Source organism: Nioella aestuarii, from assembly GCF_050896395.1.
Taxonomy (GTDB): Bacteria; Pseudomonadota; Alphaproteobacteria; order Rhodobacterales; family Rhodobacteraceae; genus Nioella; species Nioella aestuarii.
The window spans coordinates 1-51,776 of the sequence record NZ_JBPBBA010000030.1 but is presented as its reverse complement, the minus strand read 5'-3'; the positions used below and the strand labels follow the sequence as shown (position 1 = coordinate 51,776).

50 protein-coding genes and 1 pseudogene are annotated in these 51,776 nt (G+C 60.4%); 34 read left to right on the top strand and 17 right to left on the bottom strand.

Annotated features, from left to right (window positions below):
* The first annotated feature begins 362 nt into the window (after positions 1-362).
* From ACROHD_RS15725 to ACROHD_RS15705, 5 genes are all read left to right on the top strand, one after another.
* Positions 363-1,079: a transglutaminase-like cysteine peptidase gene (locus ACROHD_RS15725; RefSeq protein WP_432679212.1), complete on the top strand. Its 717-nt coding sequence runs from the start codon at positions 363-365 to the stop codon at positions 1,077-1,079.
* A 382-nt stretch (positions 1,080-1,461) separates the two neighbouring features.
* Positions 1,462-2,049 carry a hypothetical protein gene (locus ACROHD_RS15720; RefSeq protein WP_432679210.1) on the top strand — a complete coding sequence of 196 codons (588 nt, stop codon included), beginning with the start codon at positions 1,462-1,464 and terminating at the stop codon, positions 2,047-2,049.
* 11 nt (positions 2,050-2,060) lie between these two features.
* A complete protein-coding gene (locus tag ACROHD_RS15715; protein ID WP_432679208.1) occupies positions 2,061-5,615 on the top strand; it encodes a capsular polysaccharide export protein, LipB/KpsS family in 3,555 nt (1,184 codons plus the stop codon).
* A gap of 20 nt (positions 5,616-5,635) precedes the next feature.
* Positions 5,636-6,157 carry an FGGY-family carbohydrate kinase gene (locus tag ACROHD_RS15710; RefSeq protein WP_432679206.1) on the top strand — a complete coding sequence of 174 codons (522 nt, stop codon included), beginning with the start codon at positions 5,636-5,638 and terminating at the stop codon, positions 6,155-6,157.
* Positions 6,158-6,481: 324 nt separating this feature from the next.
* On the top strand, positions 6,482-7,225 hold the full coding sequence (locus ACROHD_RS15705; RefSeq protein WP_432679204.1) for a 3D domain-containing protein: 744 nt from the start codon (positions 6,482-6,484) through the stop codon (positions 7,223-7,225).
* A gap of 3 nt (positions 7,226-7,228) precedes the next feature.
* Here ACROHD_RS15705 and rimM read toward each other — a convergent pair whose 3' ends face one another.
* The 11 genes from rimM to ACROHD_RS15650 all read right to left on the bottom strand — a co-directional run bounded on the left by rimM (position 7,229) and on the right by ACROHD_RS15650 (position 13,792).
* Positions 7,229-7,741, bottom strand: a complete 513-nt coding sequence (gene rimM / locus ACROHD_RS15700) for a ribosome maturation factor RimM (protein WP_432679202.1) — start codon at positions 7,739-7,741, stop codon at positions 7,229-7,231.
* Positions 7,734-7,928, bottom strand: a complete 195-nt coding sequence (locus tag ACROHD_RS15695; RefSeq protein ID WP_432679200.1) for a hypothetical protein — start codon at positions 7,926-7,928, stop codon at positions 7,734-7,736. The genes rimM and ACROHD_RS15695 overlap by 8 nt, the downstream gene beginning before the upstream one ends.
* Before the next feature lie 11 nt (positions 7,929-7,939).
* Positions 7,940-8,569, bottom strand: a complete 630-nt coding sequence (gene bluB, locus ACROHD_RS15690; RefSeq protein WP_432679198.1) for a 5,6-dimethylbenzimidazole synthase — start codon at positions 8,567-8,569, stop codon at positions 7,940-7,942.
* Between the two features lie 5 nt (positions 8,570-8,574).
* Positions 8,575-8,967: a 30S ribosomal protein S16 gene (gene rpsP / locus ACROHD_RS15685; RefSeq protein WP_432679196.1), complete on the bottom strand. Its 393-nt coding sequence runs from the start codon at positions 8,965-8,967 to the stop codon at positions 8,575-8,577.
* Positions 8,968-9,006: 39 nt separating this feature from the next.
* Positions 9,007-9,303 (bottom strand): chorismate mutase, encoded by a 297-nt coding sequence (locus tag ACROHD_RS15680; RefSeq protein ID WP_432679194.1) that lies wholly within the window; start codon positions 9,301-9,303, stop codon positions 9,007-9,009.
* Positions 9,300-9,884, bottom strand: a complete 585-nt coding sequence (locus ACROHD_RS15675; RefSeq protein ID WP_432679192.1) for a GNAT family N-acetyltransferase — start codon at positions 9,882-9,884, stop codon at positions 9,300-9,302. The genes ACROHD_RS15680 and ACROHD_RS15675 overlap by 4 nt, the downstream gene beginning before the upstream one ends.
* The gene (locus ACROHD_RS15670) at positions 9,881-10,432 is read right to left on the bottom strand and encodes a GNAT family N-acetyltransferase (RefSeq protein WP_432679190.1); all 552 of its coding nucleotides are present in this window, start codon (positions 10,430-10,432) and stop codon (positions 9,881-9,883) included. Before ACROHD_RS15670 ends, ACROHD_RS15675 begins: the two co-directional genes overlap by 4 nt.
* Positions 10,429-11,946 (bottom strand): signal recognition particle protein, encoded by a 1,518-nt coding sequence (ffh, locus tag ACROHD_RS15665; protein WP_432679188.1) that lies wholly within the window; start codon positions 11,944-11,946, stop codon positions 10,429-10,431. The genes ACROHD_RS15670 and ffh overlap by 4 nt, the downstream gene beginning before the upstream one ends.
* A gap of 182 nt (positions 11,947-12,128) precedes the next feature.
* On the bottom strand, positions 12,129-12,626 hold the full coding sequence (locus ACROHD_RS15660; protein WP_432679186.1) for a cytochrome b-245 chaperone 1/Eros family protein: 498 nt from the start codon (positions 12,624-12,626) through the stop codon (positions 12,129-12,131).
* A gap of 3 nt (positions 12,627-12,629) precedes the next feature.
* On the bottom strand, positions 12,630-13,142 hold the full coding sequence (locus ACROHD_RS15655; protein ID WP_432679184.1) for a hypothetical protein: 513 nt from the start codon (positions 13,140-13,142) through the stop codon (positions 12,630-12,632).
* Between the two features lie 62 nt (positions 13,143-13,204).
* A complete protein-coding gene (locus tag ACROHD_RS15650) occupies positions 13,205-13,792 on the bottom strand; it encodes an FMN-dependent NADH-azoreductase (protein ID WP_432679182.1) in 588 nt (195 codons plus the stop codon).
* Between the two features lie 219 nt (positions 13,793-14,011).
* Between ACROHD_RS15650 and ACROHD_RS15645 the strand changes: the two genes are divergently transcribed.
* On the top strand, positions 14,012-14,902 hold the full coding sequence (locus ACROHD_RS15645; RefSeq protein WP_432679180.1) for a LysR family transcriptional regulator: 891 nt from the start codon (positions 14,012-14,014) through the stop codon (positions 14,900-14,902).
* A 1-nt stretch (position 14,903) separates the two neighbouring features.
* Positions 14,904-15,785, top strand: coding sequence for a DMT family transporter (locus tag ACROHD_RS15640; RefSeq protein WP_432679178.1), 882 nt, complete (start codon positions 14,904-14,906; stop codon positions 15,783-15,785).
* Positions 15,786-15,852: 67 nt separating this feature from the next.
* Here ACROHD_RS15640 and ACROHD_RS15635 read toward each other — a convergent pair whose 3' ends face one another.
* Positions 15,853-16,185 carry an ArsR/SmtB family transcription factor gene (locus ACROHD_RS15635; RefSeq protein WP_432679176.1) on the bottom strand — a complete coding sequence of 111 codons (333 nt, stop codon included), beginning with the start codon at positions 16,183-16,185 and terminating at the stop codon, positions 15,853-15,855.
* A 243-nt stretch (positions 16,186-16,428) separates the two neighbouring features.
* Between ACROHD_RS15635 and ACROHD_RS15630 the strand changes: the two genes are divergently transcribed.
* The 6 genes from ACROHD_RS15630 to ACROHD_RS15605 all read left to right on the top strand — a co-directional run bounded on the left by ACROHD_RS15630 (position 16,429) and on the right by ACROHD_RS15605 (position 20,224).
* The gene (locus tag ACROHD_RS15630; RefSeq protein ID WP_432679174.1) at positions 16,429-16,761 is read left to right on the top strand and encodes an AtpZ/AtpI family protein; all 333 of its coding nucleotides are present in this window, start codon (positions 16,429-16,431) and stop codon (positions 16,759-16,761) included.
* A gap of 156 nt (positions 16,762-16,917) precedes the next feature.
* A complete protein-coding gene (locus tag ACROHD_RS15625) occupies positions 16,918-17,637 on the top strand; it encodes a F0F1 ATP synthase subunit A (protein WP_432679218.1) in 720 nt (239 codons plus the stop codon).
* A 55-nt stretch (positions 17,638-17,692) separates the two neighbouring features.
* Entirely contained in the window at positions 17,693-17,917 is a 225-nt protein-coding gene (locus tag ACROHD_RS15620) for a F0F1 ATP synthase subunit C (protein ID WP_071691233.1), read from the top strand.
* Between the two features lie 83 nt (positions 17,918-18,000).
* A complete protein-coding gene (locus ACROHD_RS15615) occupies positions 18,001-18,528 on the top strand; it encodes a F0F1 ATP synthase subunit B' (RefSeq protein ID WP_432679171.1) in 528 nt (175 codons plus the stop codon).
* Positions 18,525-19,085: a F0F1 ATP synthase subunit B gene (locus ACROHD_RS15610; protein WP_432679216.1), complete on the top strand. Its 561-nt coding sequence runs from the start codon at positions 18,525-18,527 to the stop codon at positions 19,083-19,085. The genes ACROHD_RS15615 and ACROHD_RS15610 overlap by 4 nt, the downstream gene beginning before the upstream one ends.
* Positions 19,086-19,204: 119 nt before the next feature.
* Positions 19,205-20,224 carry an alcohol dehydrogenase catalytic domain-containing protein gene (locus ACROHD_RS15605; RefSeq protein WP_432679169.1) on the top strand — a complete coding sequence of 340 codons (1,020 nt, stop codon included), beginning with the start codon at positions 19,205-19,207 and terminating at the stop codon, positions 20,222-20,224.
* A 45-nt stretch (positions 20,225-20,269) separates the two neighbouring features.
* Here ACROHD_RS15605 and ACROHD_RS15600 read toward each other — a convergent pair whose 3' ends face one another.
* From ACROHD_RS15600 to ACROHD_RS15580, 5 genes are all read right to left on the bottom strand, one after another.
* On the bottom strand, positions 20,270-20,845 hold the full coding sequence (locus ACROHD_RS15600; protein WP_432679167.1) for a hypothetical protein: 576 nt from the start codon (positions 20,843-20,845) through the stop codon (positions 20,270-20,272).
* A gap of 63 nt (positions 20,846-20,908) precedes the next feature.
* On the bottom strand, positions 20,909-21,898 hold the full coding sequence (locus ACROHD_RS15595; RefSeq protein ID WP_432679214.1) for a P1 family peptidase: 990 nt from the start codon (positions 21,896-21,898) through the stop codon (positions 20,909-20,911).
* A 7-nt stretch (positions 21,899-21,905) separates the two neighbouring features.
* On the bottom strand, positions 21,906-22,259 hold the full coding sequence (locus ACROHD_RS15590; RefSeq protein ID WP_432679165.1) for a cupin domain-containing protein: 354 nt from the start codon (positions 22,257-22,259) through the stop codon (positions 21,906-21,908).
* Positions 22,256-22,996, bottom strand: coding sequence for an SDR family oxidoreductase (locus tag ACROHD_RS15585; RefSeq protein ID WP_432679163.1), 741 nt, complete (start codon positions 22,994-22,996; stop codon positions 22,256-22,258). Before ACROHD_RS15585 ends, ACROHD_RS15590 begins: the two co-directional genes overlap by 4 nt.
* A 59-nt stretch (positions 22,997-23,055) precedes the next feature.
* Positions 23,056-23,826: a helix-turn-helix transcriptional regulator gene (locus ACROHD_RS15580; protein ID WP_432679161.1), complete on the bottom strand. Its 771-nt coding sequence runs from the start codon at positions 23,824-23,826 to the stop codon at positions 23,056-23,058.
* Positions 23,827-23,898: 72 nt separating this feature from the next.
* Between ACROHD_RS15580 and ACROHD_RS15575 the strand changes: the two genes are divergently transcribed.
* The 21 genes and pseudogenes from ACROHD_RS15575 to ACROHD_RS15475 all read left to right on the top strand — a co-directional run.
* The gene (locus ACROHD_RS15575) at positions 23,899-27,090 is read left to right on the top strand and encodes a reductive dehalogenase (RefSeq protein WP_432679159.1); all 3,192 of its coding nucleotides are present in this window, start codon (positions 23,899-23,901) and stop codon (positions 27,088-27,090) included.
* Positions 27,091-27,322: 232 nt separating this feature from the next.
* A complete protein-coding gene (locus ACROHD_RS15570; protein ID WP_432679157.1) occupies positions 27,323-28,570 on the top strand; it encodes a lytic murein transglycosylase in 1,248 nt (415 codons plus the stop codon).
* 94 nt (positions 28,571-28,664) lie between these two features.
* Positions 28,665-29,852, top strand: a complete 1,188-nt coding sequence (locus tag ACROHD_RS15565) for a glycine C-acetyltransferase (RefSeq protein ID WP_432679155.1) — start codon at positions 28,665-28,667, stop codon at positions 29,850-29,852.
* Between the two features lie 13 nt (positions 29,853-29,865).
* Positions 29,866-30,891, top strand: coding sequence for an L-threonine 3-dehydrogenase (gene tdh, locus ACROHD_RS15560; RefSeq protein ID WP_432679153.1), 1,026 nt, complete (start codon positions 29,866-29,868; stop codon positions 30,889-30,891).
* A gap of 16 nt (positions 30,892-30,907) precedes the next feature.
* Positions 30,908-31,915, top strand: a complete 1,008-nt coding sequence (locus tag ACROHD_RS15555; RefSeq protein ID WP_432679151.1) for a succinylglutamate desuccinylase/aspartoacylase family protein — start codon at positions 30,908-30,910, stop codon at positions 31,913-31,915.
* 322 nt (positions 31,916-32,237) lie between these two features.
* A complete protein-coding gene (secE, locus tag ACROHD_RS15550) occupies positions 32,238-32,432 on the top strand; it encodes a preprotein translocase subunit SecE (protein ID WP_432679149.1) in 195 nt (64 codons plus the stop codon).
* A gap of 189 nt (positions 32,433-32,621) precedes the next feature.
* Positions 32,622-33,155 carry a transcription termination/antitermination protein NusG gene (nusG, locus tag ACROHD_RS15545; protein WP_432679147.1) on the top strand — a complete coding sequence of 178 codons (534 nt, stop codon included), beginning with the start codon at positions 32,622-32,624 and terminating at the stop codon, positions 33,153-33,155.
* Between the two features lie 125 nt (positions 33,156-33,280).
* A complete protein-coding gene (gene rplK, locus ACROHD_RS15540) occupies positions 33,281-33,733 on the top strand; it encodes a 50S ribosomal protein L11 (protein ID WP_432679145.1) in 453 nt (150 codons plus the stop codon).
* A 3-nt stretch (positions 33,734-33,736) separates the two neighbouring features.
* The gene (gene rplA / locus ACROHD_RS15535) at positions 33,737-34,435 is read left to right on the top strand and encodes a 50S ribosomal protein L1 (RefSeq protein ID WP_432679143.1); all 699 of its coding nucleotides are present in this window, start codon (positions 33,737-33,739) and stop codon (positions 34,433-34,435) included.
* A gap of 270 nt (positions 34,436-34,705) precedes the next feature.
* A complete protein-coding gene (rplJ, locus tag ACROHD_RS15530; protein WP_432679141.1) occupies positions 34,706-35,224 on the top strand; it encodes a 50S ribosomal protein L10 in 519 nt (172 codons plus the stop codon).
* Positions 35,225-35,297: 73 nt separating this feature from the next.
* The gene (gene rplL, locus ACROHD_RS15525) at positions 35,298-35,678 is read left to right on the top strand and encodes a 50S ribosomal protein L7/L12 (protein WP_432679139.1); all 381 of its coding nucleotides are present in this window, start codon (positions 35,298-35,300) and stop codon (positions 35,676-35,678) included.
* A 250-nt stretch (positions 35,679-35,928) separates the two neighbouring features.
* Positions 35,929-40,062, top strand: a complete 4,134-nt coding sequence (rpoB, locus tag ACROHD_RS15520) for a DNA-directed RNA polymerase subunit beta (protein ID WP_432679137.1) — start codon at positions 35,929-35,931, stop codon at positions 40,060-40,062.
* Positions 40,063-40,153: 91 nt separating this feature from the next.
* Entirely contained in the window at positions 40,154-44,383 is a 4,230-nt protein-coding gene (gene rpoC, locus ACROHD_RS15515; RefSeq protein ID WP_432679135.1) for a DNA-directed RNA polymerase subunit beta', read from the top strand.
* A 125-nt stretch (positions 44,384-44,508) separates the two neighbouring features.
* Positions 44,509-45,672, top strand: a complete 1,164-nt coding sequence (locus tag ACROHD_RS15510; protein WP_432679133.1) for a winged helix-turn-helix domain-containing protein — start codon at positions 44,509-44,511, stop codon at positions 45,670-45,672.
* Between the two features lie 71 nt (positions 45,673-45,743).
* A complete protein-coding gene (locus ACROHD_RS15505) occupies positions 45,744-46,607 on the top strand; it encodes a glycosyltransferase (RefSeq protein WP_432679131.1) in 864 nt (287 codons plus the stop codon).
* Positions 46,604-47,485 carry a DMT family transporter gene (locus ACROHD_RS15500; protein ID WP_432679129.1) on the top strand — a complete coding sequence of 294 codons (882 nt, stop codon included), beginning with the start codon at positions 46,604-46,606 and terminating at the stop codon, positions 47,483-47,485. Before ACROHD_RS15505 ends, ACROHD_RS15500 begins: the two co-directional genes overlap by 4 nt.
* A complete protein-coding gene (locus tag ACROHD_RS15495; protein WP_432679127.1) occupies positions 47,478-48,320 on the top strand; it encodes a glycosyltransferase in 843 nt (280 codons plus the stop codon). Before ACROHD_RS15500 ends, ACROHD_RS15495 begins: the two co-directional genes overlap by 8 nt.
* A 260-nt stretch (positions 48,321-48,580) precedes the next feature.
* Entirely contained in the window at positions 48,581-48,952 is a 372-nt protein-coding gene (rpsL, locus tag ACROHD_RS15490) for a 30S ribosomal protein S12 (protein WP_071673925.1), read from the top strand.
* Between the two features lie 12 nt (positions 48,953-48,964).
* Positions 48,965-49,435 carry a 30S ribosomal protein S7 gene (gene rpsG / locus ACROHD_RS15485; RefSeq protein ID WP_071691208.1) on the top strand — a complete coding sequence of 157 codons (471 nt, stop codon included), beginning with the start codon at positions 48,965-48,967 and terminating at the stop codon, positions 49,433-49,435.
* Between the two features lie 63 nt (positions 49,436-49,498).
* Positions 49,499-51,616: an elongation factor G gene (fusA, locus tag ACROHD_RS15480; protein WP_432679124.1), complete on the top strand. Its 2,118-nt coding sequence runs from the start codon at positions 49,499-49,501 to the stop codon at positions 51,614-51,616.
* A gap of 83 nt (positions 51,617-51,699) precedes the next feature.
* Positions 51,700-51,776 (top strand): annotated as a pseudogene (locus tag ACROHD_RS15475) (GTP-binding protein); the annotation flags it as partial.

The window sequence follows — 51,776 nt, the reverse complement described above, 5'->3', positions numbered from 1 at the left end:
TCGTAGGTTCAAATCCTACCCCCGCAACCAAAATAAAACCACAAGATATCAAAGACTTATAAACCGCCCAAGGGTGGCTTTTTGTGTTGCTTCGCTGAGCGGGGAGGCACTGATGCACTGTGGAAGAATGCGAGACTGCGAGGATGGATGAAGGGCTAGATGGAAGCGATCTGGCCGTATGCTTTGATGAGTGACTTCATGACCACCTCTTCCCTGTTGTGCTTTGCAGTCGCGTTGGGGTTGTTTTGGATGTCCGAGTCCTCTCTGCAACATGTCAAACGCTTTGCTCAAGACTTCATATTTTTGCCTTAATTTTCTGGCACGCAATCTAGGTCTTGGGGGCAAAGAGAGCGAGCAGGCTAATGACCCCTACATATATGGGTGCCACGGAAAGCACCGTTGATGGACCTTGCCTTCATTCCACCTATGAAATGCGGGTCAGCGCCACGCCTTGGAAGCCTTTCATTTCGGGTCTCGCTCGGCGCATTGCCATATTACTTTGCCTCACCGTTGCATCTGTCGGAATGGCGTCGAGAGAGCTGTCAGCAAGCTCTGGTCATTCCAATACTGGCACTTACTTACCTGAAAGGGCCGGTGCCCAAGCTCCGCAGGGTGCGCAGGATCTTTGCACTCGCTTCACCTGGGCATGTGCAAGAGGGGGGCAAGGCTCCTCCATTCCTTCCGCGCTTATGGCAACGGTTCGGGCGGTCAACTTGGCAGTGAACCGGTCAGTTCGCCCAATCGAGGACGAAATTCAATACGGTGTGTCTGAGCATTGGGCTTTGCCTACACAGCGCGGTGGTGACTGCGAAGATTTTGCACTGCTCAAGATGATGCAGTTGATTGAGAGGGGTGTCCCGGCAAATGCTCTTCTCCTGGCGACTGTACTGGATCGTAGTGGAGGCAGCCACGCGGTTCTGATTGTTCGCACGGATCAAGGCGACATGGTGTTGGACAATCTAACTAACCGAGTGGTCGATTGGCGCTCGACCGGATACACCTTTCTTCGGATCCAGAACCCGGCAAACCGCAGTCAGTGGCGTGTTGTGAATGCAGGTGGCATCTTCGGGACGTCCTGATCGGTGTGCACTCTGCCAGAAGCCCATAGCAGCGACGGCTAAACGCATCATTTCAAAGGAACTCCCCGATTCGTTAACGTGGTTTGGCCGAGCTGAGATCAGGCCATGCCTTTGGGTGAACCGTTCTACTTTGTCCGCTGAGGGCCGTATGCGACAAAATAGTGTCATGCTTGTGTAGAGTGTCAGCAATAGCCCTACCTATTGTGTCTCTACCTGTATGTTGGGGCCGTATTCTGCGCCATTGGCTATCTATCCGTGATTTATTGAGAATTTTCTTGGACGAAGTGGCGTAAGTAGTTGACTTAAACAACTATTAGCATTGACATTGTGTCATTTTTGAGATTAGTTTCATCTGCTTACTAATTGTCATTTGGGGGGTACGATGAAGACTTCCAAACTACTCAACGCAGCAAGCATCGTGGCGCTTTCAACCCTGGTGGGTATCAGGGGAATTCCTGCTCAAACCATTATCGCTATTAGCACTCAAGGCCCGGACGAAGCAGCCGTACCTATGTGCGAACCAGATCAACTGGGGTTAGTTGACAGAGAGACAATTATTTCTGCCGAAGGCGAAGAGCCTGGCGCCCTGGCAACAGCCTTGTTCACGGTGCAAGCTGACGGCACCAAGTTTGGACCGACACTTGCATTCATGTTGGACCGCTATCGCAGTGAACGTGAGTTGGTGGTTACCACTTTCGCGGCTGTGTTCCCGCAAAATACGCTCGCAGTCACAGCAGCCGCGGTCGGGTGTGAGTGCTCCGGTGATGGGAATGATCGCTTAGAAGAGATCGCCGCGCTGCTCAACGCTATCGTGGAAGCCGTTCCAGGATCATTCTCTTCGGTCCTGCAATATGCCGCTGGCGTATGTCCAGCAGAGTTGGCGGGACTGCTAATCGCACCGCCGACAGCAACAATAGCACCGACGCAGGTGGTGACGGTGGACAATGAAGATCCACCTGACTACGGCTGATCGGCTCCAAAATGGTTAGTCATCAATCTCTTGGAGGTTTCAGCGGGCAAGCAAAGTTCGCTGAGATCAAGCTTCCCCCTGTTGTCGGCTATTTCCTGATCAAGGAACAATTCAACGAAAAGCGCCTGTCCTCATTTTTTCCGGAAGTGCAAAAATGGGTGCCAATGGTCAAAGAAGCCGTGCTTGGCGTCGATGCAGTTATGTCCTGGGGATACAAGGGTAAGAATGGTCCACTTGCCCGTGATTACGCTACACGCTGGCAGAAGCCACATTTCGTTATTGAAGATGGTTACTTCAGGTCGAATGGTTTGGGTGTGGATGGCGCTAAGCCCCTGTCGATTACCGTCGACGACCTTGGTGTATTCTATGATGCGACCCGACCGTCACGCCTGGAAGCGATGCTGCTGGCAACAGGAAGTCTATCCGACCAACAACAGTCCGAAGCGCAAGAACTGATTGAGCTCATAAGGAAGCTCAATCTTACCAAGTACAACCTGCCCTTCGATCCGTTTCCTGATCATCTTCCAAGCCGCGATTTCATCTTGATTGCGGATCAGACCTTTCAAGATCTGTCCGTGACTCTGGGTGCCCATAATGATCCGCAGGTATTCGAACGGATGCTGAGCTCAGCATTGGATGAGAACCCGAACACCAATATCGTCATCAAAACCCATCCAGATGTGGCTGCCGGAAAAAAGCAGGGCTGTCTGAAGGTCGACAGCCTGCCCAAAAACGTGAGCTTCTTGACGGACAACGTGAGCCCATCAGAGCTATTTCGAAGGACAAAGCGACTTTATACTGTTACCAGCCAGCTCGGCTTCGAGGCGCTGCTTTTCGGCGCAGACGTTACAACATTCGGCATCCCGTTCTATGCAGGGTGGGGGCTGACCGACGACAGACGACAAGCTGAGCGGCGAAATCGAACGCTTAGTCTTGAACAGCTCGCGCATACGACTCTCCTTCGCTACTGCCGTTATGCGATGCCTGACTCCACCGGGCTGTCGGCCCCATTGACGACGCTTCGACATCTTGGTCGCCAAAGACAGAGAATGGAGAGAACAGCGCGCGCAAACTTGGTGAGTGAGGCACCCTCATCCCTTGTGAGCGAGAGTGATGAGAACACCTGGACACAAGGCCTTACCCGTATCGCTTCTGCGGTTCTTGGAAAAAGCACCACACCCAATTCGGTAAAACATGCGTTGCTCACAACGTTCAGTGAGGTCGCGCACGCAGCACCAGCGAACAACGGGTTGCTGATGGAGTGGTGCGCTGAACAGGCCCTTCAGCATCTTGCGAGCAAAGATCGTCGCGTTGCCTTCGACATTCTTAGCAAAGCAGAAGATGCCTTTGGGCTTTCCTCTGCCGGTCGCCTGAAGCTTGCACAGATCGCTCTTTGCCTTGAACGCTACGAGGACGCGGAACGTTCGGCGCACAGACTGCTGAGTTCTGACCCCGACAATTCCGAAGCCTTCGATGCTTTGGTCGAGAGCTATAGGAAGCGCGGTCTCTACGACCAAATCATATCTGCTTCTTCGGGTCGCCTGACGAGTGGTGGCGACATGTCAAAGGAAAGCTTCGCGCAATTTGTGAAAAGTGTCATCGCAGTTGGGCAGGCAAAGCTGTTGGCAGACAGCATCCTAAACATTGCACCAAAATCCCTTGACCCCACGCTGGTCCGTTCGATGCATATCGAGCTTCTGTTTGAATGTAAGCGGTTCACGGAAGTCACCCGTCAACAACTGGTCCTTGGGTCAGAGATAGCCGACCATTTCGATGCAGCAATCGCCCATGTGAGTTCTCTCTATCTGGTGGGGCAGTGGGACCTTGGGAAGGAGATGGTCAGATTCCTAGAGCGGAAGTGGCCTGAGGAATGGAAGGAAAGACTATTTCTTCGGTTGCTCAAAAAGTTGAGCCGCTACAACGGGTTTGATGCGATACTGGATATTGTCTCCGATATCCAAACACGGCGAGCCCTTACCTGCCGCGAGACACTCATCGAGATCCGTGGATTAATCGGAACGGCACAGCCAGAAACCGCGCTGATACGTCTGTCAGAAACGGAGTGGAAACCGGTTCACTCGGATGATGTCATCGAGTTGCAGGCTCTTGCGCTGGCGTCTCAACGGCGCTTCGACCAAGCGGCGACAACGCTCAGCAAGGGGTTCGCTTTCCAAAACGCACCATTTCCGCGCGCGCATCAGGCAGCGTTATACTACTTGGACGCAGGAAATGAGGCCGCCGCAGAGGATCTGGTGGCCTTGGCGTGGAGACGGGTTGAAGAACAAGTCCTCAATCATAACCAGCCGGAGCAGCCTGACGAGATAATCCACTTCGTCTATCTGCGCAGGGCGTACCAACTGGTTGACTGGCTGTTGGAACATTTCGTCCGGCATGGCTGGCCAATGGCACAGGCGGCGAACTGGACGCGCAGACAAGCTGCATTGCTGCAGAACACTGGATCGTTGAGTGACTATGCCAATGCTGCGGGGCTGGCCGAGGTTTTTGCCAAGGCCCCAAAGCTGGCCAAGGCCGCAGAACTCACCCAGGACGAGGATGATAAAATCGAGAGCGCCCAAGGAGCGGCAGGGATCACACTTGGGATTTCAAACCTGTTCTCCAGCGGCGCTCACGAAGACCTGGAACCCGCGCGTGCTTTCTACAAGAAGCTTCTTCGATCGGCCGAAGAAATCAATCTGCCCATTCATCCTGTGCACCAGTGGCGAGGCAACGACCGATCGATGGGTGGCGACATGCGCCGATCAGATCCGAAAAGCCTTCGGCTGGTGTGGCACGGTTTCGGGAACGCACCCAATACCCTCTATGTCAAAGACGCTGCCCTGAAGGGATACTTGACTGTTGATCGCGCGGGCTATGCTGGATGGTCATCAATCGCAAGCCGGGGCAGCTACGATACCCGAATTGCGGCGACGGATTCAGACAGGGCGGAGGTGACGTTTCAAGAGCTGAGGGCAGAGTTCGTGGCCGAGAACCTCTCGAAGTACAGCCAGCCGCAAACGAGCTTTGTTTCGTCAAGGCCCTATGTCTTCTTCGCCATGCAGATGATTGAAGATACCGTTTCTCAGAACGCGCGGATACCACTCCTCGATTTGGCTGATGCTGTCATTGATTGGGCCCAGGACCGCGGCCTTGTAGTCGTTTTCAAAAGACATCCGCGATGCATGGATGCCCGTGTGAGCAAGTTCCTTGAAAATGCATCAACGGCAGAGAACGTGGTTCTTTCGAATGAGTCCATTCATGCGATAATACCTGGGGCAGAAGCCGTATTCACCGTCAACTCAGGTGTCGGGTTGGAGGCCCTTCTGCACCTGAAGAAGGTGATCATCTCAGGGCGCGCTGAATACGAAAGCTGTTGCGTTCAGGTGTCCAACCAAGAAGAGCTGGAACTGCTCGATCTTTCTACTGCGGACTTTCCAGAACCCGACTACATAAAGAGATTCCTTCATGTCTATGCTAGGGTCTATTGCTGCCGCGCAGATGACAATATGCGCATCGAACGCCGTACAAAAGCTTTGGCGCGCCTATTGCAGCTGATCAGCCCCATCTGAGTGGTCCGGATTGAGTGTCGGTGCATGACTGGCCTGGAGTCCACTGGGAGGATTTTCTCGGCAACCGCGCACCGTTTGCTGATCCGGCGGCGACGGCCGTGTGGTCCGGTCTTTCCCTGTCGACCGATTATGATGACCTGGTCGCGACCTACGTGGCCGCGGTTCTCGGTGTTGGTTACGGTCTGCGTCAGATCATCGAGGCTCAGCGCAGTCACGGGATCGCACCTTCCTCGATCGTTGTCAGCGGAGGGGCAGGGCAAAGCCCGGCCATCAAGCAGCTGATCGCCGATGCTACCGGTATGCCTGTGGCTGGATCGGCAAGCCCGGAGCCGGTCTTACTCGGGGCCGCCATGCTGGGGGCGGTGGCAAGCGGCGCCCATGACACCCTCGTGAAGGCCATGGCCGCAATGTCTTCGATCGAACGACAGTTTCTTGCTGAGGGTGGGCATATCAAGCAGATGCATGACGCCCGCTATCGGGCCTTTTGCACCTTGCAGGAGGCAGAACACCGCCTGCGCGCAGACCTTGCGGACCTGCGCTAGGGCGCACCTGACCCCGCCAAGAAGCGTTCTGCGGGCAGTGGCATCGTGTTCTCGGTCAGGGTGGAAACGATAACACCATGCGTCTGGCCGACCGAAAAATTTGAAAGCTGTAAGGCCAGAGAAATAAAAAATAATTCAACAAGATTAGTGGGTTAGGAGTGATCAAGAGATAGCTTTTTCCGTTCCGGATAAGGCTCTGGAATCGTAGTGGTAGCGTCGAGCTCGAAACAATCCGCTCATGGTCCCATCTGTGGGCAAAGCTTGATTTTTCTCGAGAAATGCTGGGATATAGGGCAGTTTATAAATAATGGATTTCTAACGCCCATGGTCTCTCGTTTCTTGCGCCGCCTGCTTCTATGCGGGTTTGGGCTGGGCGTTGCTGGATGCAGTGCTCAGGATTCTCCGCCGCCTGATGGCACTCCGATCATGGTCTGGGCCACAATCTACCGACTTGTGGATGGCCGCACAGATGAGGGCGGTGTTCCGATCCGCAACATGCGCGGACGAGAGATTGGTCCAACCGTTGCACGCGCAGATTGGTGCGCAGGGGCGCTGGCAGGCAGTTTGCGGGTTGGGGGCGAGGTTTTCAACTTTGCTGGTGTTACCGGCTCGCCTCAGGCCAATTGCAGCCATGGTCCGAGCGAACGGGTGCGTTGGCGCAGATCCCCGCATCCCTACGGCACGGGTGCCCGCAGCAATCCGCTGCATCCGTTCCGCACGATCGCTTGTGATCTGGGATGGGTCGGCGGATCAACGCCTTGGGTGAATGGCGGCTACCCAGAATTTGGTCAGCGCATCTACATCCCTGCCGCCGACGGCGTTACCCTGCCCGATGGCAGCGTGCATGACGGGATATTCATCTGCGAAGACACGGGCGGCGCAGTGATTGGCAACCACATTGATGTGTTCCTGGGGCCAATGGACGGACCGATGAGTCAGGTTATCACCCGAAACCCGTTCGATTTCGTAAGTCATAGCGACCATGCCGAGGTACAGGCTTTCCTGCTTCCGATGGAATCCGAGCTTGAAGCTGAGCCATCCTGCCGGGGACTGTTCTGCCCGCGCTAGGGGTTACTCGTCTTCGAACAGGCCTTCTGGCGGGTCGACAACCATCCGCCTTGCGGCCAAATCAACCGTTGGCACGATCGCCTGAGTGAATGGCACAAGAACGGTGCCGGACTTGCCGCGCTGGCGGATTTCCAGCAGGTCGCCTGCACCGTGGTTCAGCACGGCGTGAACCTGCCCGAGATCTGCCCCGCCGGTGTCCACAACGGCAAGGCCGATAAGGTCGGCGTGGTAGAATTCATCATCTGGCAGGGCAGGCAATGCGTCGCGCGGGGCAAATAACTTGGTGCCCTTCAGCGCGTCGGCCTCTTCCTTGGTCTTGACGCCGGAAAGGCGCACCGCGAAGCCGCCCTTGACCGGGCGGGTAATCGTCACCTTGAAGTCGCGCGTGCCTTTGTCGTCGGACAACGGACCATAGTCGCCAAGCGCCGAAGGCTCGGCACAGAAGCTTTTGACCCGCGCTTCACCCCGGACCCCATAGGACCCGGTAATCGCGGCCACGCAAACTCTGTCAGACATAACGAACCTCCATCGCGGGAAGATAAGCCTCAACCGGCGGTAATTCCACGTAAATCGCAACCCAGAACAGGAAGATGAAACCTGCGGCCACCAGCATCAGAATTGCCCCTACCAGCTTCGCCGGACCGTCGCCCAAAATCAGCAGGTAGAGTCCGAGAAACGCGAAGGCAATCGGCAGCAGGATCACGGCTCAGTCTCTCACCGGATCAGCAGGTCCAGCGTTTTGTCTCGCTGTTCCCATCCGAGCCGCTCCAATTCCGGTGTTTCACCATCCTCTTCGGGCCAGCCAACGCAGAGATAGGCGACGAGAGCCCAATCCTCCGGCACCTCCAGATCGCGCGTCAGCTGTGCGTCATCAAGGATCGAGACCCACCCGACGCCAAGCCCCCGCGCCCGCGCTGCCAGCCAGAACAGCATCAGGGCTGAAACGACTGAATATCGCAGCATCTCGGGCATGGTCTGTCGGCCCAGGCCCGCGCCCTTGGTGGTCGCCTCATCCGAGAATACGGCCAGCTGAACCGGGGCCTCGCGCATTCCTGACAGTTTCAGCCCGGCGTAGCGTTCAGCTGCATCGCCTTTATAGCCTGCCAGCGCCTCTGTATTGGCGGCCTCGAAATTGGCGAGGGCCAGCGCCCGTTTCTCAGAGCTGTCCACACGGACCAGCCGCCACGGTTCTGACAGTCCAACCGAGGGAGCAAGGGAAAAGGCGCCGAGGGCTTCCGCCAACAGCGCCTCGTCCACCGGGTCCGACCGGAAGCGGCGCACATCGCGCCGCCACCGCATCAGATCCGTCAGATCGTCTTGAAAGCCGCGAGAAAACGCGCGCATTCCGATTACTCTTCGGAAGCGGCTTCTTCTTCTGCCGGTGCGGCTTCGGCTTCGGCAGCTTCAGCGGCCTTGGCAGCTTTCTCTTCTGCGCGTTCCTGAGCTTTCTTGCCGGGGACGGCTTTCTTGGGGTTCGAACGCTCTTTCTTCTCGACGACGCCAGCAGCTTCGAGGAAGCGGGACACGCGGTCGGTCGGCTGTGCGCCTTCACCCAGCCAATACTGAACGCGTTCAATGTTCATCTGAACGCGGTCTTCGCTGTCTTTGGGCAGCAGCGGGTTGTAGGTGCCCAGCTTCTCGATGTAGCGGCCATCGCGCGGCATACGGCTGTCGGACGCCACGATGCGATAGAAGGGGCGCTTTTTGGAGCCGCCGCGGGCGAGCCGGATTTTCATAGCCATTGTGAGTTTCTCCTTTGAATGGCGGTCGAGGCCGTAGCCTCAGGATTGGTGTTGTTTGTGGTGCTGAATGACTTCAGCGATGATGAAGTTCAGAAACTTCTTGGCGAATTCGGGGTCGAGATCGGCCTCGTTTGCCAAATCCTCCAGCCGCGCGATCTGTTTGGCTTCGCGGGCCGGGTCGGAGGGGGGCAGGTCATGTTCGGCCTTGAGCCGACCCACAGCCTGGGTGTGTTTGAACCGCTCGCCAAGCGTGTAGACAAGGATCGCGTCCAACCGGTCGATGGACTCGCGATGCCCCTTCAGGATCTCGGCGGCGCGGGTGGTGTCGTCGCTCATTGCAGGGTCTCCTCTGCGCTGTGGCGGTAAACTTGGATGGCGTGGTTATGGGCGGCCTCAGCAGCGGAATCGCGCGCCGCGCCAAGCCGTTCGGTCAGCCGGATAGACCGGGCATTGTCATGGTCGATGGTGCTGACCAGCGTCTTCAGCCCGAGCGTGTCGAAGGCATAGGCACGGGCCGCGCGGGCCGCTTCCTGCGCGTAGCCGTGGCACTCTGCCTCGGGCAGGAACAGATAGCCCAGTTCCGGTTCATGGTCGCCCGGTTCAAACCCCAGAAGGACGAAGCCGATTGTCTTGCCCGTATCGCGGGTCTCGACCGTCCAGACGCCATGCCCCCGCAACAGCCAACAGGCGACCATTTGCGCGAAATCGAGCCAAAGCGCATCACGGTCGGTATTGTCGTCCACCAGATAGCGGCCACGCTCGCTTTCGCCGATGGCAGCGTAGATTTCGAAATCTTCGATCCGAGGGGCGCGCAGGATCAGCCGGTCGGTGTCCAGCATCGGCAGCGCGGCCTGAAGCTGCGCGGCGAACGTGGCGGCGGGGCCGGTCGCGGGGATCTCGTGCGGGGCGCGGATCATTGCAGCGCCTCCGGGGCGGGGTGGCGGTAAACCAGAATGACGTCGCCCTCGTCGGCTTCGGGTGCTTTGGCATTCGTGTCCAATTCGCATCCCATGCGTTCCGCCAAGGCGATGGACCGTGTGTTGCGGCTGTCGATATAGGACACCGCCGTCGGCCAGCCGAGATCTTCGTAGGCGAACCGACGCGCCTCTTTCGCGGCTTCAAGGGCAAAGCCCTTGCCTTCCGCATCAGCGTTCCAGACCGTCCAGCCAAGTTCCTGTTCCGGCCAATCCAGCGGATGCCAGGGGCCGGTCATGCCCACAGGTGTGCCCGGATCGGATTTCAGTTCGAAGACGAAGCTGCCATAGCCGCGCAACATCCACATACCGGCCACATGGGCAAATGCGCGCCACGCCTTGCCGGGTTCTGCGATCATCGCGCCCCCAATGAACTCGGCCCGGCTGGTTGCCGTGAAGGCGCACCAATGCTGCACATCCTCCATGCGCGGGCCGCGCAGGACGAGACGCTCGGTTTCGAGCGTGGGGATATGCGGCAGGGCCGTGGTCACTTCTTCTTCCCGAAGCCCGACAGGCCGGGGGGCAGGGGCGCGCCGCCAAGACCGGGCATGTTGCCCGCGCCGGGGGCACCGAGTTGTTTGGCGGCCTGTTCAAGCGCCGCCTGATCCATGCCACCCGCACCGGGGCCGCCGGGCATACCGGGCATCCCGCCGCCCTTGCCGAAGAGCGCGCCGAGGCCACCGCGCATCATGCCCTTTGTGCCCATCTTGCCGAGCTTTTTCATCGCGTCGGACATCTGGCGGTGCATCTTCAGCAGCTTATTCAGCTCGCTCACGTCCTGACCAGCACCCGCTGCGATCCGCTTCTTGCGGCTGGCCTGAAGCAGCGCGGGGTTGGCACGTTCGCGCTTGGTCATGGAGTTGATCAGCGCGATCTGGCGCTTGATCACCTTGTCGTCGAACCCGGCATCCTCGACCTGCTTGGCCATCTTCTTCATGCCCGGCATCATCGACATCATGCCTTCCATGCCGCCCATCTTGAGCATCTGCTCCAACTGGCCGCGCAGGTCGTTCATATTGAACATACCCTTCTGGAAGCGCTTCATCATGCGCTCGGCCTGTTCGGCTTCCAGCGTTTCCTGCGCCTTCTCGACCAGGGCCACGATGTCGCCCATGCCAAGGATGCGGCCCGCGATCCGCTCGGGCTCGAAGGTCTCAAGCGCATCCATCTTTTCGCCGAGACCGACGAAGCGAATGGGCTTACCGGTAATCGCACGCATCGACAGCGCCGCGCCGCCACGACCGTCACCGTCCATGCGGGTCAGGCAGACACCGGTCACGCCGATCTTATCGTCAAACTCCTGCGCGACATTCACTGCGTCCTGACCGGTCAGGCCATCGACGACCAGCAGGGTTTCACGAGGATTCGCGATGTCGCGGACCTCTTGCGCCTGAGCGATCAGTTCGGCGTCGATATGCAGACGGCCCGCAGTGTCGAGCATATAAACGTCATAGCCACCAAGGCTCGCTTGCGTCTTGGCGCGCTTGGCGATCTGCTGTGCGGTCTCTCCCTTCACGATCGGCAGCGTATCCACGCCGATCTGCACACCCAGAATAGCCAGCTGTTCCATGGCCGCCGGGCGGTTGGTGTCGAGTGAGGCCATCAGCACCTTCTTGCCCTCGCGCTCCTTCAAGCGCTTTGCAAGCTTGGCGGTGGTGGTGGTCTTACCGGAGCCCTGCAAGCCAACCATCAGGATCGGCGCGGGCGGATTGTCGATCTTCAGCGCGCCGGGATCGCCCTCGCCGCGCAGGGTCTCGATCAGTTCGTCATGAACGATCTTGATGACCTGCTGGCCCGGGGTGATCGATTTGGTAACGGCGGCACCGGTGGCTTTCTTTTCAACCGATTTGATGAAGTTGCGCGCAACAGGCAGGGACACGTCCGCTTCCAGCAGCGCAACGCGCACCTCGCGCATGGCGGTCTTAACGTCATCCTCAGACAGGGCGCCCTGCTTGGTCAGACGGTCGAAGACACCAGACAGGCGTTCGGACAGATTTTCGAACATGGGCACAGCCCCTTTTCATCTACTTCGGTTGCTGTCCCCCAGATAAGGGACCGCGAGGAATGCACCAACACCCCCGTGGGCGAAACTCGCTGACGGGGGGCGATCCTGAAAACAGACTCAGGACCGGAAAGCTGGCACTTCCCGGATATTGGGAGCCCGTTTACGGCTCGTCTTAAGGTGAGTCAAGCGCTGGTCGACGCTGTGTCTGTTCCAAGCCACTCATTGCAGCGCTGCGCGACTGCGTTGCCCCCTTGCCGTGACATCAGGAAGCCGATGGCGTAGTGCCCAGAGCCCTCGAACGGGCGAATGACCACGCGGTACACAGTGGATTTTCCGTTTTCGACACGGATTTCGCGTTCCTTAACGACGATAGAGTGAACAGCGGAGAGCGGCATAGTCTCGCTTCTGCGTCGGATGGCCAGCTTGCGGGTATAGACCACCTGATCGGCACTGCGATCTAAGATCAGCCTGTGCCAGCTGTTGCGGGAGAGCAAAGCAACAACCAAGACCCAAATTGCCAGCAGGTATCCCAGATAGGCCAGCCAGTTGAGTTCGCCCCACAAGTGAATTGGAATGGCAAAGCCGATGATCAACACCGCAATGAACACATAGATCAGAGACAGCTCTCCATCCTTTTCGCTAAGTACAAGCCGCTGATCGTTGGATTCCTGCACCTGCATCGCTCAGTCCTCGCAACTCGCCTCAAGCCGAGTGATATCTCCCCCCAACATGTCCGAACTGTCGGGCGCATGTAGCTGAAAGGACCGCCGCAGGGTCAGGCTGTCCCATTCCTCTTGCGTGATGGGCGGGCGGGCATGGGGCCAGCTGCCTGGGTCGCCATAAAGCGTGATCGCCATGGGTCCGCGAAACTCCTGCCCGACAAAGCTTAGCCCCTCCACATCCAGCGCATAAAGCCCGACCAGATCGGCGGCGACAGTGCGGCTTGTGGTTATCAGGGTCCAGAGCCTGCCGGTGATATGGCCATCCAGCCCCATGGTGCCGGTGGCCAGATGGGCCGTTGCCCCGCCCTCCTGCCGGAAGCTACGCAAGGTTTCGAACTCGGCGGTGCCATTCAGGTCTGTACCGGGCGGATAGGGGCCGATCCCATGGGTGACATGCACCGAAAATGTCATGGTGCAGGTCAGGGCCATGGCCGGGAAGGGCAATGCCATCAACAGGATCGCAAGGCGAAACATGAGGCAAGGTTAGCACGGGGCGCGCGACTTTGGGAAGTTTCCTGCGCGCCCCGTCTGATAGATCAGGCCGCCAGAGGCAGGGCGTCGATCTGGCTGTGTGCGGATTTCAGCGTTCCGTCCATATCCATTGCCAACCGGTCTGCCGTGACGAAATCCACATCGGTGATACCGATGAAGCTAAGCACATGACGGATATAGCCGGTGGCGAAGTCAAAGTCGGATCCCGCTTCCGTGCCGCCAGAGGCGACGACGACGATAGCGTGTTTGCCAGTCAGCAGACCCTCGGGGCCGGCTTCTGTATAGCGGAAGGTCACGCCCGCACGGGCCACTTGGTCTACCCACGCTTTCAGGGTTGCCGGAACGCCGAAATTGTAGATCGGCAGGCCAATCACCAGCGTGTCGGCGGCGTGCAGCTCTGCAATCAGTTCATCCGACAGGGCCAAAGTGGCGCGCTGTTCGTCGCTGCGCTCTGCCGCAGGGGTGAAATTGGCACCGACCCAGGTCTCGTTGATCAGGGGCAGGCCTGGGGCCAGGTCGCGTGTGGTCACGGATGCCCCGGGAAAGCGGGCAATGATCCGGTCCGTCAGCTCTCGGCTGACAGAGCCTTCACGACGGGCGGAAGCGTCAATGCGCAGGATGGAATGGGTCATGGGATACTGTCCTTGGATGTCTTGGGTTGCGTCTGAGCAAGGAAGTAATCAGTCGGTGACCGCACAAAACGCAGATTTCAAAACAGTCTTTGTGCGATTTTGCAAAGCATGGCGGTCAAACGCTCTCAAAGCCGCCACAGCTTTTCCCTTGCTCCGGTGAACAGAGTTGGCATGATGACTGCGGAAGCGTGAAGTGATGCACAGACAGGACAAAAGCCGATGTCATTTAGCGATTGGGACGAGATCCGCACCGCATATCAGGTGGCGCGCATGGGGACGGTCAGCGGCGCGGCCGAGGTTCTGGGGGTCCATCATGCGACGGTGATCCGGCATATCGACTCGCTCGAATCCCGGCTCGGCGCGAAACTGTTTCAACGCCACGCGCGAGGCTATACGCCGACCGAAGCCGGGCAGGATCTGCTCGCTGTTGGGGGGCGGGCTGACGACCAGTTCACGCAACTTGCCAGCCGTATCAAGGGGCGCGGTAATGAGGTGACTGGCGAATTGCTGATCACCTCGCTGAATGTCATCGCCCCGCTGGTTGTTCCCGCTCTTGGCGAATTTCAGGAGGAACACCCGGAGTTGCAGGTCCAGTTCCTGACCGATCTGCGGCTCTACCGGTTGGAATATGGCGAGGCGCATGTCGCGATCCGGGCGGGCAAGCCCGGTGATAATCAGGACAATATCGTACAACCCTACTGCACCCTTTCGACAGTGCTTACCGCCACGAAAGAGTATCTCGACCGCTTTGGCCCGCTGACCGAGGACAACATCACGCAACATCGTTTCATCGGCTCGGCCCAGGAAAACCCCCGTGCGCCGTTTATGCGTTGGCTGGCCGAAATGGTGCCAGATGAATGCATCCGGTTTCGCTGTAATGATACCGAAAGCATGCGTCATGCGGTGTTGTCGGGAATGGGGATCGGCTTTGTCTCCAGTCTTGATCTGCAAACCAATGACAATCTGGTGGAAATGCTGCCGCCGCTGGAGGAATGGTCGATCAAGCTGTGGCTGGTGACTCATATGGACCTGCACCGCACCGCAAAGGTGCAAACGGTTCTGCGGTTCCTCAAGGAAAAGGTCAGCGAATGGCCGGTGGATCCAGCCTGAGATGACAAGCGGATATCGCGGCCATCTGGCGATGCTGGCGTTCTCGGCGCTGGTGGCGGGGTCATTTTCGCTGGGCTCGATGACCGCAAACCATATCGACCCGGCTGCGTTCAATGCGGTGCGTTTTCTGTGCGGCGCCCTGGTCGTGTCGCTGATCGTTCAGGCGCGCGGCGGCTTCCAACGACAACATTTCCGCGCCCCATGGCGCTATCTGGTGCTGGGCGGGCTGTTCGGTGCCTATTTCGTATTGATGTTCGAGGGTCTCAAAACGGCCCCTCCGGTATCTGCTGCGGCGGTCTTCACGCTGACCCCGATCATGACGGCAGGATTCGGTTTCCTGCTGCTTCAGCAGATCATGACCGCGCGGATGGCGCTGGCTTTGACCGTCGGAGGCGCTGGGGCATTATGGGTGATCTTCCGGGCTGACCTATCGGCACTTCTGGCGTTCCAGATCGGGCGCGGCGAGATGATCTACTTCGTCGGATGTATTGCCCATGCGATCTACACGCCGATGGTGCGGGCTTTGAACAGGGGAGAACCCGCGCCGGTATCCACATTTGGGACTATGCTGGGCGGGGCCTTCGTGCTGTTCCTGTGGGGTGGCACAGACGTGGCAGCCACTGATTGGGCGGCGCTGCCCGGCATCGTCTGGATCACGCTGGCCTATACGGCGGTCTTTGCCACGGCGGTCACTGTCGTTCTGTTGCAATTCGCGTCAATGCAACTGCCGGCCTCCAAGGTCATGGCCTATACATACCTGACGCCCACTTGGGTGATCGGTTGGGAGTTCTTCCTCGGCAACGGGCTGCCAGGCATCCTCGTGCTTGGTGGTGTGGCGCTGACATGTGTGGCGCTGCTTTTGCTGCTAAAGAACGAGGGTTAGGACGGGCCCGCCCACCTCTTTCGGGTCTCTACCCCGGACCCCGAAATAATTGGGCCAGGAACACGGGTTAATCGGCAGGTTTCCCAAGTTCCTGTTCGAGGAAGGCTTCGAACGCATCCAGATTGACCGGCTCGAACTGGCCAAAACCTTGCATCCAGACCGAGGCTGCCTTGAGCGCATCCGGTTCCAGCTTGCACCACTTCACCCGACCGCGCTTTTCCTGGCTGATCAATCCGGCGCCCGCAAGGATTGTCAGATGCTTGGAAATCGCGGCAAGCGACATCTCGAACGGCTCCGCCACATCGGTCACGGCCATGTCATCCTCCAGCAGCATCGTCAGAATGCTGCGTCGGGTTGGGTCGGCGAGGGCCGAGAAGACAGTGTCGAGATCTGATGTCATTTGCGTGGATATCCAGGGCCGGGCGGGCATCATCAACCATTTGGTTGAGTATACCGTTAACCGATTGGTTGAATATATGAATTCGTCCGGCAGCCGGTCCGGCAAGTGCGCTGTCTTTGTCGCACTCGAATAAAGTTAATTTTTATCAAATACTTAGGTCGCTTCAAAATGTGGAAACTACGCGTTGACTCTCAGGGGTGGTCTGCCTAGTTTCCGCCCGAACCTCTGAAGGGGGCGTTTGCCATGTCCGACGGGCACGATCCTGACCGCTTGAAAGACTTTGAACAGCGGCTGGAACGTCTGAAGGCCGGACAGCAGGACGAGCGGCCCCACACCGAGGAGCACTATTCCATGGCGCAACACGCCTGGCGGATGGTGATAGAGCTTGTGGCCGGTCTGGGGATCGGTTTTGCCATAGGCTACGGGCTTGACGCGCTCTTTGGCAGCGCGCCGTGGTTGATGGTGGTGTTTACATTGCTGGGCTTCGTGGCAGGGGTGAAGACGATGATCCGTTCCGCCCATGAGATCCAGAAGGAAAACGAAGCGGCGCTGGCCGCGCGCGATGAGAGGGAATGAGACGTGTCCGAAGACGCACAAGAACAGACCCACGGTGAAGAGGCAGTTGTCGAGCATGGCGCCGACGCTACCAACGGAACCGACGCAGCAGCCGGCCATGGGGCCGATGCAGCCTACGGGGCCGATGCGGCCCATGGTGCGGAAGGCGGGCTTCAGATCCATCCGATGGATCAGTTCATCGTTGAGCCGCTTTTTGGCGACGGTCCGATCTCTTTCTACACCATTACCAATGTGACCCTGTGGATGATGCTGGCAATCGTCGGCGTGTTCATCCTGATGGTTCTGGGGTCACGCGGACGGGCAATCGTTCCTTCTCGTGCTCAGTCCGTTGCGGAACTGACCTACGGCTTCATCCGCAAGATGGTCGAAGACGTCGCAGGCAAGGACGCGCTGGCGTTCTTCCCCTACATCATGACGCTGTTCCTGTTCATCGTGATGGCCAACTTCCTCGGCCTGATCCCGACCAGCTTCACAACCACCTCGCATATCGCTGTGACCGCGGTCCTCGCTATGGCGGTGTTCCTGACCGTGACGGTTGTCGGTTTCGTCAAGAACGGCGCCGGGTTCCTGGGGCTTTTCTGGGTCTCGTCCGCGCCGTTGCCGCTTCGGCCCATCCTGGCGATTATCGAGCTCATCTCGTATTTCGTTCGCCCTGTCAGCCACTCCATCCGTCTTGCTGGCAACGTCATGGCGGGCCACGCGGTGATCAAGGTGTTCGCTGGCTTTGCGGGTGTTCTGGGCGTTGGGGCCGTCGCCCCCATCGTGGCGATCACCGCGGTCTACGGGCTGGAGGTACTGGTGGCCTTCATCCAGGCATACGTGTTCACGATCCTGACCTGCGTCTACCTGCGCGATGCGCTGCATCCGTCGCACTAACCGCACGTCGTAAGCAACAAACATATCTAAACTTCCAATCGTAAGGAGAAATCACATGGAAGGCGATCTCGCACACATCGGCGCTGGCCTCGCAGCAATCGGTTCCGGCGCAGCCGCAATCGGTGTGGGCCACGTGGCAGGCAACTTCCTGTCCGGCGCACTGCGCAACCCGTCGGCAGCAGCCGGCCAGACCGCAACGCTCTTCATCGGCATCGCATTCGCAGAAGCACTGGGGATCTTCGCATTCCTCGTCGCTCTGCTGCTGATGTTCGCCGTCTAAGCCTTTCGCGAACCATCCTTACGGCCGGGCCGCTTGCCATGCGTGCGAGCGGTCCGGTGTAACCAGGTTCCTCGGAGGACAAGATGGCCGTTGACGCACACGACGCCGCCGCTTCCGCACCCGGAATGCCGCAGCTGGACTTTTCTACCTTCCCGAACCAGATCTTCTGGCTCGTGATCACTATCGTGGTGATCTACCTGATCCTGTCTCGCGTCGCTCTGCCCCGGATCGGGGCCGTTCTGGCCGAGCGTCAGGGAACCATAACGAATGATATCGCCGCTGCCGAAGACCTGAAGCGTCAGGCCGCCGACGCCGAGGACGCCTACAACAAGGCCCTCGCCGACGCTCGCGCCGAAGCACAGGCCATCGCAGCGGAAACCCGCGCCGAGATCATGGCCGACCTGGCCGACGCAACGGCTAAGGCCGATGCCGAGATCTCTGCAAAGGCAGCGGAATCCGCAGCCCGGATTGACGAGATCCGTGCCGGCGCTCTGGAAGCCGTGGACGCGGTTGCCCGTGACACCGCAGCCGAGATCGTGGCCGCCCTGGCACCGACTGCATCCGACGATGCATCGATCGCCGCCGCTGTCACCGCACGTGTGAAAGGATAAGGGACATGAAACGCCTTGCAGTTCTTTTCGCACTGATCGGCTCGCCCGCGATGGCGGCTGGTGAGGGTCTCAACCTCTACAACACCGACTTCGTGGTCGCGATCTCCTTCCTCGTGTTCATCGGGGTTCTGGTCTACTTCAAGGTGCCAGGCATCCTGATGGGCCTTCTGGACCAGCGCGCTGAACAGATCCGCAACGAGCTGGACGAAGCCCGGGCTCTGCGCGAAGAGGCGCAGACGATCCTGGCTTCCTACGAGCGCAAGCAGCGCGAAGTGGCCGAGCAGTCCGAGCGTATCGTGGCCCAGGCCCGCGAAGAAGCGCAGCTCGCCGCCGAGCAAGCCAAAGCTGACCTGAAAGCCTCGATTGCCCGTCGTCTGGCAGCCGCCGAGGACCAGATCGCATCGGCTGAAAACGGTGCCGTACGTGAAGTGCGCGACCGGGCCATCAGCATCGCCGTGGCCGCTGCCGCGGAAGTGATCGCCGCCAAGACCAGTGCTGCTGATCAGAACAAACTGATCGACAGCGCCATCGACGAGGTTTCGGCCCGCCTGCACTAAGCGCGCGACGCCGTCCGACAGAAAAGCCCCCGGCTGACGCAATGTCACGCCGGGGGTTTCCTTTTCCGGCCCCACGCGGCTCCCTAGCTAGGGTGTTCAGCCCTTGAAGGAGAGCCACAATGACCCTGCCCGAAACGATGACCGCGCTTGTCCTGCGCGAAGACGGATATGCCAGCGGCGGACGTGGTGACATGCCGATCGACCTGTCGCCCTTCGTGGAACTGGCCTCAGTGCCGGTGCCAGAGCCGAAGGAAGGTCAGGCGCTGATCAAGGTCGCCCGCGCAGCCGTGAACCCATCGGACCTGATGTTCGTGTCAGGCCAGTATGGCCAGCCGCGCAAGGCAGGGATGCCCGCCGGGTTCGAAGGCGTGGGCGAAGTCGTTGCGGGCGACACGCCGCTTCTGGGTCAGCGGGTCAGTTTCTTCGGCATGGGCTGGGGCACATGGGCGGAATATGCCATGGCCGACGCGCGCATGATGATCCCCCTGCGACCGGATCTGCGGGACGAGGATGCCGCTGGCCTGATCGTCAACCCGATGACCGCGATGGCCATGTTCGACATTGTGCGTCAGGACGGGTCTAGCGCGTTCGTGTTCACCGCCGGTGGATCGCAGCTTGGCAAGTTCCTGATCGGGCTGGCCAAGGATGCGGGCATTGCGGCCATCCCGGTGGTGCGCCGCGCCGAACAGGCCGAGGCGCTGATGGCCCTGGGCGCGACAGAGGTGCTGGTCAGCTCCGCCCCCGATTTCCCGGATCGCGCCAAAGCTGTCATGGCGGAATATCGTCCGCGCATCCTGCTCGATGCGGTGGCCGATCAGGTCGCGGCTGATCTGTTCTTCGCGATGCCGCGCGGGGCCAGGTGGGTCTGCTATGGCAGATTGACAACGACACCACCGTTGCTGAACCAGATGGGGCAGTTCATCTTCATGGGCAAGCGGATCGAGGGCTTCTGGCTGTCCAGCTGGCTACGTGAAACGCCCCCCGAAAAGGTGGCAGCGATTGTCGGAGAGGTGCAAGGGCGCTTCGCAAACGGGGCATGGCGCACGGATGTGTCAGAGGTTCTGCCACTTGCCGAGGCGCTGGACCGCTTTCCAACAGCGCTTGCCGCGAAGGACGCCAAGGTTCTGATAGCGCCCTGAAGGGTGATGGTGGCCCGCCCTCAAAGGCCGGGCCACCAATTGGGATTACATCCCGAACATCATCATTTCGCGGAAATCCATCTGCTCCAGATGCTGCACCATGATATCGGTGTCGCCATCCTCGGCCTGAACCAGAATGCGGTTGCCGATCAGCGCCGACAGGTCACCGTCCTGATTGAGGAAGCTCTGCCGGTTGATCCGCACGATGGGGCCCATGGCGGCCATCATCTGGGCATTCCCCAGCATCGCGCCCATGGATGTCACCATCGGGTTATCAGCCATCAGCGTGATCGTGAAACAGCCACTGGCACCGCAATATTCTCCGCGTGCAATGGTGCCACCGCCGATAAAGCCCATGCCCTGCGCTGCGTCGGGGTCAATCGTCATGGTCCAGCCGTCAAGAGCAGCAGGCAGGAAGCCCTGCAACCCTTCGGCCACCAGCCCGTTCAGCAGCTGCTGCGCATAGGCCAGTTCATCCAAAGCATATTGGATGTCCCCGGCCCCATAGGCGTCCATGGCGGATTGCAGGGTCGCCATGATCTCATCCTCGTGCGAATCCGCGAGGGCGGGCAGGGGGGATACGGCCAGGGTTACGGCAGCTGCGATTGCTGTCAGTCGCATTGGAAATCTCCGTGATCAATACAATGCGCGCAGGGTACTCCCTCCGTATGCAAACACCAAGCCTCAGCCGAATTTCTGTTGCCATGTCGGCAGAGGGTCGCCATCGGCAGGCGTTGCCTCATAGACGCCCCGTGCTATGGCGCGCGACAGGCACAGCGCCGCCGCATGGCCCAGATGCAGCGCATCCCAGACCGGGTCGGCCAGTGGCCTTTCCCCGGTTGCGGCGGCAAAGATCAGATCCCCGTCCATCGGTGTGTGACTGGGATAGATTGCGCGGGCCATACCGTCATGGGCGGCTGTTGCCATGCGCGTGGCTTGCGCCTGTGTCAGTGCTGCATCTGTTGCGACAATGGCAATCGTCGTGGCCTGCCCCGGCCCGCCCTTGTGGCGCGGCGGCTGGCTGGCGTCGAAACCGGGCGCCGGGCCGCGCCCGCCGAACTCCTCGCCCATTTCAAAGGGGGCGGCCCAGAAATGCCCGCCATCGCCGACAGTCACCTGACCCAATGCATTGACCACAACAAGCGCCCCGACCGTGTGCCCCGATGGCAGCACGACCGAGGCCGACCCAAGCCCGCCTTTCAGGTCCGCGATGATCGCCCCGGTTCCGGCCCCGGCTGTACCTTGGGCGAACTCTTCGCCCGCATCCGCCGCGGCCAACTGGCCAAGCCGCTTATAGGGGTTTTCGGACCAGCGTTTGTTACCACCATTGATCAGGTCAAAGACAATAGCACCCGGCACGATTGGCACCAGTTGATCGCCCACGGCAAACCCCCGTCCCTGACTGCGCAGCCAGTCTGCCGCGCCTGATGCCGCATCGAGCCCAAAGGCCGATCCGCCCGACAGCACCAGCGCATCAACTTCCTGCACCGTCTTGTCAGGCGCCAGAAGGTCGGTCTCCCGCGTGCCCGGCGCGCCGCCCATCACGTGCACAGCGGCTGTAAAGGGCCGATCGCCCATCAATACCGTCGCACCGGTCTTCACATGGTGGTCTTCGGCATTGCCAACCCGCAGTCCGGGAACATCGGTGATCAGGTTGCGGGGTCCGGGTTGCATCATGACGTTATATCCTCGGTTTGGCAGCGGCTGTGGCTGCGTCGCCCGTATTGGGAACACCCTTGGGTTCGATCAGTAGCACCTTGCATTCGGCCTCTGCCCGCGGGCGATGCGTGACGCCCGTTGGGACGATGTACAACTCACCCGCCCGCACCACTTCCGGCTCCTGCCCCTCGATATCCATGATCATCTCACCTTCCAGAACGAGGAAGAAATCATCGGTTTCAGGGTGATGGTGAAACGGGAAACTACCCTTGAACTTCACCACCATCACGTCATTCCCATTATAGTCGGCCACCACATGGGGGTCCCAGTGACTGCTGAACAGCGCGAGCTTTTCGGCCAGGTTAACCCGGCTCATATGCAGCGCCCCCCATCCACCTCCATGGCCACGCCTGTGACCATGCTTGCCTCGTCCGAGGCGAAGTAGAGCGCTGCATTGGCGATGTCCTCGGGTGTCGAAAAGCGTCCGATCGGAATGGTTGAGATGAACTTCGCCCGGATCTCTGGCGTGTCCTCGCCCATAAAGCTTTTCAGAAGCGGCGTTTCCCCTGCCACCGGATTGACCGCGTTCACACGGATGCCGAAGGGGGCAAGCTCCACGGCCATCGTCTTGGTCGCGGTGATCATCCAGCCCTTGGAAGCGTTGTACCAGTTGAGGTTTGGGCGTGGGCTGACCCCGGCGGTCGAAGCGATATTCACAATGGCCCCTGTGCCTGCATCCTTCATATGCGGAACGATTTCGCGCGCGGTCAGGTAGACCGACTTGGCGTTCACCGCCAGAACGCGGTCAAATTCGTCCTCGGTCACGGTTTCCAGTGGCTTTGGCAAATGGGTGATCCCGGCGTTGTTCACAAGGATATCAATCCGCCCCCAAGCGGCCAATGCCGCCTGCGCCATGTCCTTTACGCTGTCGCCACTGGCCACGTCCGTCACCTGCGCGATGCCACCGATCTCTGCCGCGACGGCCTCTGCCGCATCGCCATTCAGGTCCACGACCATCACTTTGGCCCCCTCGGCTGCAAAGCGCCGGGCGATGCCTGCGCCGAAGCCCGATCCCGCGCCGGTTACGATGGCTGTCTTGCCTTCAAGTTTCATGCTGTCTCTCCCGCTGTTGTCGGGGATGTTTCCATGAAATGAGCGGAGCGGGAAGAGGGTTAGCCCCGGTTCGCCAGCACCAATGCCGTCAACTGCGTCGCAGACCCGACGCCAAGCTTGCGCCACGCCCGTTTTCGCAAGGTTCGGATCGAGTTTTCCGACACCCCAAGTGTCAATGCTGTTCCTGCAACGGACACGCCCCGCGCGGCGTGATCGCAGACCTCCGCCTCTCGCGGGCTCAGCATGGTGAACGGGTCCACGGCCCGGTCACGCAAGCCCGAAGCGGTACTTCCTGACGCTCCGACCAGCCGATGCCTTAGCCCGATCAGCTCATGCGCCAGCGGTAACACCTCGCGCAAACGGGTCAGCTCATCCTCGGTTAGCCAGCCGGCATGATCGCCCCGCAGATAGAATGACACGACCCCACCCCGCCCGGCGCGGGATGCGACCGACACCCTCTCAATCACTTTGTCACGGGCATAGATCGGCGCGCGGGGATCGTCGGCGGGCGGATGCCAACGGTCAATGACCAGCCCGCCTGGTGGCGCGCGAAGGATGCGGTCAACGAAGTCCCGGCGCAGCGCGTCATGAGAGGTGATCCGCCGGGCGTTCACGTTGAACCAATAATCGCTCATCTGGCCCGACCAGACCGACAGAACCGGTTGAGGGCGGTTCAAGTCAGGCACAAAGAACGCCCCGAAATTGGCAATCTCGGCAGCGGTGCGGATATAGGCCAGCAGGGCCGCGCCGAACCCGTCCAAGGGAACGGACGCAACCAAGGCCGCCACCGGATCGCGGGGCAGGGGGGATGGATTGGATATGTCACTCATACGGGTGACAGAATAGGCGCGGGTGCCTCGGCTAAGCAAGAGGTCTCCACTCACGGATCACCGGGACCGCCAATGACCCGCCTCTTTTCCGACCGCAATCGACCCGTCCACCTGGGGCCTTTCCCGCTGGAACGGCTGACGCGACAGGACTACACGGATCTGTCGGCGGTCCCGGCAATGCTCGCCGTCAGTTTCAACCGACCCGATGCGCCCGAGAGTATCGTGAACGCGATGCGCGAATATCAGGCGATGCTGGACGCGATCCGTGACGGGCTGGTGAACCCGGTGCCATCCGACATCCCCGCCGATCCGACCGAGCGGGCCAATCACCTCAAGGCGTTCGGCTACTTCAACGATGCCGCGATGGTGGGCATTTGCCGCCTGCCTGATGCGGCGCTGCTGACTGACCCGATCCGCAACCCCGATATCGACCGCCTGGCCCACGATCTGAAGACCCGCCAGACCAAGACGCTGGCATCGGGCATCGACATGATCATGGCCGATCTGAAAGACAGCATGGAGGCCCCGCCCACAACGATCGAGGGTCATACCCACGCGATCGTTTACCTCTATGAAAACCCGCGTGAACCTGGGGTGGGCGAGGAAGGCTGCGACTGGCTGGATGACGCGTTAGAGGCGCGGGCCTGCCTTCGGGCCAATGAAACCGCGAGCGTGATCGCCAATTACCTGCGGCTTCTGGGTTTCCCCGCCAAGGCGCATTCGGGGGCTGCCAGCGATGTGGACTTGAACAAGCTGACAGTGGCAGCGGGGCTGGCGCGAGTGGACGGCGGGCAACTGACTGCGCCCTTCATCGGGCCTGCCTTCGGCGTCGCGGTTGTCACCTGCCAGATGGATCTAACCTGTGACCGGCCGCTTGCGGACAGCCCCGGCAGTGGCGGCGCGGCGTGGCGGTTTGGCAAGGGCGTGCAGCGCTCGGCGCTCAACCGCAACCCCTATGAAAAGCGCCGTTTCGTTGACGGCGGGCACCCGTTCGAGAAACTCAAGCGCGTCGACACGCCCACGACCTATATAGACGAGGCCCATGTGGCCCGAGTCCCCAAGCGCACCGACATGTTCGCCCGCGCTCAGTTCGGCGATATGGGCAAGGCGCTGCAAGACGGTGCAAAGGGTGGCTACTACGCCCGCAAATCCGCGCCGTCCTACGCGCAGCGCCGGGCGCTTGGCGCTTTTGTTCTTATACAAGATGGTGCGCCAAATCCTGATGGGCCGCGCCCGACAGATGCCGCGCGCAATGCCGCGAATGTCAAGGCTGCCAGCTACTTTCTGGGTGTCGATGCCGTGGGCCTGTCGCGCTGTCCGGACTGGGCGTGGTACTCCCATGACGCCGTGGGTGACCCCATTGATCCACCCCACGATCGGGCCATCAGCATGATCATCGACCAGGGCTATGAAACCATGGAAGGCGCATCCGGTGATGACTGGATCTCCGTCGCCCAATCCATGCGCGCCTATCTGCGGTTTTCCCTGCTTGGCGGTGTCATCGCGCAGCAGATCCGCAATCTGGGCTACAAGGCCAAGGCCCATTCGGTGATGGATGGTGAGGTGCTGCAACCGCCGCTTTTGCTGCTATCGGGATTGGGCGAGGTCAGTCGTATCGGAGAGGTCATCCTGAACCCATATCTCGGCCCGCGCCTGAAATCGGGCGTGGTGACGACAGATATGCCGCTGGCCCATGACAAGCCGATTGATTTCGGTCTGCAAAACTTTTGCGAGTCCTGCAACAAATGCGCCCGCGAATGCCCATCCGGCGCAATCACCGCCGGGCCGAAGCTGATGTTCAACGGCTACGAGATCTGGAAATCCGACAGCCAGAAATGCGCGACCTATCGGATTACCACCAAGGGCGGCGCCATGTGCGGGCGCTGCATGAAAACCTGCCCGTGGAACCTTGAGGGGCTGTTCGCGGAAAAACCCTTTCGGTGGGCTGCGATGACCATGCCCAAGGCCGCGCCTCTGCTGGCTCGGCTGGACGATGCTGTGGGCAATGGCGGACTAAACGACGTCAAGAAATGGTGGTGGGATCTCGAGCTGGAACCAGACGGGGCCTATCGCCCGTCACAGCACCCGCTCAACCGGCGCGATCTGCAAAAGGATCTCGATCTAAAATACGAGGATCAAACGCTTGCCGTCTACCCCGCGCCTCTGGCCCCGCATCCCTGGCCCTATCCCTTCCCGATGGATCGGGAGAAGGGGATCGAAGCCTATCAGGCGATGGTGACGGCCAAGGAATACAAGCTGCGTCTGACGCAGGGCGAGACCGGCCACCTGCACGAATACACTGTTCCCGGCGACGCCCCGGTGATCCGGGTGGAGGTCACGAAGGCCGAGAAGATGACTCCCGACGTGACCAAATACGAATTCCGGGCATTGGACGGTGGCGCGTTACCGGAATGGACGGCGGGCGCGCATCTGGACATCGTCGTCGCACCGGAATTCCTGCGGCAGTATTCTATGTCGGGCAACCCTGCGGACCGGTCGGTCTATCAGATCGGCGTGCTGAGGGAGGATGCGGGGCGGGGCGGATCGAAGCTCATGCATCGGATCTTCACGCCGGGGCGCAAGATTTTCGTGTCCAAACCCATCAACCATTTCGAACTGGACCAGGACGCCACCAAAACACTGCTGATGGGTGGCGGGATCGGCATCACCCCGATGATCGCATTCGCGCATGAACTGCACCGTGGCGGCCGCGATTTTGCGCTACACTATTCCTGCTCTTCACGGGCCTCGGCCGGGTATCTGGATGATCTTGCGGCGATGCCGTGGGCCGACCGGGTGCATCTGCATTTTTCCGATGAGGACACGCGCGCCGATCTGGATGCCCTGATGGCGGGCTACCAGCCCGGCTGGCATGTCTATACCTGCGGGCCGGATCGCTACATGAATGCGGTTATCGAGGCGGCTGAAAAGGCGGGTTTCCCCGAGACGGCGCGGCATCTGGAATATTTCTCGGTGCCTGAGCAGCCTGACTACGAGAACCACCCCTTCGTATTGCGCCTGAAGGACGGGCGCGAACTGAACGTGGCCGAGGACCAGACAGCGGCAGAGGTCTTGCAGGCAGCGGGCATTCCGGTGGATCTGAAATGCGATGACGGGATCTGCGGGGTCTGCAAATGCGGGGTTCTGTCGGGCGAGGTTGAACACCGCGATTTCGTGCTGTCCAAGGCGCAGCGGGACCATGCGATGATCACCTGTCAGAGCCGCGCGGCAGAGCCGGCTGGTGTGATTGAGCTGGATCTCTGACGCGGATCCGGATTTCGCCGTGCCTTCGGCACGTCGACCGCGCGCCCGTGAGGGCCGCTTTTCTGAAGGGGAATTGGGGGCTCTGCCCCCGTCGCTTCGCGACTCCCCCGAGGTATTTTTGCCAAGATGAAAGCGGGAGGTCGCCTGTGGATGATCCCTTCCGCGCGAGGCTGTTGCGCCATCGGGGCAGAGCGGGCAGGCTGGTGGAGCGAGTTTCAGCGGAGCTATGTTCATGCCCTTTCCCATTTCCCGCCGCGTCGTCGCCCTTGGCCTCCCCGCGCTGGCTTTGTCCGGGTGTGTCGCCGGTGGCGGTGCGGCCCTGGTCAATCGCGATGAGTGGCGCAGCGTTCCGAATGCAGAGTTTGACCGCTGGCTGGCCGGGTTTCGAACGCGGGCCATAGAGGGCGGGATTTCCGAAGCCACCGTCACACGCGCCTTTCGCGGGGTTGGTTATGTGCCCCTCGTCATCGAACGCGACCGCAACCAGGCAGAGTTCAACCGGACGATGGAGGATTACCTCGCCATCGCCGCATCAGACGAGCGGATTGCCATGGGCCGGGCCAAGCTGCGCCAGCATGACCGTGTGTTGCAGGCGATCGAAGACCGTTTCGGAGTCGAGAAACACGTCATGTGCGCGGTCTGGGGGATGGAGAGTTTTTACGGCACGCGAGAGGGTGACGCGCCGGTCATTGCGGCGCTGGCAACGCTGACCTTCGACGGGCGGCGCGGGCGGTTCTTCGGCAGCCAGCTGATGTCGGCCTTGCGCGCGTTGGACCGGGGCGACAGCACCGTGGCACAAATGCGCGGGTCCTGGGCGGGGGCCATGGGGCACACACAGATCATGCCCGAGGTGCTGGAGGATTACGGCGTCGATTTTGACGGCGACGGACGGCGCGGGTGCTGGGACGATGATCCAACAGATGCGCTGGCGACCACCGCCAATTACCTTGCCCGCCATGGCTGGCAGCGTGGGCAACCCTGGGCGGTGGAAATACGCCTGCCCGAGGGGTTCGACGAAAGCCTCGCCGGGCGGCGGCAGACGCGCAGCGTGGCCTCATGGATGGGGATGGGCGTGCGGGACATGGACGGGAACCGGGTGCCCGACCATGGCGAAGCGGCGATCCTTTTGCAGATGGGGATCGAGGGTCCCGCTCTGATGATCTTCCGCAACTTCACCGCGATCCGGCGCTATAATCCGGCGAATAACTACGTGATCGGCATCGGACACCTGTCCGACCGGCTGCTTGGCGGGCCTCCTATTCGCGGCAACTACCCGCCCGATGAAAACGGCCTGACCCGTGCGGGCCGGATTGAAGTTCAGCAGCGCCTGACCGCGCAGGGCTTTGACACCGGTGGCAGCGACGGGGTGATTGGCCCTGCCAGCCGTAGCGCGATCCGCGACTACGAACGCGCACAAGGATTGCCGGAAACCGGCGTCGCCACCGACGAATTGCTGGCCCGCCTGCGCCAAACCGGCTGATCGTCGCGCACAGACCATTGCATGACGCGGGCGTAGCGTGACAAGCCGGGGCCATCCGCATGACAGTCAGCGCAAACGGCAGAGCGAGGAATCCATGACCCAGGCCTTCATCGACCACCTTTCGCAAGAGCTCGACGACCTGCGCGAGGCGGGTCTGTTCAAGACTGAGCGGGTGATTACCACGCCGCAGGCAGGCACGGTCGGGCTGTCTTCGGGCCGCGAGGTCATTAACCTGTGCGCCAACAATTATCTCGGGCTGTCCGATCACCCTGATCTGGTGGCAGCGGGCCATGCGGCGTTGGACCGCTACGGTTATGGCATGTCGTCGGTGCGCTTCATCTGCGGCACTCAGGAGGAGCATAAGGAGCTGGAGGCGCGCCTGTCCCGGTTCCTCAGCCATGAGGATACGATCCTCTATTCCTCCTGCTTTGACGCCAATGCAGGGCTGTTCGAGACACTGCTCGGCCCCGAGGACGCCATCATTTCCGACGCACTCAACCATGCCTCGATCATCGACGGGGTGCGTTTGTGCAAAGCCAAGCGCTTCCGTTATGCCAATTCCGACATGGCGGATCTGGAGGCGCAGTTGCAGGCGGCAGAGGGTGCGCGCTTCAAGATGATCGCCACCGATGGTGTGTTTTCCATGGATGGCTATATCGCCAAGCTGCCAGAGATCTGCGATCTGGCTGACAAATACGGCGCCATGGTCATGGTCGATGACAGCCACGCGGTTGGCTTCATGGGCGCAGGCGGGCGCGGCACGCCGGAACATTGCGGCGTCGCCGACCGGGTCGATATCCTGACTGGCACGCTCGGCAAGGCCCTTGGCGGGGCCTCGGGCGGCTATACCTGTGGCCGCAAGGAGGTCGTGGAATGGTTGCGCCAGCGCTCCCGCCCTTATCTGTTTTCCAACACTCTCGCACCGATCATCGCCGCCGCGTCGATCAAGGTGCTCGACATGCTGGAGGCGTCAACCGAACGGCGTGACACGCTCATGGCCAACGCCATCCATTTCCGCACCCGCATGAGCGCTGCTGGCTTCGACCTTTTACCGGGCGAACACCCAATCATCCCGGTTATGCTGCGCGATCCGAAACTGGCGCAGGACATGGCGGCACGGCTTGATGCAAAGGGTGTCTATGTCGCCCCCTTTAGCTTCCCCGTGGTGCCCAAGGGCCAGGATCGCATCCGCACCCAAATGAGCGCAGCCCACAGCCGCGCGGAACTCGACACCGCCATCGACGCCTTCATCGCCGTGGGCCGTGACATGGGGGTGATCTGACATGCGCAACGACATGAAAGCGCTCGTCAAGGCAAAGCCCGAGCCGGGCCTCTGGATGGAGCGCGTGCCCGTCCCCGAACCGGGACCGCAGGACGTGCTGATCAAGGTCCGCAAATCGGCCATCTGCGGCACCGACGTGCATATCTGGAAATGGGACGAATTCAGCGCGAAAACCGTTCCCGTCCCCATGGTCGTGGGCCATGAATTCTGCGGCGAGATCGTCGACATGGGCCCCGCCGCCACCAAGTTCAAAATCGGTCAGCGCGTCTCGGGCGAAGGTCACATCACGTGCGGAACCTGCCGCAATTGCCGCGCGGGTCGGGGGCATCTCTGCCGCAACACCAAGGGGGTGGGCGTTCACCGCCCCGGCAGCTTTGCCGAGTATCTCTGCATCCCGGAATCGAACGTAGTGCCGATCCCCGACGATATCCCCGATGAGATCGCGGCCATCTTCGATCCTTTCGGCAATGCGGTCCACACGGCGCTCAGCTTTGATCTGGTGGGCGAGGATGTGCTTGTCACCGGCGCCGGCCCCATCGGCATCATGGGCGCGCTGGTCGCGCAGAAGGTCGGCGCGCGCAAGGTGGTGCTGACCGATATCGCGCCCTACCGGCTGGACCTTGCCCGGCGGCTCGGTGTTCAGACCGTTGTCGATGTCTCAACCGAGCAGCTCAAGGTTGTGATGGACCGCATCGGCATGACCGAGGGCTTCGACGTGGGGCTCGAAATGTCGGGCGCGGCGGCAGCCATGCGCCAGATGATCCACCGCATGAACAATGGCGGCAAGATCGCCCTTCTGGGCATCGCGCCTACGGAGTTTGCCGTCGACTGGAACGAGATCATCTTCAAGATGCTGACCGTAAAAGGCATCTACGGGCGCGAGATGTATGAAACCTGGTACAAGATGATCGCGCTGGTTCAGTCGGGGCTCGATCTGACCGGGCTGATTACGCATCGCATCGGCATCGACGATTTCGAGGACGGCTTCGCCGCCATGCTCTCTGGTCAGGCCGGAAAGGTTGTGATGGACTGGGGCTGACACAAGGAGGCTCCATATGCCAGAGACCCTGATCACATCCGAGGTGGATTACGAGGCCGAAGGCCGCCAGACCGGCTATCTTCGCGTACCTCATTCCGTCACCCGCAGTGCCTATGGTTTCATTCCGGTCCCGGTGACGGTGCTGAAGAACGGCGACGGGCCGACCATGGTGCTGATGGGCGGTACCCATGGCGATGAGTACGAAGGCCAGATCGCGATTGACCGGTTGGCCAAGAATGTGCGGCCAGAGGAGATCACCGGTCGCGTCATCTGCCTGCCAATGCTGAACTTCCCCGCGGCTGATGCGGGCCTGCGCTGTTCCCCGATTGATGAAGGCAACCTGAACCGAGCGTTTCCAGCCGATCCACGCGGTACCCCAACCCAGCTGATCGCGCATTATGTCGAAGAGGTGCTCATGCCGATGGCCGATTATGCCATTGATCTGCATTCCGGTGGTGCGTCTCTTTTATACCCGCCAACTTTCATGCGCTGTCCGGGCTGGACTGAGGAAGAGGCTGAGATGCTGCGCAAGCTTCAGGACGCGTTCGATCTGCCCTACGCCTGGGTCTTCACTGGTGGGGGCGGTCCGAACAGCAGCGCACGCACGACGATGGGGGCGGCTGCGCGCAAGGGGGTCGTGACCGTGAATGCTGAGCTCGGCGGTGGTGGTGCGATGACGTCAGAGATCCTCGCCTTGGCAGAGCGCGGATTGCGACGGTGTCTCCACGCAGTTGGGATGCTGCCGGGCTATGAGCCGGATGGGACACGCGGCACTCGGGAACTGCATATTCAGGGTCTGGTCTATGCCTACGATCGCGGCGTGTTCGAACCCCTGTTGGGGCCCGGCGACGCGGTGGAACCCGGAACGATCCTTGCCGCCATCCATCATCCCGACGATCCGACCCGTGCCCCGACCGAAATCGCGTCGGGCTACGATGGGATGATCCTCGCCAAGCGCGCACTTGGCCGGGTGGAACGCGGCGATGCCCTCTTCCAAATCGCGCGGGATGTGGACCGACCCTGAACGGGCGCGCGCCTGACCTTCTTCTTTGCCCAAACACCCGCGGCAGAGGCATCCCGGACTCTCCACCCTCGCGCCCTCTTCCGTGAAGCGCCATCGCTGCCATCTCCCCGTGGCAACGCGGCTCGACGAGGCCTCCGGCGTCAGCCGGGGGTTGAGGAGGGCCGCTCACGGGTCGACGACAACGTCGGCGAAACCGCCATCCTGTCTGCAGAAGGGATGTACGCAGGGTGGCAGGCCAACTTGCACTGCCTGCCTGCCTTGCGCTGGGCCGGTTGCTTGCGTATATACCCCCGGTCAGACGCTCTCATCCGGATAAGATTCCATGGCCACCAACCCGATTCAGTTCATGCAACAGACCCGCTCGGAAATCGCAAAGGTCGTATGGCCGACGCGTCGCGAGGTCTTTATGACGACGATGATGGTCTTCGCCTTGGCGATTGTCTGCGCGATATTCTTTTCCGTCGTCGACATCCTGATCCGCTGGGGTCTGGAACTGATCCTGACAATGTCAGCCTGACAAGCAGAAACCCGGTCCGAACCCCTTGATTTTCCGTCACTTGGGGGGTAGGTCACGGCTCACTTTCCCGGAAATGGCGTGCGTCGATTCGTGATGCGCGCTGTTTTTTGTTCGGCCTTGTTCGGATAAGATACTGGGAACACTTGGAATTTTAGGGTCTTCGGACCTGGACTTGAGGAACGGGCAGGTATGGCGAAGCGGTGGTATTCGGTCTCGGTGCTTTCGAATTTCGAAAAGCGCATTGCCGAGCAGATCAGGACTGCCGTGGAAGAAGGCGGCCTGCAGGACGAAATCGAAGAAGTTCTGGTTCCTGAAGAAGACGTGATCGAGGTGCGCCGTGGCAAGAAAGTCACCGTGCCGCGCCGCTTCATGCCCGGCTATGTGCTGGTCCGCATGGAGATGACCGACCGCGCCTATCACGCGATCAACTCGATCGCCCGCGTCACCGGGTTTCTGGGCCCGCAAGGCCGCCCGATGCCGATGCGCGACGCCGAAGTAAACGCGATCCTCAACCGGGTCGAAGAAGGTGAAGCACAACCGCGCTCGACCATCACCTACGAGATCGGCGAGAAGGTCAAAGTCAACGATGGCCCGTTCGAGGATTTCGATGGCATGGTCGAAGAGGTCGACGACGCCAATCAGCGCCTGAAGGTGACGGTGTCGATCTTTGGCCGGGAAACCCCGGTCGAACTGGAATTCACGCAGGTTACCAAACAGGCCTGACGTGACCATTCGTGGGAGGCGAGGGCACGCGTGTCCGGACCGCACCACGCTAACCACCGAGGGCGCAACGCGTTGCGTCTTCATAGGGCGGGAAACTTCCCGCCGATGACAGAAGGAGAGGCCAAATGGCCAAGAAACTGATCGGCAAGATGAAGCTGCAGATCAAGGCGGGGCAAGCCAACCCGTCTCCGCCCGTGGGCCCGGCCCTCGGTCAGCGCGGCATCAACATCATGGAATTCTGCAAGGCGTTCAACGCCAAGACGCAGGAAATGGAGCCGGGTTCGCCCTGTCCGACCGTGATCAGCTACTACCAGGACAAGTCCTTCACGATGGACATCAAGACGCCACCTGCGTCTTATTACCTGAAGAAAGCCGCTGGCCTGAAACCCGTTGGCAAGCGCAACCGCCCGAAGGGCGCCGTGCTTCCCGGCCGTGAAACCGTCGCCACCATCACCTCTAAGCAGCTGCGCGAAATCGCAGAAGCCAAGATGGTCGATCTGAGCGCGAATGACGTCGAAGCAGCAATGCAGATCATCCTGGGCTCTGCCCGGTCGATGGGTATCGAGGTGAAAGGGTAAACCATGGCAAAGCTCGGTAAACGTACCCGCGCCGCCCGCGAAGCCTTCGCCGGCAAGGAAGACATCAGCGTCGAAGACGCCGTCGCCCTGATCAAGGCAAACGCCAGCGCCAAGTTCGACGAATCCGTCGAGATCGCGATGAACCTCGGTGTCGACCCGCGCCACGCCGACCAGATGGTCCGCGGCACGGTCAACCTGCCCAATGGCACCGGTAAATCCGTTCGCGTCGCTGTTTTCGCCCGCGGCGCCAAGGCTGAAGAAGCCCAGGCCGCCGGTGCGGACATCGTCGGCGCAGAGGACCTGATGGAAACCGTCCAGGGCGGCACCATTGAGTTCGAACGCTGCATCGCCACCCCCGACATGATGCCGATCGTCGGTCGTCTGGGTAAGGTGCTTGGCCCCCGGAACCTGATGCCGAACCCGAAGGTCGGCACCGTGACCATGGACGTTGCCGAAGCCGTGAAAGCGGCCAAGGGCGGTCAGGTTCAGTTCCGCGCCGAGAAAGCCGGCGTCGTGCATGCAGGTGTTGGCAAGGTGTCTTTCGATGCCGAAAAGCTGGCTGAAAACATCCGCGCCTTCGTTGATGCGGTGTCCAAGGCCAAGCCGACCGGTGCCAAGGGTGCCTACATGAAGCGCGTGTCGCTTAGCTCGACCATGGGCCCGGGTGTTTCCGTGTCCATCGACAGCGCGACCGGCAACTGATTGCGTGGTGGGCAACACTGCCCACCCTACGAATTTCGCACCGGTTCGCCGGTGTGAATGGCGGGGTCGCCTCGGTGACCTCGTCCTGTCCGAGACGGAGGGTTGGGTGAAGGCCCGATAATTCCTTCCTGAGATGGGAAGCGAGACTAGGAATTTCCGAGGTTTTCCTCGGGCGATCTGATGGCTCGGGACCCTGACTTGGACCCGAAGAGGTTGGGGAAACCCAGCCAAACTTGAGCCGGGGGGAGACCCCCAAATTGGAGTGAAACTGTGGATAGAGCCCAGAAAGAGAAAGTGGTCGAGGAACTCGGCCAGATCTTCGAAAGCTCTGGCGTCGTCGTAGTGTCCCACTACGAGGGCCTCACGGTTGCCGAGATGCAGGACCTGCGCGCGCAAATGCGTGAAGCGGGTGGGTCCGTTCGTGTCGCCAAGAACAGGCTCGCCAAGATCGCCCTTGATGGAAAGTCGTGCGCAGGCATTGCTGACCTGATGACGGGCATGACCGTGCTCTCCTTCTCCGAAGACCCCGTGGCAGCTGCCAAGGTGGCCGAGGAGTACGCCAAGAAGAATGACAAGTTCGTCATTCTTGGTGGCGCAATGGGGGATACGGTTCTGGACCGCGACGGTGTCAAAGCCGTGTCTTCCATGCCGTCCCGCGAGGAGCTTATTGCCTCCATCGTTGGCTGCATCGGGGCACCCGCTTCGAACATCGCCGGGGCCATTGGCGCACCTGCTTCGAACATCGCGAGCATCCTTTCGACCATCGAAGAGAAGGCCGAAGCCGCGTAAGCAACCTGAGACCCGTCGTAGGGGCATAATGCTCTCGACGTTGGAACACATACCTAGATACGGAACCTGAAAAATGGCTGATCTGAAAGCACTTGCTGAAAGCATCGTCAACCTGACCCTGCTGGAAGCCCAAGAACTGAAAACCATCCTCAAGGACGAGTATGGCATCGAGCCCGCCGCTGGCGGCGCTGTGATGATGGCCGGTCCTGCTGGCGGCGGCGACGCTGCTGCTGCAGAAGAGCAGACCGAGTTTGACGTGATCCTGAAGTCCGCTGGCGACAAGAAGATCAACGTCATCAAAGAAGTCCGTGGCATCACCGGCCTGGGCCTCAAAGAAGCAAAAGAGCTGGTCGAAGCTGGCGGCAAAGCCGTCAAGGAGCAAGTCTCCAAAGCCGAAGCCGAAGACATCAAAGCCAAGCTGGAAGCAGCTGGCGCCGAAGTCGAGCTCAAGTAATCCGTGCCCGGGCCTGTCCCGGGATGGTTGGAAATTGGCTGGATCCGGGAAAATCCCGGGTCCAGCCAGCCTCGTCTTAGCGAGGGCCCGTCGTTAACGGACCTTCCCTAAGACGTGGTTCAATGGATCGGGAGCCCGCCGGTGGGACGGCAGGCATGAATTGATCCGAACCCGTCTGGTTTCAGTGCGACGCATGGCCGGTGCCCCAACGGCCCGTGCGAGCGCGAAGAAACGAAAGGTGTCCGAGAGCATGGCTCAGACCTACGCAGGCCAGAAACGCATCCGCAAGTTTTACGGCAAAATCCACGAAGTGCTGGAAATGCCCAACCTGATCGAAGTGCAGAAGTCGTCTTACGACCTGTTCCTGAAATCCGGTGATCAACCCCAGCCCGCCGATGGCGAAGGCATCAAGGGTGTGTTCCAGTCGGTTTTCCCGATCAAGGATTTCAACGAAACCGCGATCCTCGAATTCGTGAAATACGAGCTTGAAAGCCCGAAATACGACGTCGAGGAATGCCAGCAGCGCGACATGACCTACAGCGCGCCGCTGAAGGTGACCCTGCGCCTGATCGTGTTTGATGTGGACGAAGACACCGGCGCCAAGTCGGTCAAGGACATCAAGGAACAGGACGTGTTCATGGGCGACATGCCCCTGATGACGCCCAATGGCACTTTCATCGTCAACGGCACCGAGCGGGTCATCGTTTCCCAAATGCACCGCAGCCCCGGCGTGTTCTTCGATCATGACAAGGGCAAGACCCACAGCAGCGGCAAGCTGCTTTTTGCCTGCCGCATCATTCCCTATCGCGGTTCGTGGCTCGATTTCGAATTTGACGCCAAGGACATCGTGTTCGCTCGGATTGACCGTCGCCGCAAGCTGCCGGTGACGACGCTGCTTTATGCGCTCGGGCTGGACCAGGAAGGCATCATGGATGCCTATTACAACACCGTCACCTTCAAGCTGGAGAAGAACAAGGGTTGGGCAACCCAGTTCTTCCCCGAACGTGTGCGCGGCACCCGTCCCACCCACGATCTCGTGGACGCTGCCACCGGTGAAGTGATTGCCGAAGCCGGCAAGAAAGTGACACCGCGCGCGGTCAAGAAGCTGATCGAAGAGGGTAACGTCACCGAACTGCTGGTGCCTTTCGAACAGATCGTCGGCCGCTACGTTGCCAAGGACATCATCAACGAGGAAACCGGCGCGATCTATGTCGAAGCCGGGGATGAACTGACCTGGGAACTGGACAAGGACGGCGAAGTGACCGGCGGCAGCCTGAAAGAGCTGCTGGACGCCGGTTTTACCGAGATTCCGGTGCTCGACATCGACAACATCAATGTCGGTCCCTACATCCGCAACACCATGGCGGTGGACAAGAACATGGGTCGCGATACCGCGCTCATGGATATCTATCGCGTCATGCGTCCGGGTGAACCGCCGACCGTCGAAGCAGCCTCGACCCTCTTTGATCAGCTGTTCTTCGATTCCGAGCGTTACGACCTGTCCGCCGTTGGCCGGGTCAAAATGAACATGCGTCTGGCACTGGATGCAGAAGACACGCAACGGACCCTTCGCAAGGAAGACATCATTTCCTGCATCAAGGCCCTTGTGGAACTGCGCGACGGTCTGGGTGACATCGACGATATCGACCACCTCGGCAACCGCCGGGTACGTTCGGTCGGTGAACTGATGGAAAACCAGTATCGCGTTGGCCTGCTCCGCATGGAACGCGCGATCAAGGAACGTATGTCTAGCGTCGAGATCGACACTGTGATGCCGCAGGATCTGATCAACGCCAAGCCGGCAGCTGCCGCAGTGCGTGAATTCTTCGGCTCCTCGCAGCTCAGCCAGTTCATGGACCAGACAAACCCGCTGTCGGAAGTGACCCACAAGCGTCGCCTCTCGGCGCTTGGGCCGGGCGGTCTGACCCGCGAGCGCGCAGGCTTTGAGGTGCGCGACGTGCACCCGACCCACTACGGCCGGATGTGCCCGATTGAAACGCCGGAAGGTCCGAACATCGGCCTGATCAACTCACTGGCCACCTATGCCCGCGTGAACAAGTACGGCTTCATCGAAACCCCTTACCGCAAGGTGGTGGACAGCCAGGTGACCGACGAGGTCAACTACATGTCCGCAACCGAGGAAATGCGTCACACCGTGGCGCAGGCCAACGCGACGCTGGATGAAAATGGCAAGTTCATCAACGACCTGGTGAACACCCGTAAATCGGGCGAATACACAATGAGCCCGCGTGAAAACGTGGACCTGATCGACGTGTCGCCCAAGCAGCTGGTGTCGGTCGCGGCCTCGCTCATTCCGTTCCTCGAAAACGACGACGCCAACCGCGCCCTGATGGGCTCGAACATGCAACGTCAGGCAGTGCCGCTTTTGCAGGCCGATGCCCCCTTCGTGGGCACCGGTATTGAAAGCAAGGTTGCCATCGACTCTGGCGCGGCCATCCAGGCCAAACGCGGCGGGATCATCGACCAGGTGGACGCCACCCGGATCGTGGTTCGCGCCACCGAAGATCTGGAACTGGGCGACGCGGGCGTTGATATCTACCGCCTTCGCAAGTTCCAGCGGTCGAACCAGAACACCTGCATCAACCAGCGTCCGCTGGTGAAGGTGGGTGACAGCGTGTCCAAGGACGAAGTGATCGCGGATGGTCCGTCGACCGACATGGGTGAACTGGCGCTCGGCAAGAACGTCGTCGTCGCCTTCATGCCCTGGAACGGCTACAACTACGAAGACTCGATCCTGATCTCGGAACGGATCGCGCGCGATGACGTCTTTACCTCGATCCATATCGAGGAATTTGAAGTCGCCGCCCGTGACACCAAGCTGGGGCCGGAAGAGATCACCCGCGACATCCCCAACGTCGGTGAAGAAGCGCTGCGCAACCTCGACGAGGCTGGCATCGTTTACATCGGCGCAGAGGTTGCGCCGGGCGATATCCTGGTCGGTAAGATCACGCCCAAAGGCGAAAGCCCGATGACGCCCGAAGAAAAGCTTTTGCGCGCCATCTTCGGCGAGAAAGCATCCGACGTGCGCGACACCTCGCTGCGCGTGAAGCCGGGTGATTTCGGCACCGTGGTCGAGGTTCGTGTGTTCAACCGTCACGGCGTTGAGAAAGACGAACGTGCGCTGCAGATCGAGCGTGAGGAAGTGGAACGTCTGGCCCGTGACCGGGACGACGAGCTGGTTATCCTCGAGCGCAACATCTACGCGCGTCTGAAGTCTATGATCATCGGCAAGACCGCCGTGAAAGGCCCGAAAGGCGTCAAGGCGAACTCCGAGATCAATGACGATCTGCTGGACACGCTCAGCCGTGGTCAGTGGTGGCAGCTTGCCCTTGGTGATGAGCAGGACGCGGCCCAGGTCGAGGCCCTGCACGAGCAGTTCGAAGCGCAGAAGCGCGCGCTCGATCACCGCTTCGAGGACAAGGTCGAGAAGGTTCGTCGTGGTGACGACCTGCCGCCGGGCGTCATGAAAATGGTCAAGGTCTTCATCGCCGTGAAGCGCAAGCTGCAGCCGGGCGATAAGATGGCCGGTCGCCACGGGAACAAAGGGGTTATCTCCAAGGTTGTTCCCATGGAGGACATGCCGTTCCTTGGGGACGGTACGCCGGTTGACTTCGTTCTGAACCCGCTCGGCGTTCCGTCGCGGATGAACGTTGGTCAGATCCTCGAAACCCACATGGGTTGGGCCGCGCGCGGTCTGGGCCTTAAGGTGGACGAGGCGCTGCAGGACTATCGCCGCACCGGCGACATGACCCCGGTCCGTGACGCCATGAAGATCGCTTATGGCGACGTCTATGACGAGATCATGGCCGACGCGGGCGAGGACGAGCTGGTCGAAATGGCCGGTAACGTCACGCGTGGTGTTCCGATCGCGACCCCGGTTTTCGATGGTGCCAAAGAGGCTGACGTGAACGATGCGCTGACGCGGGCCGGGTTCGACACCTCGGGCCAGTCCGACCTGTTCGACGGGCGCACCGGCGAGAAGTTCTCGCGCCAGGTGACCGTGGGCGTGAAGTACCTGCTGAAGCTGCACCACCTGGTGGACGACAAGATCCACGCGCGGTCTACCGGGCCCTACAGCCTTGTCACGCAGCAGCCTCTGGGTGGTAAAGCCCAGTTCGGCGGTCAGCGTTTCGGGGAGATGGAGGTCTGGGCTCTGGAAGCATACGGCGCTGCCTACACCCTGCAGGAAATGCTGACGGTGAAGTCGGATGACGTTGCGGGCCGGACCAAGGTCTACGAGTCGATCGTCAAGGGTGAGGACAATTTCGAAGCCGGCGTGCCGGAGTCGTTCAACGTTCTCGTCAAGGAAGTGCGTGGCCTCGGCCTCAACATGGAACTCCTGGATGCAGAGGGGGAAGAGTGACGGAAAAAGCGCCTTCGAAGGCGCTTGGAAAGGCGCTTCGAAGCGCCTTCCGCCCCTCTCAACCGATGCACAGCCTGAGAAAGGTTAAGAAATGAACCAGGAACTGACCAACAACCCGTTCAACCCGCTGGCCGCGCCGAAGGTCTTTGATGAAATCAAGGTCTCGCTCGCCAGCCCGGAACGGATCCTCTCGTGGTCCTATGGCGAGATCAAAAAGCCTGAGACCATCAATTACCGGACCTTCAAACCCGAGCGTGACGGCCTCTTCTGTGCCCGTATCTTCGGGCCGGTGAAGGACTACGAATGCTTGTGCGGCAAGTATAAGCGGATGAAGTATCGCGGCGTTGTCTGCGAGAAATGCGGTGTGGAAGTCACGCTGCAGAAGGTCCGCCGTGAACGCATGGGCCATATCGAACTGGCCGCGCCCGTCGCGCATATCTGGTTCCTCAAGTCGCTGCCTAGCCGCATCGGCCTGATGCTGGACATGACCCTGCGTGATCTGGAACGCATTCTCTACTTCGAAAACTACGTGGTGATCGAGCCAGGTCTGACCGACCTGACCTATGGCCAGCTGATGACCGAAGAAGAGTTCATGGATGCGCAGGACGCCTATGGCATGGACGCGTTCCAGGCCAATATCGGTGCCGAAGCCATCCGTGAGATGCTGCAGAACATCGACCTCGAACAGGAAGCCGCGCAGCTGCGCGAAGACCTGAAAGAGGCGACCGGTGAACTGAAGCCCAAAAAGATCATCAAGCGCCTGAAGATCGTCGAGAACTTCCTTGAATCCGGCAACCGGCCGGAATGGATGATCCTGACCGTGATCCCGGTCATTCCGCCGGAACTGCGCCCGCTGGTGCCGCTGGATGGTGGCCGTTTCGCGACGTCTGACCTGAACGACCTCTACCGCCGTGTCATCAACCGGAACAACCGTCTCAAGCGTCTGATCGAACTGCGCGCGCCCGACATCATCATCCGTAACGAAAAGCGGATGTTGCAGGAATCGGTCGATGCTCTGTTTGACAACGGCCGTCGCGGCCGCGTCATCACTGGCGCCAACAAGCGCCCGCTGAAGTCGCTGTCCGACATGCTGAAAGGCAAGCAGGGTCGCTTCCGTCAGAACCTTCTGGGTAAGCGCGTCGACTTCTCTGGCCGGTCTGTGATCGTGACCGGGCCGGAACTCAAGCTGCACCAGTGTGGTCTGCCCAAGAAGATGGCGCTCGAACTGTTCAAGCCCTTCATCTACTCGCGGCTCGAGGCCAAGGGCCTGTCCAGCACCGTGAAGCAGGCGAAGAAGCTGGTCGAGAAAGAGCGCCCCGAGGTGTGGGATATCCTCGACGAGGTGATCCGCGAACACCCCGTGCTGCTGAACCGTGCACCGACGTTGCACCGTCTTGGCATCCAGGCGTTCGAGCCCGTGCTGATCGAAGGCAAGGCCATCCAGCTCCACCCGCTGGTCTGTTCCGCCTTCAACGCCGACTTTGACGGCGACCAGATGGCCGTGCACGTCCCGCTGAGCCTTGAAGCACAGCTGGAAGCGCGCGTCCTGATGATGTCGACGAACAACGTTCTGTCGCCCGCCAACGGCGCACCGATCATCGTTCCGTCGCAGGATATGGTTCTTGGCCTGTATTACCTGACGCTTCAGCGTGAAGGGATGCAGGGCGAAGGCATGATCTTCTCGGATATCGACGAAGTTCAGCACGCGCTGGATTCCGGCGAGGTGCATCTGCACGCCAAGATCACTGCGCGGATCAAGCAGATCGACGAAGAAGGTAACGAGGTTCTCAAGCGCTATGAGACCACACCGGGTCGTCTGAAGCTTGGGTCGTTGCTGCCGCTGAACGCGAAAGCCCCGTTCGATCTTGTGAACCGCCTGCTCAAGAAAGGCGAAGTTCAGCAGGTCATCGACACCGTCTACCGCTATTGCGGCCAGAAGGAGTCGGTCATCTTCTGTGACCAGATCATGGGCATGGGCTTCCGTGAGGCGTTCAAGGCGGGCATCTCGTTCGGCAAGGACGATATGGTTATCCCCGACACCAAGTGGGAAATCGTCGACGACGTGCGCGAGCAGGTCAAAGGCTTTGAACAGCAGTACATGGACGGTCTGATCACCCAGGGCGAAAAGTACAACAAGGTCATCGACGCCTGGTCGAAGTGCAACGATCAGGTCACTGCAGCCATGATGGATACCATCTCGGCCATTCGCTACGACGAGAACGGCGCAGAAATGGAACCGAACTCGGTTTACATGATGGCTCACTCCAAAGCGCGTGGCTCGGTCACTCAGATGAAACAGCTCGGCGGTATGCGCGGCCTGATGGCCAAGCCGTCGGGGGAGATCATCGAGACGCCGATCATCTCGAACTTTAAAGAAGGCCTGACCGTGTTGGAGTACTTCAACTCCACCCACGGTGCCCGTAAGGGTCTGTCGGATACTGCCTTGAAGACGGCAAACTCGGGTTATCTGACCCGCCGTCTGGTGGACGTGGCCCAGGACTGCATCGTTCGTATGGTCGACTGCGGCACCTCCAACACGATCACCGCCGAAGCGGCCACCCGTGACGGTGAGGTCGTGTCGTCGCTGGCGGAACGCATCCTTGGCCGGACCTCTGGCGAAGATGTGTTCGTTCCCGGCACCGACGAAGTGATCGTGTCTGAAGGCGAATTGATCGACGAACGCAAGGCGGATGCCATCGACAAGGCTGGCGTTGCGTCCATGCGCATCCGGTCGCCGCTGACCTGTGAGGCTGAAGAGGGCGTTTGCGCCACCTGCTACGGTCGTGACCTTGCCCGCGGTACGCGGGTGAACACGGGCGAAGCCGTGGGCATTATCGCTGCTCAGTCGATCGGTGAACCCGGCACACAGCTGACGATGCGGACCTTCCACATCGGCGGCGTTGCGCAGGGTGGTCAGCAATCCTTCCAGGAAGCTGGTCAGGCTGGCACCATCGAATTCCGAAATGCCAACCTGCTGACCAACTCGGCGGGCGAACAGATCGTGATGGGCCGCAACATGCAGCTGGTCATCGTCGACGATCAGGGTGTAGAGCGGGCCAGCTACAAGCCCGGCTACGGTGCCAAGATCCACGTCCAAGAAGGTGCAGCCGTGGAACGTGGGCAGCGTATGTTCGAGTGGGATCCCTACACCCTTCCGATCATCGCTGAGAAGGCCGGTACGGTGAAGTATGTCGACCTCGTCAGCGGCATTGCCGTGCGCGAGGATACCGACGATGCCACCGGCATGACCCAGAAGATCGTGATGGACTGGCGGACGGCGCCCAAGGGCAACGAGCTGAAGCCGGAAATCCTGATCGCGGATGCAGATGGCGAACCCGTCCGCAACGATGCGGGCAACCCGGTGACCTACCCGATGTCCGTGGACGCAATTCTGTCGGTCGAAGACGGCCAGCAGGTTGCAGCCGGTGAGGTTGTGGCACGTATCCCGCGTGAAGGCGCGAAGACGAAGGACATCACCGGTGGTCTGCCGCGTGTTGCCGAACTCTTCGAAGCACGTCGTCCGAAGGATCACGCCATCATCGCGGAAAAAGACGGTTACGTGAAATTCGGTCGCGACTTCAAGAATAAGCGCCGGATCTCGATCGTGCCCGCCGACGATACCCAGGAACCCGTGGAATACATGGTGCCCAAGGGCAAGCACATCCCCGTTGCCGAGGGCGATTTCGTCCAAAAGGGCGACTACATCATGGATGGCAACCCGGCACCGCATGACATTCTGCGGATCATGGGGATCGAGGCACTGGCCGATTACCTTATCGACGAGGTGCAGGACGTCTATCGCCTGCAGGGTGTGAAGATCAACGACAAGCACATCGAGGTGATCGTTCGCCAGATGCTGCAGAAGTGGGAGATCCTCGACTCTGGCGAGACCACGCTGCTGAAAGGCGAAAACGTCGACAAGGCGGAGTTCGACGAAGCCAACGAGAAGGCGATCGCCAAGGGCGGTCGTCCGGCTCAGGGCGAGCCGATTCTTCTGGGGATCACCAAGGCATCTCTCCAGACCCGGTCCTTCATCTCGGCGGCGTCCTTCCAGGAAACCACCCGCGTGCTGACCGAAGCCTCGGTTCAGGGCAAGCGTGACAAGCTGGTCGGCCTGAAGGAAAACGTCATCGTTGGCCGTCTGATCCCGGCCGGTACCGGTGGTGCCACGCAGCAGGTCCGCAAGATCGCGCAGGAGCGTGACAACGTGGTGATCGAAGAGGCCCGCGCAGAGGCAGAAGCCGCCGCCGCGCTGGCAGCACCCGTCGAAGCCCCGACCGAAGCGGATATCTTCGCAGCCCCTGCGCCCGAAGACGAATAAGGCCTAGCCGCCTGACAAGATGAATGCCCCCGCCGGTTCGCTCCGGCGGGGGTTTTCTTTGGGTTGGTCCTTCTGGCAGAAGTCCATAGGGTGACGCCCGGACCTGATTGCCCGAGGACGCCACAATGGCCGAGCTGAAGATAGACAACCGCACCGCGCGGCGGCTTTGGCTGCATTCACAGGGTCTTGGCGCGACCCCTTCCGGCCCGCTGGATCTGCCTGCGATGATCCACGCTTTGGGTTTCGTTCAGCTCGATACGATTCAGGTCGTGTCCCGCGCCCACCATCATATTCTTTGGAGCCGCAATCAGAACTACCGCGAACCGATGCTGGACCGGCTGTTGGCTAAGGATCGCGCGGTGTTTGAACATTTCACCCACGACGCCAGTGTGTTGCCCATGGAATTCCTGCCGATGTGGCGGCGGCAATTCGACCGGATGCGCGCCTATTATGACCGGGCGGGCTGGGTCAAGGGCCTGCCGGACGCTGCCGAACGGCAGAAGATCAAGGATCGGATCGCCCGCGAAGGGGCATTATCAACCCACGCGTTTGATACAAAGATCGAAGGCGAGCGGCAGATGTGGCACCGCCCGCCGCACAAGCTGGCGCTGGACTACATGTGGTATGCGGGCGAGTTGGCGACATGTCACCGGGTCAACTTCACCAAGTTCTATGATCTCGCGGAACGGGTCTTTCCGGAACAGTTGCGTGAAGTTGAACTGAGCGAAGCAGATCAAATCGACTGGTTATGCAATGCCGCGCTCGATCGGATGGGGTTCGGTGCCTTGGGCGATGTGCAGCGTTTCTGGGATGCCGTCACACGGGACGAGGTGCGCAGATGGTCGGAGGCGGCAAATCTGGTCCCGGTTACGATCCAGGGGGCGGATGGCAGTTGGACCAGCGCCGTCGCCGCGCCGAATATCGAGGACCGGCTCGCGGGGCTGAGCCCTGTCACCAGCCGCCTGCGTATCCTGAACCCGTTTGACCCGGTGATCCGCGACCGCAACCGCCTGTCCCGGCTCTTTGGGTTTGATTACCGGGTGGAAATGTTTGTGCCCGCAGCGAAACGGATCTGGGGCTACTACGTGTTCCCGATCCTTGAAGGCGACAGGTTCGTGGGCCGGATCGAGGTCAAGGCCGACCGCAAAGCCTCTTGCCTTGATGTGCTGAACCTTTGGGTTGAACCGGGTGTGAAGTGGACAGCTGCGCGGGCCAGCAAGCTGGATGCGGAACTGGACCGGATGGCGCGCTTTGTCGGGGTCGAAAGCGTGCATCGCAAGGAAAAGTGATAGGGGATTCCCTCGCACCACGCTTTGGCCTAGCATTCACGCCATCGGTTTTTGTGTGACAAGGCGAGGTCATGGCCACGAGTTTCGACAATCAGATCGTGGGTGTGTGCCGCTTTTCCTATCTCGGGGCTGGCGGGTTCGAGGCGTCGAAGCTGGATGATGAAGCCGCGCTCATGGATCTGCTGTATGATCCCGCACGCATGGCGCGTCGGTTTGCCTTTTTCGAGAAGCTATGCCTGCCATCCCTCGCCGCTCAGACCGATCAGGGGTTTACGTTGGTCGTGTTGATTGGCACGTCGATGCCGATGCGGTTCCGCAAGCGTTTGAAGGGCTCGGCCGATCTATATCCGTTTCTGAGGATTTGCGCCATCGAACCAAACGGCCCCCTGAACGCCACCAGACGCGCTTTTCGCCGGGGCACCGAACCAGGGGCAGACTATGTTACCGGCTTCCGCATAGATGACGATGACGCAGTTGCCGTCGACTATATCGAAAAGACCCGTGCCGTTGCCGATCAGCTGATCCGGCTTGGTTGGGCCGACGAAGAACACCCGGCGGTCGTTGCCTTTCACCGGGGCATCTATTGGGATCTGAACGACAAGGAACAGCCATTTTATGATTTCCGTGAAATTGGCCCGCTTGGGTTGGCCAGTGCCATGATCACCAAGCCGGATGCGCGGACGAACATGTTCCGCTGGAACCACAGGCGCGTGGCGGCCTATGCGCGGATGTGGTCGGATCCGGCCGACCTGATGTTCGTGAGAACACTGCATCAGCACAATGACTCTGGCCGATCGATCCCGCCGGGGGCGGAGCCAATGACCAAGTGGCAGGCCAAGAAGATCCTGTCAGACCGTTTCGGGCTTGACCCTGAGGAGGTGCTGCCGCTCATGTGGCGCAAGTTTGCCTCTGACAGGGATGATGCCGGGGAATGATCCTCACTCCCAATCTAAAGGGCGCGCTTCTGATGATGGGAAGCATGGCCGCCTTCACCTTCAACGACGCCTGCATAAAGCTGGTGGCTGAAGATTTGCCGCTGTTCCAGATCGTGTTTCTGCGCGGCATCCTTACGACGGTGTTTATCGGGGTTCTGGCCTATGCGCTCGGACTTCGCAGCCTTGCCATCCCGCGAGAAGACTGGGGCAGGGTGGCAGGCCGCACAGGGGCAGAGATCGCCTCGATGGTCGCCTTCCTTGTGGCGTTGACGCATATGCCGCTGGCCAATGTCAGCGCGATTCTGGCGGCACTTCCTCTGACGATCACACTGGCCGGAGCGCTCTTTCTTGGCGAGCCTGTGGGATGGAAGCGGCTGGCGGCAATCACTGTGGGCTTTTCCGGTGTGCTGATGATCGTCAAACCTGGGGCGGAGGGGTTCAACGTCTATTCCCTTGTGGCGGTTTTGGCGGTCCTGCTGGTTACTGCGCGCGATCTGTTCACCCGGCGGTTTTCGGATGGGGTGCCATCGCTGGCCGTGGCTGTCATCACGGCGGGATCGGTGGGCACCTTTGGCGGGCTATTGATGATTTGGCAGGGATGGGAACCGGTCACTGTCCGAGAGGCGGGATTGGTGGCGGCGGCTGCCTTTTTCATCATCGGCGGTTATCTGTTTTCGATCATGGTGATGCGGGTGGGCGAAATCGGCTTTGTCGCGCCCTTCCGTTACACGGCGCTGATCTGGGCGTTGCTGCTTGGCTGGTTCGTCTTTGGCGATTGGCCCCGCCCACTAACCTTGCTGGGTGCGGCTATCGTGGTTTCGACTGGCATTTTCACGCTCTACCGGGAACGCAAGTTGCGAGAGGCCGAGGATGGCTGACACCGGGGTGCAGGTCTTGGGGCTGTGCCGCTTTTCCTATCCGGCGGCATTGGAGGGCTTTCAGACCCGGCACGAAACCATGGAAGACCGTCGCTCAGCGCTCTATGCCCCGGAACGCATGGAAACGCGGCTGTTCTGGTTCGAACATGTTTTGCTGCCGGGCATCCGGGCGCAGACCGGGCAGGACTTCACCCTGCTTTTGCTGATGGGCGATGATCTGCCGGACCCGTGGCACAGCCGCCTTTTGGCACTGATAGACCCGGTGCCGCAGATACGGCCTGTCTACCGCCAGACCGGGCCACACCGGCAGGTCTACCGAGAACTCCTGCAAGCCGCGCGAGATCCCAAGGCGCGTGCGGTGGCAGAGTTCCGGCTGGATGACGACGACGCGGTTGCGCTGAACTATGTCACCAATATTCGCCGCAGCTTTGGTCAGCTGAGGGATGTCTGGCGGCCAAGGGGGCGATTGGCGCTGGATCAGGGAAAGGGCGTGGTCGTCGAGGCAACCGGCCCCGATGTCACCCTTGCGCCGGTTCTGGCCCATTGTTGGTCCCCTGCGCTGACAGTCTATCTGCGCCCTGACGATGAGGCCTGTGTCATGGACTTTCCGCATCAGCGGGTCTGGCAGCGGATGCCGCTTGTATCGTTCACTGATCAGGTCATGTTTTTGCGCGGGGCACATGCCACCAATGACAGCAAGATTTCTCTAACCGGAACCCACCCGGCAGAGATTGATCCAGAAGAACTGCCAGACCTTGTCAAACGGCGGTTCGATGTGGATATTGAGGCATTCCGACACGGTTGGGCCACGTTGCAACGCGGTTTCCGACCATAGCGTTGTGCGGCCCCGGCCCGCTGTTGACAGCCCATCCGATTCCCCCTATACCGCGCGCCACTTGGCCCCGATGCGTTCAGCATGTGACGGGTCAGGTATACAGATTTGAGTGGTCATGATCCGGGCCGTTTGTTGTGCCCCGATCCTCTGAGAATTCCACCGCTGTGTCCTCCAGGTAGGGAAGGGGCACATGCGGCCATAGACGTTTTTGCGCAAGCAACTGCGTCTGATGACATGAACGAGCGAAACGGGGAGACCCCATGCCGACGATCCAACAGCTGATCCGCAAACCGCGGCAGCCCAAAGTGAAGCGCTCCAAGTCCCAGCACTTGGAATCTTGCCCTCAGAAGCGTGGTGTCTGCACCCGCGTCTACACCACCACCCCGAAGAAGCCGAACTCGGCTATGCGGAAAGTGGCCAAGGTCCGCCTGACCAATGGCTACGAGGTGATCAGCTACATCCCCGGTGAGAGCCACAACCTTCAGGAGCACTCTGTCGTCCTGATCCGTGGCGGCCGTGTAAAAGACCTTCCCGGCGTCCGTTACCACATCCTCCGCGGCGTGCTCGACACCCAGGGTGTCAAAGACCGCCGTCAGCGTCGTTCGAAATACGGCGCCAAGCGCCCCAAGTAAGAGGATCAACAGATGTCTCGTCGCCACGCTGCTGAGAAGCGCCAAGTTCTGCCCGACGCCAAATTCGGCGATACGGTGCTGACCAAGTTCATGAACAACCTGATGATCGACGGCAAGAAGTCGGTCGCAGAACGCATCGTCTACAATGCCTTTGACCGGGTCGAGAGCAAGCTCAAGCGCGCCCCCGTCGAAGTCTTCCACGAAGCTCTCGACAACATCAAACCGGCTGTCGAGGTTCGTTCCCGCCGCGTCGGTGGTGCCACCTACCAGGTTCCCGTCGAAGTGCGTCCCGAACGTCGCGAAGCGCTCGCCATTCGCTGGCTGATCGCTGCATCGCGCAAGCGGAACGAAAACACCATGGAAGAGCGCCTGGCAGGTGAGCTTGTCGATGCCGTGAATGGACGCGGTACCGCCGTTAAAAAGCGGGAAGACACCCACAAGATGGCAGACGCCAACAAGGCGTTCTCGCACTACCGCTGGTAAGCAATCACGTCGGGGGAATGATCCCCCGGCGGTTTTCTCTTTTTCGCCAAAGGACCGAAACCAATGGCTCGCGACTATCCGCTCGACCGTTACCGGAACTTCGGGATCATGGCCCACATTGATGCGGGCAAGACCACCTGTTCCGAGCGTATCCTCTACTACACCGGCAAATCCCACAACATCGGCGAAGTGCATGACGGCGCTGCCACGATGGACTGGATGGAGCAGGAGCAGGAACGCGGCATCACCATCACCTCGGCTGCGACCACCACCTTCTGGGAACGCACCGAAGATGGCGCCACCCCCGATACGCCCAAGCACCGGATGAACATCATCGACACCCCCGGCCACGTTGACTTCACCATTGAAGTTGAACGCTCGCTGGCGGTTCTCGACGGTGCCGTTGCCGTTCTCGACGCCAACGCAGGTGTCGAACCCCAGACCGAAACCGTTTGGCGTCAGGCCGACCGCTACAAGGTTCCGCGCATCGTGTTCGTCAACAAGATGGACAAGATCGGCGCAGACTTCTTCAACTGCGTTCGCATGATCGAAGACCGCACCGGCGCGACCCCGGCCCCGATCCAGATTCCGATCGGCGCTGAGAACGAGCTGGAAGGTATCGTTGACCTCGTGACCATGAAAGAATGGGTCTGGGCCGGCGAAGATCTGGGCGCGTCCTGGGAACAGCGCGAAATCCGCGACTCGCTCAAGGACACCGCAGAAGAGTGGCGCAACAAGCTGATCGAGACCGCCGTCGAAATGGACGACGACGCGATGGAAGCTTACCTGGAAGGCGAAGAACCTGACGTTCCGACCCTGCGCAAGCTGATCCGCAAGGGTACGCTGAAAATCGCGTTCATCCCGGTTCTCTGCGGCTCTGCCTTCAAGAACAAGGGTGTCCAGCCGCTGCTGAACGCTGTGATCGACTATCTTCCCAGCCCGCTGGACGTTGTCGATTACATGGGCTTCAAACCCGGCGACGAAACCGAAACCCGGAACATCGCCCGCCGCGCCGATGACGACATGGCCTTCTCGGCCCTGGCGTTCAAAATCATGAACGACCCGTTCGTCGGCTCGCTGACCTTCACGCGTATCTACTCTGGTATGCTCAACAAGGGTGATACCCTGCTGAACTCCACCAAGGGCAAGAAAGAGCGTGTTGGCCGGATGATGATGATGCACTCGAACAACCGTGAGGAAATCACGGAAGCGTTCGCAGGCGACATCATCGCGCTGGCAGGTCTGAAGGACACCACGACCGGTGACACGCTCTGCGCAGTCAACGATCCGGTGGTTCTGGAAACCATGACCTTCCCCGATCCGGTGATCGAGATCGCGGTTGAGCCCAAGACCAAGGCCGACCAAGAGAAGATGTCCCAGGGTCTGGCCCGTCTGGCCGCCGAAGACCCGTCCTTCCGTGTTGAGACCGACCTCGAGTCCGGTCAAACCATCATGAAGGGCATGGGCGAACTTCACCTCGACATCCTCGTCGACCGCCTGAAGCGGGAATTCAAGGTGGAAGCCAACATCGGTGCGCCGCAGGTGGCTTATCGCGAAACCATCGGTCACGAAGTCGAACATACCTACACCCACAAGAAGCAGTCGGGTGGTTCGGGTCAGTTCGCCGAAGTGAAGCTGATCATCTCGCCGACCGAGCCGGGCGAAGGCTATTCCTTCGAATCCCGCATCGTTGGTGGTGCTGTTCCGAAGGAATACATCCCCGGCGTTGAAAAGGGCATCAAGTCCGTCATGGATAGCGGCCCGCTGGCTGGCTTCCCCGTGATCGACTTCAAGGTTGCCCTGATCGACGGTAAGTTCCACGACGTGGACTCCAGCGTTCTGGCCTTTGAAATTGCTGCACGTATGTGCATGCGCGAAGGCATGAAGAAGGCTGGCGCCAAGCTGCTCGAACCGATCATGAAGGTCGAGGTCGTGACCCCCGAGGACTATACCGGCGGTATCATCGGCGACCTTACGTCCCGCCGTGGCCAGGTTCAGGGTCAAGACACCCGTGGCAACGCCATTGCGATCGACGCTTTCGTGCCGCTGGCCAACATGTTCGGCTACATCAACACGCTGCGCTCGATGTCCTCGGGCCGTGCGAACTTTACGATGCAGTTCGATCACTACGAGCCGGTTCCGCAGAACATCTCGGAAGAGATTCAGTCCAAATACGCATAACGGGATGGCGGGGGTGAACCCCGCCCTACCCACCCCCCGTAGGGCGGGGCTTCCCCGCCACCCGACCAGCTAAGGAGGCCATCATGGCAAAGGAAAAGTTTGAGCGCGGCAAGCCGCATTGTAACATCGGCACGATCGGTCACGTTGACCACGGCAAGAC

What these genes read in the sequence shown, in the direction of transcription:
- rpsG (WP_071691208.1), top strand. Translation starts at nt 48,965, where the DNA reads ATGTCTCGTCGCCACGCTGCTGAGAAGCGCCAAGTTCTGCCCGACGCC.
- ACROHD_RS15595 (WP_432679214.1), bottom strand. Translation starts at nt 21,898, where the DNA reads ATGCAACCCGGACCCCGCAACCTGATCACCGATGTTCCCGGACTGCGG.
- ACROHD_RS15680 (WP_432679194.1), bottom strand. Translation starts at nt 9,303, where the DNA reads ATGAGCGACGACACCACCCGCGCCGCCGAGATCCTGAAGGGGCATCGC.
- rimM (WP_432679202.1), bottom strand. Translation starts at nt 7,741, where the DNA reads ATGTCTGACAGAGTTTGCGTGGCCGCGATTACCGGGTCCTATGGGGTC.
- ACROHD_RS15585 (WP_432679163.1), bottom strand. Translation starts at nt 22,996, where the DNA reads ATGAAACTTGAAGGCAAGACAGCCATCGTAACCGGCGCGGGATCGGGC.
- ACROHD_RS15590 (WP_432679165.1), bottom strand. Translation starts at nt 22,259, where the DNA reads ATGAGCCGGGTTAACCTGGCCGAAAAGCTCGCGCTGTTCAGCAGTCAC.
- rplA (WP_432679143.1), top strand. Translation starts at nt 33,737, where the DNA reads ATGGCAAAGCTCGGTAAACGTACCCGCGCCGCCCGCGAAGCCTTCGCC.
- rpoC (WP_432679135.1), top strand. Translation starts at nt 40,154, where the DNA reads ATGAACCAGGAACTGACCAACAACCCGTTCAACCCGCTGGCCGCGCCG.
- ACROHD_RS15630 (WP_432679174.1), top strand. Translation starts at nt 16,429, where the DNA reads ATGTCCGACGGGCACGATCCTGACCGCTTGAAAGACTTTGAACAGCGG.
- rpoB (WP_432679137.1), top strand. Translation starts at nt 35,929, where the DNA reads ATGGCTCAGACCTACGCAGGCCAGAAACGCATCCGCAAGTTTTACGGC.
- secE (WP_432679149.1), top strand. Translation starts at nt 32,238, where the DNA reads ATGGCCACCAACCCGATTCAGTTCATGCAACAGACCCGCTCGGAAATC.
- ACROHD_RS15650 (WP_432679182.1), bottom strand. Translation starts at nt 13,792, where the DNA reads ATGACCCATTCCATCCTGCGCATTGACGCTTCCGCCCGTCGTGAAGGC.
- ACROHD_RS15615 (WP_432679171.1), top strand. Translation starts at nt 18,001, where the DNA reads ATGGCCGTTGACGCACACGACGCCGCCGCTTCCGCACCCGGAATGCCG.
- ffh (WP_432679188.1), bottom strand. Translation starts at nt 11,946, where the DNA reads ATGTTCGAAAATCTGTCCGAACGCCTGTCTGGTGTCTTCGACCGTCTG.
- ACROHD_RS15655 (WP_432679184.1), bottom strand. Translation starts at nt 13,142, where the DNA reads ATGTTTCGCCTTGCGATCCTGTTGATGGCATTGCCCTTCCCGGCCATG.
- ACROHD_RS15605 (WP_432679169.1), top strand. Translation starts at nt 19,205, where the DNA reads ATGACCCTGCCCGAAACGATGACCGCGCTTGTCCTGCGCGAAGACGGA.
- ACROHD_RS15510 (WP_432679133.1), top strand. Translation starts at nt 44,509, where the DNA reads ATGGCCGAGCTGAAGATAGACAACCGCACCGCGCGGCGGCTTTGGCTG.
- rplK (WP_432679145.1), top strand. Translation starts at nt 33,281, where the DNA reads ATGGCCAAGAAACTGATCGGCAAGATGAAGCTGCAGATCAAGGCGGGG.
- bluB (WP_432679198.1), bottom strand. Translation starts at nt 8,569, where the DNA reads ATGCGCGCGTTTTCTCGCGGCTTTCAAGACGATCTGACGGATCTGATG.
- fusA (WP_432679124.1), top strand. Translation starts at nt 49,499, where the DNA reads ATGGCTCGCGACTATCCGCTCGACCGTTACCGGAACTTCGGGATCATG.
- ACROHD_RS15565 (WP_432679155.1), top strand. Translation starts at nt 28,665, where the DNA reads ATGACCCAGGCCTTCATCGACCACCTTTCGCAAGAGCTCGACGACCTG.
- ACROHD_RS15575 (WP_432679159.1), top strand. Translation starts at nt 23,899, where the DNA reads ATGACCCGCCTCTTTTCCGACCGCAATCGACCCGTCCACCTGGGGCCT.
- ACROHD_RS15580 (WP_432679161.1), bottom strand. Translation starts at nt 23,826, where the DNA reads ATGAGTGACATATCCAATCCATCCCCCCTGCCCCGCGATCCGGTGGCG.
- ACROHD_RS15645 (WP_432679180.1), top strand. Translation starts at nt 14,012, where the DNA reads ATGTCATTTAGCGATTGGGACGAGATCCGCACCGCATATCAGGTGGCG.
- ACROHD_RS15660 (WP_432679186.1), bottom strand. Translation starts at nt 12,626, where the DNA reads ATGCAGGTGCAGGAATCCAACGATCAGCGGCTTGTACTTAGCGAAAAG.
- ACROHD_RS15500 (WP_432679129.1), top strand. Translation starts at nt 46,604, where the DNA reads ATGATCCTCACTCCCAATCTAAAGGGCGCGCTTCTGATGATGGGAAGC.
- ACROHD_RS15640 (WP_432679178.1), top strand. Translation starts at nt 14,904, where the DNA reads ATGACAAGCGGATATCGCGGCCATCTGGCGATGCTGGCGTTCTCGGCG.
- ACROHD_RS15725 (WP_432679212.1), top strand. Translation starts at nt 363, where the DNA reads ATGACCCCTACATATATGGGTGCCACGGAAAGCACCGTTGATGGACCT.
- ACROHD_RS15720 (WP_432679210.1), top strand. Translation starts at nt 1,462, where the DNA reads ATGAAGACTTCCAAACTACTCAACGCAGCAAGCATCGTGGCGCTTTCA.
- ACROHD_RS15600 (WP_432679167.1), bottom strand. Translation starts at nt 20,845, where the DNA reads ATGCGACTGACAGCAATCGCAGCTGCCGTAACCCTGGCCGTATCCCCC.
- ACROHD_RS15675 (WP_432679192.1), bottom strand. Translation starts at nt 9,884, where the DNA reads ATGATCCGCGCCCCGCACGAGATCCCCGCGACCGGCCCCGCCGCCACG.
- ACROHD_RS15705 (WP_432679204.1), top strand. Translation starts at nt 6,482, where the DNA reads ATGGTCTCTCGTTTCTTGCGCCGCCTGCTTCTATGCGGGTTTGGGCTG.
- tdh (WP_432679153.1), top strand. Translation starts at nt 29,866, where the DNA reads ATGAAAGCGCTCGTCAAGGCAAAGCCCGAGCCGGGCCTCTGGATGGAG.
- ACROHD_RS15505 (WP_432679131.1), top strand. Translation starts at nt 45,744, where the DNA reads ATGGCCACGAGTTTCGACAATCAGATCGTGGGTGTGTGCCGCTTTTCC.
- ACROHD_RS15715 (WP_432679208.1), top strand. Translation starts at nt 2,061, where the DNA reads ATGGTTAGTCATCAATCTCTTGGAGGTTTCAGCGGGCAAGCAAAGTTC.
- ACROHD_RS15495 (WP_432679127.1), top strand. Translation starts at nt 47,478, where the DNA reads ATGGCTGACACCGGGGTGCAGGTCTTGGGGCTGTGCCGCTTTTCCTAT.
- ACROHD_RS15555 (WP_432679151.1), top strand. Translation starts at nt 30,908, where the DNA reads ATGCCAGAGACCCTGATCACATCCGAGGTGGATTACGAGGCCGAAGGC.
- rplL (WP_432679139.1), top strand. Translation starts at nt 35,298, where the DNA reads ATGGCTGATCTGAAAGCACTTGCTGAAAGCATCGTCAACCTGACCCTG.
- rpsL (WP_071673925.1), top strand. Translation starts at nt 48,581, where the DNA reads ATGCCGACGATCCAACAGCTGATCCGCAAACCGCGGCAGCCCAAAGTG.
- nusG (WP_432679147.1), top strand. Translation starts at nt 32,622, where the DNA reads ATGGCGAAGCGGTGGTATTCGGTCTCGGTGCTTTCGAATTTCGAAAAG.
- rpsP (WP_432679196.1), bottom strand. Translation starts at nt 8,967, where the DNA reads ATGGCTATGAAAATCCGGCTCGCCCGCGGCGGCTCCAAAAAGCGCCCC.
- ACROHD_RS15635 (WP_432679176.1), bottom strand. Translation starts at nt 16,185, where the DNA reads ATGACATCAGATCTCGACACTGTCTTCTCGGCCCTCGCCGACCCAACC.
- ACROHD_RS15570 (WP_432679157.1), top strand. Translation starts at nt 27,323, where the DNA reads ATGCCCTTTCCCATTTCCCGCCGCGTCGTCGCCCTTGGCCTCCCCGCG.
- ACROHD_RS15620 (WP_071691233.1), top strand. Translation starts at nt 17,693, where the DNA reads ATGGAAGGCGATCTCGCACACATCGGCGCTGGCCTCGCAGCAATCGGT.